A 57,671-nucleotide genomic window follows, 5' to 3' on the forward strand; every position below is an offset into this window, starting at 1 on the left:
GGCAATCTCGACGACACCGCAATCCGCGACACGCTCGCGGCACGCAACAGGAGGCACGCCCAATGAGAACGATCCTCAAACTGTTCGTAGGCGACGTACGACGCCTGACCAGCAACATCGTCTCCATCATCATCGTGATCGGCCTGACGGCGATCCCGGGACTGTTCACCTGGTTCAACATCGCGGCGAGCTGGGACCCGTTCTCCAACATGAAGAACCTGAAATTCGCCGTCGCCAGCACCGACAAAGGCTACCGTTCCGACCTCATCCCCATGAAGATCACCGTGGGCGATCAGGTCGTGAACGCCCTGCGCGCCAACACCGAACTCGACTGGACCTTCACGAACGAGCACGACGCCATCGAAGGCACCAAATCGGGCAAATACTATGCGGCCATCGTGATTCCGAAGAACTTCAGCACAACCATGATGACGTTCTTCTCCTCCGACGTGGCCAACGTGAAGATCCGCTACTACACCAATGAGAAAACGAACGCGCTGACCCCGAACCTCACCAACCAGGGCGCCACCCAGGTGAGCACGCAGGTCAACCAGATGTTCGTCACCACGCTGACCAGCACGGCGCTGTCGATCGCCTCGCAGCTGTCCGACGAACTGTCGTCGCCGAAAGCGACCACCGCGCTGAACAACTTCACCGCGAACGTCAGTGACCTGGCCACCACGCTGAAGGACTCCTCCAGCACCATCAGCGACTTCAGCGCGCTCACCACATCCGCCTCCACACTGCTGAACAGCTCCTCCGCGCTGCTCAAGAACATCTCGAAAACCGGCAGCGAGGCTGGAGAACAGCTGCAATCCGCCAAACAAGGCGCGACCGACCTGGCCGGCTCGCTGGGCGCCGGCACCACCGCGCTGGCGAACGCACTGACCAGCAGCGCCGCGAGCTACGGTGCCGTGGCGGATTCGGCAAGCAAACTGGCGACCGACGCGGGCAAGCAGATGGACGACACCGCGCAACTGCTCACCACCGAAGCCAAGCATGTGAGCGAACAGGCGGCGCAATACCAGACCATCCGCAACACCCTCGCCGCACTGGAACCGCAGATCCCTGCAGCCAGCAAGCCGACGTTCGACGCGATGCTCGGTCAGCTCGACTCGGCGATCACCATGCAGAACAATCTCGCCACGAGCCTGAAGCAAGCCTCCGCCGACGTGACCGCGAAGAAGAACACCGCCAGCGCCAACGGCAAGCAAATCACATCCCTTGCCGCACAGGCGCAGCAGGCCATAAGCGGCATCTCCACCGACTTCGCCACGACCATCAAACCGCAGCTCAACACCATCTCGCAGTCGATCACCAACGCCACCAGCGCACTGACCGCTGGCAAGACGACCCTGCAGAACGCCGTGGGCAGCGTGGACGACACCACCGCGAAGGCGCAGAGCACGCTGGCCGACGTGAAGGAATCGCTCGACAAGACCGCGTCCAAGCTCGCCGCGACCGGAACCAAGCTCACCGAATTCACCACCAAGCTCGACGACGCGCTACACAGCTCCGACCTGGACGAGATCAAGAAGGTGCTGGGCACCGATGCGGACACGCTGGCCGCCACAATCGCCGCGCCGGTACAGCTCAAGCGCACCGCCGTGTTCCCCGTCGCCGAATTCGGCTCGGCGCTCGCCCCGTTGTACGTGATCATCCCGCTGTGGGTGGGCGCACTGCTCATGGGTGTGACGCTGAAAACCACGGTTTCGCGCCGCACCCGCAAGGCGCTGGGCGATCCGAAACCCCACCAGCTGTTCCTCGGCCATTACGGCGTATTCGCGCTGATCTCGCTGCTGCAAAGCACGTTCTCGTCGGGCGGTTCGCTGCTGTTCATGCACGTGCAGGCCGTGCACCCCTGGCTGTTCATGCTCACCAGCTGGGTGAGCTCGCTGGTGTTCTCGTTCTTCGTGTACACCATGGTGGTCAGCTTCGGCAACGTGGGCAAGGCCATAGGCGTGCTCATGCTGATCATGCAGATCTCCGGATCGAACGCCGCCTACCCGTTGCAGATGCTGCCATCGTGGCTGAGCTCGATCAGCCCGTTCCTGCCGGCCACGCACGCGGTGACCGCACTGCGCGCCGCGATCGCGGGCATCTACGACATGGATTATTGGAAGGCCCTGGGGGCACTGCTGCTGTTCATTCTGCCACTGCTGCTAATCGGACTGCTACTGCGCAAGCCGTTGATCACGTTCAACCAGTGGTACGTCGCGAACATGGAAAGCACCAAGCTGATCGCGTGACCGTGTGGAACCGGCTGAGCGCAATGAGCGTGCAATGAGAGAGTGCGCAATGAGAGAAGGACATCATGACCATCACCACGAAGCTGGCCGGAGCAGCCAGCGCACGTGCGGCACGGATGCGTGAGGCGACCGACCGCAAAATCGTGCAGGCGACGCTGCAGATCGCCACGTCGCGCGGCATCGGGGCGGTGACCATCGAAGAGGTGGCCAGACGTTCCGGCGTGGCGAAAACCACGATCTACCGCCGTTACCGCAATACCGGCGATCTGCTACGCAAGATCCAGATCGAGACGAGCGGCACGTTCGAGACGGATGACATCGAGCCCACGCGCGACGGTCTGCATCGTCTGCTGGAACGCGTGATGACGGCGTTCAACGGGGAGATCGGGCTCAAAGCCGTCGGTCTGGCGCTGAGTTCGGACAACGACTACGTGAAGGGACTGGCCGGGCAGGTGATCATGCCTGCGGAACAGCGCTTCAACGATTTCCTGCGACGTGGCGAGACGGCGGGAATCTTCCGGCAAGGACTCGATACGAGGTTCCTGTTCAGCACGGTGCTCGGGTCCATGCTGGCGTACAAGGCGATGCAGGAGCGGCTGGGCGCGGCCGATGCGAACGGCGGCGACAACAAGGCCGAGACCGGTACCGCCGGAGCCAAAACCGACGCCGACGCCGCTAGCGAAGCCGACGCAACCGGCCATGCGGGCAGCGCTAGCAGCACCGGAACATGGGCCGACCACATGACGAACCTGCTCTGGCCCGCCCTGGCCGCCTAGACTCCCCGTATTCCATACAGCCGGTATAGCCCGGCGGATGACGTGTTCGACACACTCAAGGAGCAATTGCGCTGCCGGAAGACGTTCCAGCGTGGCCAGATGGGGAAGCCTTCCTAACCTGGCTACGATGCAGCCTCCCTCGGCGTAGCCAAACGTGTGCAGCATCCCGATCCTGCCACGCTTATGCCATCCCAACGGTGCCATTCGCCGATATCATCCGGCTCTTGCTACGCCTAACCGCTCGTAGCGTAGCCATCACTGGGCATCATCCGCACTTGCCCACACCTACGCACCCTTCTGCGTGGCCATTCCCGGACGGTCCACACATTTAGCCACGCCTAGCTGTGCAGGCTTCCGTATTCTGCCGTTTATGGCAGGTATAGGCCGGCGGATGGCGTGTTCGGCATACTCAAGGAGCTGCGCTGCGACGGGTGGCTCGTCAGGAATCGGAAGGAAACGAGGCCTCCTGCCTCGCCACCTCCAGGGCCTTGTTGAACGCTTCGGATGTCCAGCTGGCACCGGCCACCTTGTCGACCTTCAGGCCTTTGAGTGGCTTGCCGTCCACCACGCCGTTGATGGCGTTGGCGAATTCGGTTTGATGCTTCTTGGAGATCGAGGTGAACGGGTGCCCGACGATATCCACCTTCTCGACGTTCCCCTGTTTCACGGTGAGTTTCACGTCGATGGTGTCCTCACCCACCGGCCCGTACTGACCGTTGATCTTGTAGGTGCCGTCGGCGTAGTTGCCGGTGTCCTTCTTATCGGATGTTGTGGAGTTCGGATCGTCGGCATGGTTCTTGACGGTATCATCGGACGAATCGGACGAATCGGAATTCTTCTTCGACTCCTCCTCCTGCGATTGCACGCTTTCGCCGGAATTGCCGGCGTATTCGTCATCCATCGGCGTGGCCTTGGGCTCGCCGCACGCGGTGAGCAGCACAAGACCCGCCGCGGTCAGCGCGACCGCCTTGACCGCGTCCTGTTTGCTGGGCATATGGTTTTCCTTTCCGCTTTCCGTATTTCCGCACAGCCTGATGCCGGCACGACCATCAAATCGCGCTCACTACATCCGCCGTGCACTGCCGCTACTTCTCGGAGCCGCCTGTTTTGGCGGATTTGGTCGGATCGGCGAAGTCGATGGCCGTCTCGCCATGCTGCGCGCCTTCAGCCACAGAACCGGTGAACGCCGGCTTGCCGCCAGCCGCCTCGTACGCCTTGCGCGCCTCCTCATCGTTCCACTTCTCCCCCACGAGCACACCGTGGTTGAGCATGATCTCACGCTCCGCACAGCTGGCGACCAGCGCATCATGCGTCACCACGATGATCGTCGTGCCCTGCTCGTGCAGCTGGCGGAACAGGTCGAGTACGATCTTCTCGTTCTTCTCGTCCAGATTGCCGGTGGGTTCGTCGGCCAGAATGATCTTCGGGCAGTTGATCAGCGCACGCGCGATGCACACACGCTGCTGCTCGCCGCCGGACAGCTGGCTGGGCAGGTGGTGCGCGCGGTCCTTCAATCCCACGCGTTCCAAGGCTTCCAGCGCCTGCCGCTCGTCGACCACGGAATGGTAGTACTGCGCCACCATCACGTTCTCCACGGCCGTCAGGTGCGGCACTAGATAGAACTTCTGGAACACCAGGCCGATCATGTTCTTGCGCACGTCAGCCAGCTGCTTGGCGTTCAGGTCCTCCAGCTTGCGGCCTTCCAGCTTCACGGAGCCCTTGGAGGGGGTGTCCATGCAGCCGATCATGTTCATGAGCGTGGTCTTGCCGGAGCCGGACGAGCCGACGATGGCGAGCCACTGGCCTTGCGGCACGGTGAGGTTGAGGTCGTCCACGGCATGCAGTTCGCCGTAGATCTTGCAGATATGGTCAAGTTCAAGCAGCATTGGCGTTCCTTATACGTTCGTTGATATATGCGTTTTCGGTTTGGCGACGGGCGATCATTCCTCGCGGAGCACGACGGCCGGGTCGATGCGCGTGGCGCGGCGGACGGGCGGCACGGAGGCGAGCACGGCAAGCAGCACGCTGAGCACGAGCGAGGCCAGTCCGAGCGGCCAGTTGAATCCGATGGCTCGGTCGAACACCGTCTGGCACAGCACGCGCGCCAGCAGGTAGCCGAGCGCGGTGCCGATCAGGCCGCCGACCAGGCCGTAGATGGCGGATTCCACGTAGAATTCGGTGCCGATGGCGTGCGCGGATGCGCCGAGCGCCTTGCGCAGGCCGATCTCGTTGCGGCGCTGCGAGACGATCGAGCTGATCGTGGTGCCCACGCCGACCAGGGTGAGCACCAGAACCACCAGCGACACGATCCAGAACAACGTCTGCAGCATGGCGATGATGCGCGTATCGGATGAGGTGATCTTGGTGACCGTCTGCGCCTTCACGCCGGTGTTCGGGTTGGCGTTCAGGGATTTCACGATGGCATCGAGGTCGGAGCCGACGGCGTTGACGGAGTATTCGATGACGTCCGCGCCGCGCTTGGAACCAGCGAGCTTGGCCACATCGGCGTTGACGGCGTAGACGATCTCGTCCTCGTTGCCGCCGGTGTCAACGATGCCGGCCACGCGGAATTCGGTGCCGGAGGTCTCCATGATGCTGGACGAGACGCGGCCGTCCTGTTTGACCTCGCTTTCGGTCTTTCCCAGCGCGCCCGAAGCGGACGATGCGCCGCCGTTGTCGGAGGCGCGGTAGCCGATGGTGATGCGCAAGCCGATCCTCACGCCGAGCGCGTCGGCCACGTCGCGCCCGAGCATCACATTGCCCGCGCTCGGCCAGTCGCCGGTGACGTTCCAGTGACGGTTAAGCGCCTTCACATCCGCGGTGGTGATGCCGGCCAGTGTGTAAGGGGCGGAATTGATGCGCACGCTTTCGTAGCGGTATGCGGCGGTTTTCGCACCGTATTCGCCGGAGACCAACGCGGTGACGTTCCTGGCGTCGGCGCTGTCGATGCCGTTGGATTTGCTGCCGGATTCGCGCGGGGTGACGATGAGGTTCGCACCGTATGCGCGCATCTCCTCGTTCATCTGCTGCGGCACCGCGATGCAGACCGCGGCAAGACAGAACAGCGTGGCGGCACCGACGAGCACGGCGATCACCGCCATAATCGCGCGGGAACGACGGCGGAACACCGCACCCCACAGCATGGTGGCGAACATCTTCCGATTGGTCATCGTCGCGCTCTTCGCCGAAGCCTTCGGCTCGGCACCGTTACCGGATTTCCCTGATTGACGATCAGCGACCATGAAGCACCTCCGCGGACGAACAGTCCAGTGGACTGTTCGTGATTGAGGCCGCAGCTGCGGCCGAATGTACCGGACCTCCCACCAACTCACCTTCCATGAAGCACCTCCGCAGGTTTAAGCCCAAGAATCGAACGAATGGACGAGAACGACGCCAGCAATATGGTGATGGCAAGCAGCACGAACACCAGCACGAACACCATGGGCCGCATCGTGATGCCCGAACCGAACACCACATGTCCCACGATCTGCGCCATGCCGGATCCGAGCAGCGCACCCACCACGGCACCGACCAGCGAGATCACCGCGGTCTCAGCCAGCATCAGACGCGATACGGCACCGTCGGTCGCGCCGATGGCCTTGAGCAGCGCGAGCTCGGCACCGCGCTCGCCGATCGCCGAAGCCATCAGGTTCGCCACGGCGATCGCCGCCGCGATCAGCGACAGCACAGTCATCAGCACCATCACCGCCTGCGTCTTCTGCAACACGTCACCTTGCAGTGCGGCCACCTGGCGGACCTGCTTGGCCACCGCGCCCGGAATCACCTCTTCGATCTGGTAGGCGATCGAGCTTGGGTATGCGGTGCAATACCAGGTTTCCCACTCGTCCTGGGTGAGCGCGGCGGGGTTCTTGGAGGCTTTGCGCGCCAGGTCGTTGTCCGGCGTGGTGAGCGCCTTGACCTCGATCCTGTCGATGGAATCCGGCAGGTCGGCAAGCCGCTGTGCCGCCGAGGAGGGGATGTACATGCCGTTGTCGTCGGAGTCGCCGGACTCGTAGATGCCGGTGATATGCACCTTCTGCTTGGTGCGCTGGCCGGATGCGGTGGTCTTGTTCAGCGTGACCGTGCCGCCGACCCGCACGCCCAGCTTGTCGGCGAGCGTCTTGCCGATCATGCCCTGCGAGCTGTCGTCCTTGGGCCAGGAGCCGTCGATCTTCCACCAGGAGCGCATGCCGTTCATGCCGGCCACGGTGGATTCGCCGGAGTCCATGTGCAGGGTCTTGGCGAACCATGTGCCCACGACCGGCACGTTCGCGGCCTTGCAGGAGCCCGATGCCGAGCCGGAGCAATCGATGTCGGCGTGGATGTTGAGTTCCGGCGCGAAGTTCGTGATGTTGAACGCCCAGAAGATCGTCTTGATTTTGGGTGCGTCCGATTCCTTGAGGAAGGTGGTCGAATCGGTGGCGTCGGACTGCGTGGAATCGCCGGTGTTGTACAGGTCGTTCACCACTGCGTCGGCCTTGGGCTGCACCACGATGTTCGACCCGTAGGTGGAGAGTTCGGCGTTGAGCTTGTCACCCACGTCGAACACCACGCCGAGCATGGCCACGCTCACCGCGGCCGACAGACAGACGGTGACGGCGATCAGCAGACGGCGCTTGAACTGCCTGCTGAACGACCGCATGATCATTCGTATGAAGAACATGTTGGCTCCTCACTCACTGGAAGTGCGCCGACAATGCGTCGAGCACGGAGGTCTGGATGACGATTTTGCCGGGTTTGACCTGGTAGTCGAAGGGGATGGGGTTGCAGCCGCCCTTGAAGCCGATGGTGGCGAGGTTGATGGCCACGTCGCATTTCTTGCAGATGATCTTGCCGTCCTTCTCGTAGTAGCCGGCGTCGCCGCAGTTCTCGCAGGCGTCGAGGCCGATGCCGTACGCGCCGCCGTTCTTCTTGATGATGATGAACCGCATGACGGTGCCGTCCTTGGCCTTGTACTGGAAGCGGTGCAGGTGGCCGTCGGACACCTGGGCGAAGGTGATGGTGGCGACGCCGTCCTTGAGGGAATACTGTTCGGGGGGCGACAGCGTGACGGTTTTCTGCGTCTGCGCCACACCGTAGGTGAGGGCCACGGTCACGCCGATGATGGCGACCAGACTCCATGCGCCGGCGGCCTTCGCACGGCGGCCGAACGCGACGTGGGCACGCACGATGGCCTCGTTGTCGCCGGTCTTCGCGGTGGTGAAGCCCTTGACGATGGAGGCGACGGCGGGGATGAGGAACACCACCGCCATGGCGATGACCATGGTGCGCTGGTGGTTGATGCTCCACACGAGCAGCAGGAACAGTTCGGTGGGAAAGCTCACGATGCGCTTGGATTGGAGGATCTGCGCGAGATCGGTGAAGTGCGTGGCGAACAGCAGCGCGACCTGCAGGAGCGCGGCGAGGGTGAACGACCAGTGCGGCGTGGTGGAGCGCATGGTGCGGAAGATGCATGCGGCCACGATGGCGGTGGCGGCGCCGAGCGCGAAGCCCAGGGCGCGCAGCAGCATGGCGGAGGTGAAGACCGGATCGCCCGGTTCTACGAAGATGGTGAGTCGGAGGATGACGTCGGGCAGGGCGCGGAAGGTGGTGGCTGCGATGGCGAACGCCGCGACGGCGTTGGCGATGTTGAGCCGCGCGGGGTGCTCGTGCCAGTTTCCGGTGGTCGCGCGTGCGCGCAGGATGATGACGAATGCCGCGATGTCGAGGACGACGCAGCACCATAGCGTCGGATAGTTGATGAAGGTGCGCTGGTTGATCACCGCGGTGGCGCGCAGTGCGGCGAAGACGACCGCGCCCACGAAACCGACGATGAGGCCGGCGAGCCGCCAATATCGGCTCGTCGGCTTGTCCCGTCCCTCGCCCACGGTGAGCATGACGCTCAGCGTCATGACCAGCAACGCCGGCGCCAACGTTCCTTGAAGCACCGTCACATACTGCAGCAGCATCGTTCCTCTTATCTATTCGTTGTTCCAACCCAACACAAAGCCCACGCCCACGCTCCCAAAGGCCCGCATATCAACGCTCCCCAGAAAACGCCAGAGGCGGTTTCCCTATGTGATGCTCGACCGTAGGCTTGGCCGAACGGCCTTGAGTGTGTCGAGCATCACATAGGGAAACCGCAACAGGGTTACATCCTTCTCAACAAGAGCGGCAGATATACCCTTCTCTCACCATTCCTGCGGCGTGTAGTTCCAATCCGGGAAGGTGACTTCGATCGGCTCGGTCCAGAAGCGGCCCTTGACGCCGGTTTCCGGATCGACGTGGAGCATCCAGCCCTTCTTCTCCGGGGATTCGATCTTCAGCACGAGCTTGTAGGCGCCGGCCTTGTCGAGCTTGACGTTGGCACCGTAGTGCGGGCCGTCGGAGGCGTTCATCTGCATGAAGGTGCCGGAGCCGACGGACTTGTTGGTGGTCTTGTCGATGATGTCGTAGTTGACGGTGAGGTCGGGGATGAAGTCGCCCTTGCCGTAGCCGAGTTCGGTGCCCTTCTTGTTGGCGTGGATGTCGGCTTCGAGGTGGAAGCTTGCGTCGGCGGCCTTGAGACCCATGCCGGACGGTTCCATGTCGATGGGCTGGAAGTATACGGCGTTGACGGTCAGCGGGCCGACTTCCTGGTCGGAGTGCTTCTCGTCGACCTGGATCTCTTCGAAGCCCTTGGAGTCGCTGGCGGAGGAGTCGTCCTTGGTTTCGGTGGTCTTGGAGGTCGTGTCGCCGCTCTTGGCGTTGGATGCGGAGTTGTTGGAGCTGCCGCATGCGGACATGGAGACGGCCATGGTGCCGGCCAGCAGGATGCCGAGCAGTGCGGCGATCTTCTTGTTCTTCATTGTTTCTCTTTCTTTGTGTTGGGTTTTCCGTTGGAAATGGTGGAAATCTTGGGTGTGCCGCGCTAGGTTCAGGCGGAGGCCGAGGCTTGCTCGGCCTTCCGGCGCAGTGCACGTTTGCGTGCGAAGCCGATGACGAACAGTGCGATCACCGCTATGGCGGCGATGGCCTGGGCGGCGAGGCATTCGACGTACGGATACAGGCCGATCCAGTCGTTGGTGGGCACGGTGCTCAGGTAGTGGCCGTCGATAAGGTCGCCTTCGATGAGCGCGTGGATGCCGCCGCCGGCGAAGATGACCACGAGTACGGCCATCAGGATCGAGGTGACGAGGAAGAACGGCCCGATGGGAATCTTCACGGAGGTGAAGCGCAGGATAAGGAAGATGACGAGCAGCACCACGGCCGCGGCGATGCCGCCGATCCACATGCCTTGCGCGTCCTGGCTCATGGAGTAGATGGATTCGTAGAAGATCACGGTTTCGGCGCCTTCGCGGAATACGGCGAGGAAGCTCAGCATGGCGAGCGAGACGACCATGCCCAGGCTCACGCCTTCGCCGGCTTCGATCTTGCTTTGCGCGTTGGCCACGGCGGTTTCGGTCTTAGTGCGGATGTAGCGGTTCCATGCTTCCACGGAACTCTTGTTGAGCATCCAGTTGCTGGTCCACAGCAGCATGAGCATGGCGATGAGCGCGCACACGCCTTCGGAGATCTCCTGAATCGGGCCGGAGCCGCCGAACAGGAAGGTGAAGAGCACGGCGATCAGCCCAGAGCCGGCGAGGCCGACGAGCACGCCGAGGTAGATCCACTTGGTGAAACGCTGGTTGCCGGACTTGACGAGGTAGGCGATCACGGCGGCCACGACGAGCAGCGCTTCGAGGCCTTCGCGGATGAGCACGAGGAACGCCTGGCCGATGGAGCTGGTGATGAACTTGGTGAAGCCGTTCACGCCGCTGGCCGCGCCGCCGTCGAGGGTGGCGGCGTCTTCGACGAGCCAGCCTTTGAGGTCGTCGACGAGTTTCTTGATCTGCTTCTGGCTTCCGCCGTCGCGCATGGTCTTGCGGGTCATCTTGAACTGGTATTCGACCTGCGAGACGCGGTCGCCGGAAATCGCGTTCATCACGTTCTTTTCGAAGCCGAGCTTTTCGTAGTACTGGTAGTACGCGTTGTTGACGAGGCTGGAGCCTTTGTCGCCGTTGCCGGAGACTGCGGCCTGGTATGCCTTGTCGAGGATGACGTTCATTTCCTTGGCCACGTCGCTCCACGTGCGGTCGCCTTTGCCTTTGGAGGAGTTCTTCTTGGCGGCGTCGAGCTTCTTGCGTTCCTTGGCGGTCTGCGCGTCACGCTGCTTGGCGTAGTCGCGCGGCTTGGCGAGGCCGGTGTTCGCGTCGAGGGTCTGCGCGGTGGCGGTGAGGTCGGAGGAAAGCGCCGCGACCTTGGCGGTGATGGTGTCGCCGTTGTTCTGCTGGTAGGCGAGGTTTTCGAGGTCGGTGAATTCCTGGAGGAGCGCGCTTTGCTTGTCGGCGCCGATGGTGTCGTTGACGACTTTGGAGAAGTTGGAGGCGTCGTAGCCCATCCAATGCGCGTTCTGGAAGTCGGTGCCGGCCTGGTAGGCGTTGCCGGACTTGTAGTCCTTCTCGCCTTGGTTCAGCTGCTTGACGATGTCTTCGGCGGCGGCGCTCCATGTGTCGAAGTCGGTGTGGCTGGAGTCGGCCGCGTAGGCGGTCTGGAACGGTGCGGTCAGCGCGAATACGGTGGCGAGCGTCACCAGCATCGCCATGACGAGGGCGACGAGCTTTGCGGATACGCTGCCGGCACGACAGTCGGTTTCTTTGCTCTGTACGCACTCGCTCGTAGCGCGGGATGGCATGACCTCGTTCCTCTCTCTCGTCTCTGTTGCCGATGCGCCTCCATTGCCGTACGCGTGGTGCGCACCGTTGAACAACGTAAAGCGAAAGATTGCGGAAGAACAGTCTTGATTTTTGGACAGGTTTGTTGTAGCCACCTTGAAAATGGCGGAATTTCGCCGTTTCTATTTTTTCGCGTTTCGGCGTGTCATCTCATATCGTGGCTACATGTCAGGCTGATTTGCTGAAGGAAACGCCGTGCGAGACGGCCGGTGTCTCTCCCCCAGCAACCAGCCGGCCGTCACTCCCCCAGCAGCCAGTCGATGGCGTTGACGATGCGGATCCCCTTCTCGGTGATTCCCGCGCTGAACCGATCAAGCGTGATCACCATGCGAGGGAACGCGTCGGTCAGTTGTTCCAAAGGGCGAAGCTCCCGTTGCCTCGTCTGTTCCTCAAGCATGCTGAGCGTCACTTGGACGTACAGTCTGTCGCCCCCTCGCCGAGCCACGAAGTCGATTTCCAGATTGTTGAACGTACCCACGGTAACCATGTAGCCACGCATCAGAAGTTCGCGGAATATCACGCATTCCAGCTGGGCACCGAGGTCGGCGCCGGTGAAGCCTGTCATGAGATTCCTGAAGCCGGTGTCGGCCGGATAGAACTTCCGCTTCGGCCTGAGCAGAGCCTTTCCCTGCAATCCGGTCTGTTCCGCGCTGTACAGCAGGTATGCCTGGCTGATGGCCCCGACTATGTTGTCGACGGTCGTTGTGGTTACCTTGGTGCCCATGCTGGTCAGGGTGTTGGCGATCTTGCGCGACGAGAACAGCGTTCCCGACGTGGAGCACAGATAGCGCCCAACATGCTCCAGCATGGTCAGGTCGCGTATTTCGAACCGTTGCGCAACGTCCTTGAACAGGATCGATTGGTAGATGCCCCGCAACTCGTTGGCAAGGCTTCGATCGCTGCGGTCGCGCAATGCGAACAGCCCCGGCATGCCGCCGAAACGGAGATAGTCGCTGAAGCGCGTCTCCTGGTCGTCCGTTTCCGTTTTCAATGCGGGAAACGTGAGGTATTCGCCGAACGACAATGGGTATATGGGGATCTCGTAATACCGGCCGGTCAGCTGTGTGGCCAGTTCGCCGGAGAGGACGCGCGCGTTCGAACCGGTGATGTACACGTCGGTTTTCGGGCGTGTATGCAGGCGGCGGATCACATTCTCCCAGCCTTCGACATCCTGGATCTCGTCGAGGAAGACATGGAACCATTCGTTCTGGTTGGAGGCTTGGATGGCGTCGTCGATCTCCTGGGCGAGGTCCTTCGCCGAATAATCCAGGGGAACGTCATAGTCATCGAGCCGTTTGAACAGTATGTTGCGTGGATCGACGCCCTGCTGCTCGATCAAGGACTCGGCGAACATGCTGAGGATCGAGGACTTGCCGCAGCGCCGGATGCCTACCAGCACCTTGATATCCGGGGTGTGAAACTGTGCACGCAACTGGTCGAGATAGTGGGAACGCTGCACCAGCTCCACACCCGTCGAATCCTTCACCATGGCCGAACCACCCCCGAAAAAAATGTTAACTATACTTTACATTTTATGTTCTCAAACCCAAAATGTAAAACATACTTGACATTTTTGGTTTTCAGAACGGGAATGTAAAACATACTTCACATTGTTATGTTTTGAGGTGGGAATGTAAAACATACTTCACATTTTCGGCATAGCGACGGCCGCTCGGGTATCACACCGCCGCCCCAAAATCGCTTTCCGCGTGATGCGCGCGCAGCGACTAGGCTGGTGGCATGACTCATGACCTTGTCTCGCTTACCATCATCATGGCGGTGGCGGCGCTCTGCCCGATCGTCGCACGCATGATTCCCGGCAGATTCATTCCTCAGACCGTACTTCTGCTGGCCGCGGGCGCGGCGCTCGGTCCGTACGGCTGCAACGTGATCCAGACCACTGACGCCGTGGAACTGCTCAGCGAGCTTGGTCTGGCGTTCCTGTTCCTGCTGGCCGGTTATGAGATCGACCCCAAGCAGCTTTCCGGTCATCAGGGCAAGGTCGGCCTTGCCACTTGGGCGGTCAGTCTGGGCATCGCCTGGCTGGCGATCACGCTTATCCCGTATTTCACGGCATTGGATATGAACAGCATCGCCGTGATCATCGCCCTGACCACCACCGCGCTCGGCACGCTGATGCCGATTCTCAAGGAGCGTGGATTGGAAGGCACGCCTGTCGGCAATGCGATCATCTCCTATGGCACGTGGGGCGAGTTGGGGCCGGTGCTGGCCATGGCGATCCTGCTGTCCACCCGCACCGGCTGGCAGACGCTGCTGGTGCTGGGCGCGTTCGCGGCGATCTGCGTGGTGTGCGCGAGAATCCCGGTGAAGGCGCGCAAGGCCGGTCACCGCGCGTACCGCTTCCTGACCGAGAACGCGAACACCTCATCGCAGACGATGATGCGCATGACCGTGTTCCTGCTGGTGTTCCTGGTGACCGTTTCCGCACTGTTCAAGCTCGACGTGGTGCTGGGCGCGTTCGCAGCCGGTTTCATTCTGCGCTACATCATTCCGGACGGCATGGAATCGCTGGAGATGAAACTGGATGGCGTGGGCTACGGCTTCCTGATTCCCGTGTTCTTCGTGGTGTCGGGCGCGGCGATCGACGTGCGGGCCGTGGCGGGCGAGCCGGGGCTGCTCGTCACGTTCATCGTGATGCTGATGCTGATCCGCACGGTACCGGTGTATATCGCGATGTCGCTGGATAAGAAGGCGAATCCGATGTCGTCGCATCATCGCGTGACCGTGGCGTTGTACTGCACCACCGCGCTGCCGATCATCGTGGCTGTGACCTCGCTTGCGGTCAAGGCCGGCACCATGCAGCAGTCGACCGCCTCCACGCTGGTCGCGGCGGGCGCGATCACCGTGTTCCTCATGCCGCTGCTCGGTTCGCTCACCTATCAGGTGGCCGACGTGCACCCGGTGACGGCCGTGCGTGAGATCGCGCATCAGCCGGGCGATTGGCGGCATATCGTGCACGATCACGCCGAGATCCGCAAGCTGCTGCATCATCGCGAGCTGATCGACCGGCTGCTGGAACGCAATGGCCTCGATCCGCGAGGCGACGCGGCCGGCGAGACCGGTAAGGCGGACAGGACCGGCAAGGCAGACGGAACCGGCGTGCAACTGCTCGCGTTGGCGCGCAAGGCACGCCATGAGATCGACAGCCGACTCGAAGAGCTCGGACTCGACCCAGAAACGGTACACGAGTTGCCGCACGACTACCGCCTGCCGAAGAACTGACGGCCGCACCGCCCGCGCGCATCAAGGCATCCACATTTGTCAGCGAATGTCCGCGAACGGCCATGTTTCGTACACATACAACATCCGCTGGTTACAATCGGGGGCATTGCGCGGGCGCGATTCCGCACGCCGCGCATGCTCCCATGAGAAGAAGGGAAAACATTCATGAGCGATACCAACGTCAAACGCACACCGCGCGAAACCGACGACGTGCCGGTACCGGCGACACTGCGCAAATCCCTGAAGAACCGTCATATCCAGCTGATCGCCCTGGGCGGCGCAATCGGAACGGGCCTGTTCTACGGCTCCAGCGAATCAATCGCCTTGGCCGGCCCCTCGATTCTGCTGGCCTACCTGATCGGCGGCCTGGTCATCTTCATGATCGTGCGTGCGCTGTCCGAAATGGCGGTGGAGGACCCGAAGGCCGGCGCGTTCAGCTACTACGCCACGCGCTACTGGTCCAAGCGAGCGGGCTTCATCTCCGGCTGGAACTACTGGTTCAACTACGTGCTCGTGGCCATGGTCGAGCTTTCCGTGGTCGGTTCCTTCGTGAACTACTGGTTCCCGAACATTCCGAAATGGGTTTCGGCGGCCGTGTTCCTGGTGGTCATCGCAGCATTGAATCTGATGGGCGTAAGCAAGTTCGGTGAATTCGAGTTCTGGTTCGCGATCATCAAGATTGTGGCCGTGATCGCCATGATTCTAGGCGGTCTGTACGTGATCATCGCCAACGTGCCCACCGCATCCGGCATTCGCGCCAGCTTCGCGAACTGGTTCACCGTGGACGGCGGATTCATGCCGCACGGCCTGATGACCCGCAACGCCGACGGCACGTGGACCGGCCTGATGATGGCGCTGGTCGTGGTGATGTTCAGCTTCGGCGGCACCGAACTCATCGGCATCACCGCAGGCGAGACCGAGAACCCGCGCGTCACCATTCCGAAGGCCACCAACGGCATCATCTGGCGTATCCTCGTCTTCTACATCTTCGCGCTCGGCGTGATCATGGCCGTGGTGCCGTGGAGCAAGATCGACGGCAATTCCAGCCCGTTCGTGCAGATCTTCGATTCCGTGGGTGTGCACGCGGCCGCAGGCATCCTGAACTTCGTGTGCCTGACCGCCGTGATGAGCGTCTACAACTCCGGCCTGTATGCGAACTCCCGCATGCTGTATTCGCTGGCCAAGCAGGGCAACGCACCGGCGTATCTCGGCAAGCTGACCAAGCGCGGCGTGCCGGCGGCCGGCGTGATCACCTCCGCGATCATCATCGCCATCGCCGTGGTGGTGGTGTTCGTATGGCCCGAGTTCGCGTTCAACTATCTGATGTCGATCGCCACCATCGCGGCCGCGATCAACTGGACGATGATCATGATCACCGAGATCCACTTCCGCCGTGTGGTCGCCGCAGGTGACGGCCCGGCCGAACTCAAGGGGCTGAAGGGCAAGGAGGCGCTCGACAAGATCGCGTTCAAGCTGCCGTTCGCACGCGTGATGCCGTACATCGTGATCGCGTTCATGGCGCTGGTGGTGGTGCTTATGTGCTTCTCCGCAAGCTACCGCATCGCCGTGGTCGCGGGCGTGATCTGGCTGATCGTGCTGTTCTCGGCGTACGAGCTGCAGAAGCGGTTCGCCAAGCAGTGAGTGCTGCCGGCATGCGGTTGGGCACGTATGTGCGGCCGTAACCGATAAGCAACCAGCTCAACGCAACGCAAATGGGCCGTTGGCTTCCCATAGAGGAAGCCAACGGCCCATTATTCGTATGGTCCATCGTGTGCAATCCGCCGATTGCAGCCAACCGTCCGCGAAGGAGAAAGGAGGAAGAAAAACCTTGCGGGCGGCCCGGCGGTTGCGCTGGAGGCCAGAAGCTCAGCCTTGCTTCTTGGCCGCCGGGGCGATGGACAGGCTCGGGTCGCGCAGCGGAATCATCATGGACTGCGTTGCGTGGTACAGGTCGGACTTGCCCGGCCACACGGTGCCAATCGGCTTGTTGGTGCGATCGAGCTGATGGAACCAGGATCCGTTGACGTGGTCCATCACCGTACTGTCCGCGTACTCAAGGAACGTCGCATACCACTTGGCGTACGATTCCTTGCCGGTCACGCGGGCGAGCGTGGATGACGTGTTGATGCCCTCGGCCAGCGTCCAGTGCATGCGGTCGTGCACGACGGGCTTGCCGTCCCAGTCGGTGGTGTACACGATGCCGGGTGCACCGTCCGCGTTCCATCCGTCTTCGACAGCGCGGTTGAACAGGTGTTCCGCAGCGTCGATGTACGGGGCGGCGGCCGCCGGATCGGACGGGTAGGTGCTGGTGGCCCACTGGGTGATCAGGCGGGACCATTCGATGCCGTGGCCCGGGGTCGCGCCGTACGGCTTGAACTGGTCGTCCGGCTTTTCGCGGTTGCATTCGAGATCGAGAGACCAGTCGGAATGGAAGTGTTCGGGGATGCGCCAGTTGTTGGCCTTCGCCCAGCCGAGCACGTGTTCGATGATGCGGCCGGCGCGCTTGCGCCAGGTCTCGTCGCCGGTCACGTCGGCCACGGCGAGGAACGCCTCGACGGAATGCATGTTGGCGTTGAGGCCGCGGTACGGGTCGAGTTCGGTGAATTCGGTGTTCCACGTGTCGACGGACAGGCCGGTCTCGTCATCCCAGAACTTATCGAGGAAGACCTGTTCGGCGTGGTCGAGCAGTTCGGCGGCACCGGGGCGACCGAGCAGGGTTGCGGAGGAGGATGCCAGCAGCACGAAGGCGTGCGCGTAGCACTGCTTGGTGGGCGTGTAGCCGCCTTCGGGGGTGATCTCCGGGTACCAGCCGTCATTGGCGTCGTCGTGCAGCGCGCCCTTGAGGCCCTTCAGGCCGGCGTCGACCAGCTCCTCGGCACCGGGGAAGCCGACGAAGGCGCCCAGGCAGTACACGTGGGTCATGCGGCAGGTGATCCAGGTGGCGCGATTGCGGTCCTTCCACGGGGTGCCGTCGTCGCCCAGCCAGTAGGAGCTGCCGTCGGGGGCGGGGAATCGTGTGCCGAAATTCAGCAGATTATCGCGGGCAGCGTCGAGAAACGCTTTGTTTTCCGGCGTTCCCAGCTGGTACTTCGCATCTTCAACAGCCATGTCAAGTCCTTTCTTGAGGCCTGTTCCAAAAACTTGTCTGCAACTTGTCTGCAAGTTGCCGTGTGCCGAATCCCGAGCTTGTCGCGCTGCGCAGACCCACCGCGCAGACCCACCGCGCAGGTCTTCCGTGCAGGTCTTCCGCGCAGACCCACCACGCAGGTCTTCCGCGCAGACCCACCGTGCAGACCCACCGCGCAGGTCTTCCGTGCAGACCCACCGCGCAGGTCTTCCGCGCGGTTTCGTCAAGTTCCGTTTTCAGTTTTCCGCTCGGGAAGCTGCATCGCACTCCCGCGCCGTTGCCCTCATCGTACAGCTTAAGCGCTTAAGTCGCAAGTGTGACACGCCACATCCCGGCACTCTGCCGTCCCGTCTAATCGCCCCAATCCCCTCTTAAACCCCTCCTAAACCCCCTCCTACTTGACGTCAGCCCCGCCCAAACCAACAACCGTGACTGGCGTTACAACAACACGAGGTAATCGTGACAACAACTGTGACTGGAGTGACAGATTCTGTTACGCCAGTCACAGTTGTTGTCATCTGGTCACAGGTATTGCCAACCCCACGGAAATCAGTAGAGGGGCGGGAGGGTGTTGGCCATGCGGATGAAGGGATGCTCGGTAAAGCGGCGGAAATCGGCCGCGTACTTCGATCCCGCCACCGGAGTGCCGTATGCGCCGGTTCCCGCGGCACCCGGATCGTTGCGCCACGGCATATACCACAGCACCCGGCGCGTGTCGCTGTTGGCGAGCGCGGCGGTGAGCAGATAGTGCGTCCACGGCGAATCGGACTCGGACTGCACATCCGACAGGTCGGACAGGTCGGATGATTCGGCCAGGTCGGACGGTTCAACCGGGTCGGACGGATCGGCCGGTTCAGCCGGTTCAACCGGGTCGGATGATTCGGACGATTCGGCCGGTTCAACCGGGTCGGACGATTCAACCGGGTCGGACAGGCCGGACAGGCCGAATGGTTCGGAGGGTCTGGATGATTCGGCAGGACAAGTCGATTCGGTTTGTCCGGGCAGACCGCCCGATTCGGGTAGACCAGTCGGACCGGTCGCGGCAATAGGTTCAGACAGCTCGGCCGCACAGACAGCAGCCATACCAGCATCACAACCGGCACCATCAGCACCACTGCCACAACAGTCACTATCGGAGGTAGCACAACTGTCGCAACCGGTCACGTCACCGTCACTGTCTGCGAAACAACCGTCACCGCCAGCGCCACAGGCACCGCAATCGGCACCACTCAACGCGGCCTTGTCCTCCACGCTCATCACATATTGCGACGCGAATTCGCCAGGCGAGCCGACCTCGGTGGCGGCGGCAATCTTGCCGCGTTCGCGGGCGAGCCGGCCGACCACCGTCAGCATGGTGATCAGGTCGTCGTGCCGTTCATGCGGCTGCTCGGCCTCGATGTCGGCGGGTGCGATGTCCCAGTAGTCGTCGAACCCGAGCACATCCACGTAGTCGTCGCCGGGGTAGGCGTACAGGTAGCCGGCCTCGCACGTGCTTTCCGAACTCATGTCGATGCGGCTGCGGTCGGGCGAGTAGGCGTAGAGCACGTTGTGCAATCCGCGTACGTCACGCAGGTAGTCCACGGTCATGCGCCACAGGGCGATGAACTGTTCCGGCGTGGTGTCGGTGGGCTGTGCGGGAGAGCCGGTGCACCACCAGAACCAGTCGCCGGTGTGCTCGTGGAACGGGCGGAATATGATCGGCACGGATTCGCCGCTGGCCTCGTCCACTACCGAGTCCAGGAATGCGGCCACGCGGTCCAGCCATTCGAGGAACTGCCCGTGCCGTGCGCCGCCGGGCAATACCGCCGCCACGGAACCGGGCGCCATATTGTGCCCGTAGCCGCCGAAGGTGATCGGGTTGGCGGAATGCCAGCTCATGGTCGTCACCGCGCCCATGCTGTAGGCGCGCAGCAGTTCGGCGCGCACATCGCTCATGGAGAAGCCGTCGATGTTGGTGGTTTCGTCGCGTTCCACGCCGCTCAGGTCGCTGCCCCAGAGCGCGGGGTAGGTGCCGGTGACCGCATGCACGTCGGAATCGGTGTTCGTGCCGATCACGTTGCTGGTCTCGTTCTGATGGCCGAACATGGCGAATGTGCCGCTTGCCTGGTGCAGGGATCGGAACAGCGCGCTGGTCGGTATGTTCAGATGCGGGTCGACGGGACGCGGGGTGGCGGACGCACCGCTCACCACACCATTCATCACATCATCATTCATCGCATCACCCATCACATCGCCTCGATGTCAAGAATCACGGCCTGCATGGGCCACAGCGGCGGCACCTGCAAACCGATCTGTTCCAGCAGCAGTCCGGTCGTTTCGAATCCGCCGTTTCGCGCCGCGGCAATCCACTGCGGCGTGTTCCAGCCCCAACGCGGTTCGCCCACCTCGTCGCGCAAGCGCACGCGGTACGTGCGGTTCGGGTCGAGCCCGCGCACGCGCAGTCGTTCGGCGAGCACGTCGCGCAGGTTGGTCGTGGTGGCCACCACCCATACGGCGTGCGTGCCGTCGGCGGATACCACGCCGCGCCCGCGCAATGCCGGGTCGATGAAGTCGGCATGCTGCACGCGGCCGGTGTGCAGCAGTCCGCGCAGTTCCTTATACAACGCCACGAACGCCTTGAGCGAGGCCAGTTCCTCATCGGAGCATTCGAGGATGTTCCATTCGAAACCGCAGCACCCTTCCAGCGAGATCGCCGCGCGGTAGCTCAGGTCGGTGGCTCGCCAGGTGGAGTGCGCGGGCGATGGGCCGACGTGCGCGCCGATCATTTCGGGCGGCACCACCAGTTCGGTGTAACGCTGGATGTCCACGCGGTCGCGCGGGTCGTTGGAGTCGGAGCCCCAGATGCGGTCGGCGTGCTGCAGGATGCCGGCGTCGGTGCGCGCGCCGCCGGAGGAGCAGCTTTCGATTTCCAGGCCGGGGAATTCCCGCTTGAGATCGTCGAAGAGCCGATAGCAGGCCATGGTCTGATCGTGCAGGCCGTAATGCCCGTCGTGCACCGGTTCGGTCACGTCGCGGTTGTGGTCCCATTTGATGTAGTCGATGCCGAGCCGGTCGATCAGCGTGGCCATCTGATCGTGCACATGGCGGTATGCGGCGGGATTGGCCAGGTCGAGCACGTACTGCGTGCGGTACGACACGTCTTCGCGGTAGGGCACAGCTTCCGGCGCGGCGAGGATCCAATCGGGGTGCTCGCGGGCGCAGTCAGAATCGAGGTTCACCATTTCCGGTTCGAACCATAGGCCGAATTCCATGCCGAGCCCGTGCACATGCTTCGCCAGGCCGTCCAGTCCGTTCGGCCATACGTCAGAATCGACCACCCAGTCGCCCAGTCCCTTGGTGTCGTCGCGGCGCAGATGGAACCAGCCGTCATCGAGCACGAAGCGTTCCACGCCGACTTGTGCGGCACGATCGGCGAGTTTTCTTAACGTGGCCTCGTCGTGGTCGAAGTACACGGCCTCCCACGTGTTGAGCGTGAACGGGCGAGGTTTGACGGCCGGGTTCACGCGGCCCGGCGTGCCGCGCAGCCAGGTGTGGAAGCGTTCGGCCATGCCGTCGAGTCCTTCGGCGGAGTAGGAGAAGCACACTTCCGGCGTGGTGTAGTGTTCGCCGCCGGCGAGCTGGATTTCGCCGGGACCAAGCAGTTCGCCCGCGCCGATCAGCGGCTCGTGGCACGGCAGGTTGTCGATGCGGTAGGTCTGGTTGCCGCTCCACGCCAGATGGCAGGCCCACACCTCGCCTTCGCTCCATTTCGGCTCGCCATTGGTGGCGATGAACATCCACGGGCTTTCGTGGCCGGTTTTGCCGTGACGGCATTCGCGCGTGACGGAACCGGAAGGCAACGCGGCACTGCGGACCTGCTTTTCCAGCGGCCACCTGCCGGTGAATTGGGTGAGGGTATCGACGCGTTTGGGCATGGGGAGCGTGGATTCGAGCCAGTTCACGGTGAGCGGTTCGGCGGCGTCCGAGGTGTTGGCGATGGTCTGCGTGATGAGGATGAGGCCGCCGTGCTGCAGCGCGAGCGTGAGTTCAAGGCGGATCTTGTTGACGGTGTCTTCGGCCGTGACGGTGATGGAGGAACCGAATCCGTCGGCACCCTCGTAGGTGACCGACGTTTCGACCGTCGTCCAGCGGGCGAACACCGGCTTGCCGCCACGGTACGCTTCGAGACCGGGGCGACCGGCGAAGGCCTCGGCGCCCTGCGGCAGCAGCGACGGGCGCAGGGCGGCGTCCGGCTTCTCCTGCGGCGGTGTGACCTTCAGCGTCATCGCATCCAGCTGGGCCAGCAAGGGCTCGCTCTGCCCCACGCCGAAATCACGGCCCCAGTACTCCACTTGAGGCATCTCGTTCGCCGGCGTTTTCAGCACCACGCACACACCGTCGCGCTTGAGCACCACATGGCTGCCCTGATCAAACATCGTCGTTCCCTTCCGCCCCGCATGCATCGGCGCACACACGGGCAATCACATCATGCGATCAACTTATGCTATGACAACAATTCAGCCCCACTACTTCGCGGAGTTGACTTTTTGTTGCGTTCAGTATACATTAAGCGGTTAAGTAAACCAAATGGTTTTAGTAAACTGAGGTGGCCCCATGGCAGCAATGAAGCTGACTGACGAACAACGGCAAGCGGTCGACGCGCTCTCCGTGGCGCCCGAACATGCCGGCGAATCCAAGCTCACGGTCTTCCGATCGCTCCCGGCCCGAGCCAAACTCACCTACTTCCGCGAGCACTTCCTGGTGCCGCTGCTCGCGGCGATCATCGTCATCGCACTGGCCACGTTCATGATCGTCAAAGCCGCCACACCGGCCACCCGGCCGAAACTGTACGCGGCCGTCATCGACAGCGCCATCACCACCACCGAAGCGCAGCAACTTCAAAAAGACTTCTCCGCCAAACTCGGGCAAAGCGTGAACATCGACAGCTATTTCGACACCAGCAAGGACGGCCTCGACAAGCTGCAGACCATGCTCTCCTCCAAGCAGATCGACGTGATCATCGCGCCGCAATCCAAGTTCAAACAGCTGGCCGGCTACGGGTATTTCCGCAACCTCGCCACCTCGCTGAACACCACGCAGCGCAACAGCCTCAAGAACGATCTGGTGCGGCTGAACGGCTACGACGACGCCGATGACGATGATCCGGACGTGTCCGGCAGCGGCAAGGGCGCGGCCAAACCGTACGGCCTGAGCCTGGCGCAGGCGAAAACATGGAATTCGTTTGACGGCGCGGACTCCAAAGCGCTGATCGGCATCGCCGCGAACACGCAGAACGCGGGCACGGCACGGGAATTCATCGACTGGCTGTACCGGTAGGATCTCGCGCTTTTGCGCTTCGCTCCTTGCAACCCCGCGCACCGCACAGCACACGTCAACCACAAACAATTCATAACCACTAAGGACCCGACATGGACTCACGATTCTTCCGCGAAGACAACCCGTACAACGTGTTCATGAACACCGTGGGCGACCTCGCCATGCTTTCCGTGGCATGGGTGGTCTGCTCGCTGCCCATCGTGACCATCGGCGCCTCCACCGCGGCGGCCTGCGAAGTGGCGCGGACCATGCAGGAAGACCGGGACAACGGCATTTTCCGCGGATTCTGGAAGGCGTTCAAACGCCGCTTCGGCATCACCATGGCACTCACCGCGATCATCGCATGCGTGTGGGGTCTGGGCGCATTCGACCTGTGGTTCCTCTCGCGGCAATCCGGCAACGCCGTATCCGTGGTGTACGGCATCACCGTGGCGGTATTCGCGATCATCGGCGTCGCGCTGGCGTTCGTACTGCCGTTGACTGGGCGCAGCAAACTCAGCGTATTCGAGCAGATCAAGCAGTCGGCGCGACTGGCCGTATTGAAGCCGATGGTCGCCATCGCCGTGTTCGTGCTGGACGTGCTGCCGATCGCGCTGCTGGCCACCGTGCCGGGTGCGATCGCGTGGGTGCCGCTGCTGTGGGCGATCCTCGGCGTGGGCGTTTCCGCATGGCTGCAGATGCGCATGATCCGCAAGGCCTTCGCGCTGGAGTGACCCGCCCCGTCGCGACAACGCATGAAGCTGCGCGCCCGCGTGCAGAACCCGACAGAATAGGCCCCTATTTGTCGCGACATCGCATGAGTTACGCCGCGTATGGGCAAAACACGACAGAACAAGGCACAATCCGTCGCGAAACGACATGAAACCCCACAAGCACCGTCAAAACCCGACAAAATAGGGCTGCCGCTGTCGCAACATCGCATGAGTTACGCCGCGCATGGGCAGATCACGACACATCAGCGATCGCCGCGCCCATTATCGTGCGACGGACCTGGCACCCATGTGCATGAACCATGCGTACAGCACAATGCCGCACGCTGCGCACATCCCGCACATCACGAACATCATTCTGAATCCGCACAGGCTTGCCACATAGCCCCACAGCATTGCCCCGCCGCCATACGCGACATCGCCCGAAGCGGAGAAGAACGCCGTGACGCGACCACGCTGGCCGGGTTCTATACCTTGCAATACCAGCGTATTCATCATGGGTTGCAGATTCGCCTGGCCGGCACCGTACAGGAATGCGGCCACCAGCAGTACCGCCAGATTGCCGGCACGGGCGATCAGGAAGAACGGCACGACGACCATGATCAGGCTGGCTGCGGCAACCGCCTGCTGCGGGAAGCGGATGAGCTGCGGCGAGATCATCAGACGAACCACCACTGTGGAAAGCGAGGCGACCACGAAATACATGCCCACGTTGGCGATGTGCAGTTCGACCGCATACTGGGCGATGAACGCGGTGACGCCGGCCGCCGCACAGAACACGACAAACATGATGGCGCTGGGAACCACCACGCTTGCCCGCAGAAGCAATGCCAGCGAACCACTGGATTTTCCGCTCTTCCTCTCTTGCGCTTGCCCCGCCACGCGACTTTCATCGTCTCTCCGCCGAGTAGCCGCGACCGGCTTGACCTTCAGCAGCAGGCTCAGCAGCAACGAAACCGCAGTCAGCACCATACCGACCATGAACAACGCGTCGTAGCCGAACCGTTCCACAACCGCAAGGCCGATCATCGGGCCTATGGCGCTGGGAACCACCTGCGCCAGGCTGAAATACCCCAGTCCGACCTGCAGTCGTCTTGGCGGAATCAGATCGGCCGCAACCGTGGACGTCGCGGTGGTCTGCATGCCGTTGCCGATACCTTGCAAAAATCGCAGGCAAAACAGGATGAGCAGGGTGCGGAACACGTTCAGCAACGTAAAGTCGAGCACCAGTATGGCCAAGCCGATGATGAGCATGATTCTGCGACCGTACCGGTCGATCATCACGCCTGTGGGGAAGCGGAAGATCAGTGCGGAAATGCCGAGAATGCCCACGATGGCACCGGATGCGGTGGTCGATCCGCCCAGTGACGCCACGTAGAGGGGAAGCGTGCCCATTTGCGTGGTGATTGCGGTGGACGCCAGGGCCGCGATCACCATCAGCAGTATGAAGTCGCGGGTCCATAGGCGGTCGGTCTCCTGTCGTTCCGCCCACACAGGCCGTACCTGCGTTACATGCCGTTCCGTCTGTATCATCACCGCGCCTCCTTATTGGGCTTGCCTTGCCTTATGGCTGCCTTATTGCCGCACCTACCACCGCTCTACTGCCCGTTTATCGCCTGCCGGCACCCGCCGTCAGGCCGCTCGCTCCCAACATCCGCCAATCACTCACCTGCGTGCGGAGATATTGAAATTGCTGAGAAAAGCCCTTGTCCTCTCCTGCTTCGGGTGATCGAACACCTCGCTCGGCGTTCCGCTTTCCACTACCACGCCGTCGGCCATGAAAACGACCTTGTCCGCCACTTCCCGCGCGAACTGCATCTCGTGGGTCACCACGATCATCGTCTGCCCGCTATCCGCCACCTGGCGCATCACGGCCAGCACATCGCCCACCAGCTCGGGGTCGAGCGCCGAGGTCGGCTCGTCGAACAGCAGCAGGTCGGGCACCAACGCCATCGCCCTCGCGATGCCGACGCGCTGCTGCTGCCCGCCCGACAGCTGCGACGGGTAGTACCCGGCACGTTCCAGCATGTCCACGCGTTCCAGCATGTCGGTGGCGATATCGCATGCCTTCGTCTTCGACATCTTGCGGGGAACGACCAGCCCCTCCATCACGTTCTGCAGCACGGTCATGTGCTGGAACAGCTCGTAGGTCTGGAACACCATGGCCGTGTGCATGGACACCTCCCTGCGGGTGTTGCTGCCGATATGGCTGAAATCGCAGCGGATCTTCTCGCCGAGCGCGTACGTGCCCTCATCGGCCTGCTCCAGCAGGTTCAGACATCGCAGGAACGTGGTCTTGCCGGAACCGCTGGGCCCGATGATGCAGACCACCTCGCCCTTGTCCACGGCCAGCGACACCCCTTTGAGAATCTCGTTGCCACCGAAACGCTTCTTCAATCCTTCGACTTGCACCTGCAGCATGATGCTCTCCTTTCACCCGTATCTCACATCACCAAATTCTTCGACGTTCCGTTCAGAATGACGTTTCTCGCATTGTCCAGCGCGGTCTGCGCGATCTCGTCCACCGCACGCTGCGTGTAGTAGGCGATGTGCGGCGTGACGATGACGTTGGGATATTCCGACAGTTCCCGGTAGTACGGGTTCGTGGCCCAGCCGCACGACATGTAGCGTTCCTCGTCCTCCAAGGTGTCGAGCGCCGCGCCGCCGATCCTGCCGGATCGCAAGGCGTCGAGCAGTGCCTCCGTGTCGACGATCCCGCCTCGCGCGGTGTTCACCAGGCAGCTGTTCGGCTTCATGGCGGCGAAGGCCGCGGCGTCGAACATGTGCTCGGTCTGCGGCGTCAACGGCACGTGGATGGAGATCACGTCGGATCGTTCCAGCAGCTCCTGGAATCCCACGTATTCCACGCGTCCGACCAGGCGCGCGTTTTCGGAGAAGCTGTAGGCGATCACATGCCCGCCGAGCGCCAGCACGCCTTCCGCTACCACGCTGCCGATGCGCCCCGTGCCGATCACGCCCACGGTCACGTCGGACAGTTCGCGGCCGATCATGGCCCGGCTGTCGCCGGTGTCCTTCTCCACCGCCGGAATACCACGCAGCAGTTCGAGAATCGACATCAATGCGAAATGCCCCACCGACGTCGGGCTGTATGCCGGGACGTTCGTGACGTGGAATCCGTATTTTTCCGCCCATTGGCGGTTCAGTCCGTCGGTTCCCGTGGCGGTGATCGACAGCTGCCTGATGCCGTAGTCGTGCAGTTTGCGATACATCGATTCGGATTCCTTCATGCCGTTGCTCAGGTATGTGCAGATGCCGTCGTAGTCGCGCGCCAGTTCGATGTTGTCTTCGGTCAGTCCCTCGTGCACGCAGGTGACGGGAACGCCGTTGCGTTCGGACCAGCGTTCGATGGCGGGTTCTGCCACGGGATTCGCGCCAAAATAGATCAGTTTCATCGCATTGTCCTTTCCTCGTTCGTCTTCGTATTCATGTGGGGCGGCCGACCATACGTACGACCAAACCGCCCCTATGTGCGGTCTCTCTCACTGCACGATCGCCGCGGCCGCGGGCTCCAGCCGCGCATTGGCCAGGCTGCGTTCCCGGTACCCCTCATGGTCGAATCCGCCCGCATCTTCCGTACGGATGCGGCTCTCCTCCAGGGTCTGACCGATGATCGCAATGCCCTGGGCTATCTCCTCCAGCGAGGGGCGGGTGAAGTTCAGACGGAAATCACGCTCATACCCCTTGCCCGTCACGCTCATGATGTCGCCGGGGATCACCGCCACGTGACGCTTGGCCAGCAGATCGTAGAAGCGTTCGGGGTCGATATCGTCCGCCATGCGGCACCCGATGAAGTAGCCACCGGTCGGTCGGATGTAACGCAGCGTGGTCGCCGGGATCGTATCCAGCGCATCGATCATCGCCCTGGCCTTGCCCTTGTACAGTCGCTTGAGGTATTCCACATGGCTTTGGAAGTCGTAGTTCTTGATGAATTCGGCGAGCAGCACCTGCCAGTAGTAATTCGAATGGGAATCCACGACCTGCTTGGCCACGATGAGCTTGCGCATCAGCTCGCCCGACGCCATCACGAATCCGAGTCGGGTGCTCGGCGCAAGCACTTTGGAGAACGACCCCGAATAGATGACCCTGCCGTCCGTGTCCATGGACTTGATCTTCGCGATCGGCTCGCCGGTGTACAGCAGCTCGCCATACGGGTCGTCCTCGAAAATCAGCACATCGTATTTCCTGGCGATCTCGTACAGCGCCTTGCGCTTGTTCAGCGGCATCGACGTGCCCAGCGGATTCTGGAACGTCGGGATCACGTAGATCATCTTCACGTTCGGCGTGGTCTGCAGTATGAGTTCCAATGCGTCCAGGTCCATGGACTCCTGGTCGAGGTCCATCGGCACCGGAAGGGCCGTCACGCCGTAGCTTTGTACCGCCTTGACCGCGCCGGAGAAGGTCTGGTCCTCGCACAGCACCACATCGCCCTCGTTGCACAGCACCTTGACCGCAAGGTCCATGCCCTGCGTGGAGCCGGAGACGATCATCACGTCGTCGTCGCATTCGATGCCGCTGTACCGCGCCAGGCGCATCTTGATGAGTTCGCGCAACGGTGCGTAGCCTTCGGTCGGGGAATACTGCAGGAACGTGTCGGGCGGGTATTCGTCGTACATTTTCGCGGAAATCGTGCGCAGGGTATCCATGGGGAACGCGTCGGTGGAGGGGTAGCCGTAGGCGAAGGAGATCACGTCGCCTTCGTCGTTGACTTTCTTCGCGTTGTCGCGGAGCTTGGACGAGGTGAGATGTTCCACACGGTTGGCGAATGAGTACTGCATGATATTGCTTCTTTCAGTGGTTACATATGGTCGTGTATGCCAGCTCAGGGCGGGCGGTTTGCGCTGACGCCCGCCGCGATGGTTGAGATGGTGATGATGATGGGGACGGCCATAACGGCCGTGATGATGCTGAGAATGATTGTTCCTTGCCTTGCGGGTGTCTGCCGGTCAGGCCGCGAGCTGGTCGGTGAACCTGGAGAGGAAGTCCCTTGTGCGTTGTTCCTTCGGGTGTTCGAAGATCTCCTGCGGCGTGCCTTGTTCGAGCACGACGCCCTTATCCATGAACACCACCCTGTCGGCGATCTCGTAGGCGAATTTCATCTCGTGGGTCACGAGGATCATGGTCGCGCCGGCATCGGCGATCTCGCGCAGCAGCTCAAGCACCTGCCCTACCAGTTCGGGGTCGAGCGCCGATGTTGGCTCGTCGAACAGGGTGATTTTCGGGTTGAGCGCGAGCGCCCTGGCGATGCCGATGCGCTGCTGCTGGCCGCCGGACAGCTGGCTGGGGTAGAAATCCCTGCGTTCGGAAAGCCCGACCTTGTCGATCAGTTCGTCGGCGAGCGCGTACGCTTCCTCCTTGGTTTTCTTTCCTGTGGCGATGGCTGGCATGGCGATGTTGTCCAACGCGGTTTTGTTTTGGAACAGGGCGTAGTTCTGGAACACCATGGCCGTTTGACGCTGGTAGGCGATGATGTCGCGTTTCCTGGCGGTTTTCGTGTCGATATGCGTCTCGTCCAGGTCGATGGTGCCTTCGTCCGCGCGCTCCAGGAAATTCAGGCATCGCAGGAACGTGGTCTTGCCCGAACCGCTGGAGCCGAGGATGACGATCACCTCGCCGTCGTTCACGTCCATATCAACGCCGTTGAGCACTTGCTGCTTGCCGAAATGCTTGCGGATTCCACGGATCTTCATCATTATGCCGCCCTCCTCATCTTGCCGGTCAGTCGATGTTCCACGAGTCCCGTGCCTTTTTCGATGCAGACGACCACGGCCCAGTAGATCAGCGCGACGCCTACGTAGGCTTCCAGGAAGGAGTAGCTTTGCTGCCCGGAGATGGTCGCTGCGGAGAAGATGTCGACCACGCCGACCATCGAGCACAAGGCCGAGGCCTTGATGAGGTTGATGAACAGGTTGCCGAATACTGGCAGGGCCACGGGGATGGATTCGGGCAGCAGCACCCTGCGAATGGTCTGCGCTCTGGTCATGCCGATGGATTGCGCCGCATCGAGCTGGCCTTTGCGGATGGAGGCGAATGCGCCTCGGAAGATTTCGCTGGCGTTGACGATTGCCATGATGCTCAGGCCGACGATGGCGATCCAGATGGTGTTGATGTTCTTGAATCGGATGGACCAGTGCAGTGATTGCGCAATCGGGTCGAATGCCGTGGAGCAGAACAGGTAGAGGGCCAGCAGGATCAGAACGATCGGTATGCCTTTGAACAGGGTGATGATGACCTGCAGTACCGGTGCGACCACCTTGGCGTCGTAGTAGCGCAGCAGCGCGATGATCAGGCCGAAGACGACGCCGATGACGAGTGCGACGAATGGGATCAGGAGCGTAATGCCGAGATAGTGGATGGAGTATGCGATGGACTTGACCATTGCCTGGAAGTTGAACTGCATGATGTCACCTCGCTCAGTCCTCCGGCACGTAGTCGGCGCCGTAATACTGTTCGGACAGCTTCTTGAAGGTGCCGTCCTTCTTCAGTTCCGCCATGGCCTTGTTGACCCTGTCGATGAGGTCCTTGTCGTCGGACTTGTTGAACAGGATGTACGAGGAGGACTTGTTGACGGCCTTGTCACTGCCTTTGAGCCCCTTGTGGAAGGCGTTGTTCCACAGGTCGAGCGAGTATTGCGGGGCCAAAGTGGCGTCGTAGGAGCCGGAGGTCAGTCCCTGCACGATCTGTTCGTTGCTGTAGGTGCCGTACGTGAGCTTGAATGCGTCGGGGTGTTCCTTCAGGTAGCTTTCGGCCATGGCCGCCTGGTTCGTGGCGGTGGTGACGTATACCTTCTTGCCCTTCAGATCGTCGAAGCTTTGGTAGACCTTGCCGTTGGAGGGATCGGAGATGATCAGCGTATCCCACTTGGTCAGGCCGACTGTACCGTAGGTGAACTTGGCCTTGCGTTCGGCGTTGTTCTCGTATTCGTATGCGGCGATCTGGGCCTTGCCGCTGCTCAGATTGGACAGCGAGGTGGGGAAGTCGCTGCCTTCGAACGTGAACTTGTAATACTTGGACAGTTTCTGTTCCACGGCCTTCATGATGGCGATGTCGTAGCCGTCGAGTTCGCCGTCCTCGTTCATCGAGCAGAAGGGCTTGCCGTCGTTGCCGGTGGCGATGGTGATCTCCTGCTGGTTGCCGCCGGATTCCGAGCCGGCGCTGGAGGAGCTTCCACATGCGCTCAGCGATCCGAGGGAGATGACCGTGGCGAGGATGGCGGTGGAGATGGTGGTAAGACGTGTGTTCTTCATGATCGTTCCTTTTCTTTCTTTCTCTACGTTCGTATTCGTGATTGGCTTATGTGATTCGCACCGTGATTCCGTTGCGATTCGCGCATTTTGGGTGCGTTGGGCCAGGCCCTGGGCAATGCCGAGGGTCGGTTTGCGATGAATCGGATGAACGGCGAATCGCCGGGTGGCGGGGATACTGGCTTATTCGGCCAGCCGTCGATTACTTCGATTCGCTGGGGACGGCGACTTTGGCCGCCACGGGAACCGGCTTCGCAATAATGCCGACGGTGCTCTTGCGCTTGTACCGAATCAGCTGCGGCACCCGCAGTTTGGGAAGCGCCACGCTATGCTTCGCCGTAAAGCTCATCTGCACTTCGATCGCCGCGAAGATGCGCTCCAGAATGAAGCTGAGTACGATGAACAGAATCGCGGCCCCCATATACGCCTCCATGGTGTGGAACGTATAGGCACCAAGCGCTTTCGCACGCCCGACCACATCCACCACGCCGATGGTGAAGGCCAACGAGGTGTCCTGAAGCAGGGCAATCGTCGTGGTACCGAAGGACGGCATCGCAATACGAATCATCTGCGGCATGATCACCTTGACGTATGTCTGTGCCTTGGTCAGACCGCAGGCGGCGCAGGCATCGAACTGATGCTGCGGAATGCTTTCGATGGAGGCCTTGATGGTTTCCGACTGGAAGGCCGCAGTGTTCAGGCCGTATGCGATATAAATGAAAATCACCTTGTTCCATTGGGAAATATCCAATGCGAACAACGATTTGAGAAGAATCGGAACCCCGTAATACACGATATACAGCTGTACAAGAATCGGAGTTCCACGAACAAAGGAAACGAAAACCGCGCAGATCTGGCTGAGAACAACGGTTTTTTCAATCCTGACGAATGCGATGAGACAGCCGAGAATCAAACCGGCAATCGTTGCGATTCCAACGATTTCCAAGGTGACCGGCAGCACCGCGATAAGTTTGGGAAGATATTTTCCTACCAGGGACCAATTAAAATAGTCGGACATTTCTCGTGCTCCTTCTACTGCGACAGATAGGCGGTCTGACGCATTTGATCAGGGCGAATGCGCGAAGATCGATCGGTTTGAGATATGCGGAAAGCAATGTTCAATCCTTTCAGATGATGTACATGCGACTGAGATGATTCAGGATGAATCGAGATGCATGTGGATTGGTAAAGAAGTTGGTTGTAACGATAAAAATGAAAAATTTCGCTTAATCACCGGTAACGTTACGAGCAAGATTCATCTTCGCCGCGGCGATAACACGACGGTAACGCCGCCGGCGGTATGGGCACCGCGTTACCGCCCCGCTTTTGTCGCGAAATCACATGAATCATGCCATTCATCTACAAAACCCGACAGAATAGGACTGCTATTGTCGCGAAACCGCATGAGTTACGCCGCGCGTGGGCAAATCACGACAAAATGGGGGCGATGTTGTCGCAACATCGCATGAATCGGCACGACTGCGGTGCAATTGCGACACAGCTATGGCACGACTACGGCACAGCCGCAGCACTGCTGCGACAAGCGGCCCGAAAACCAGCGAAACCGCGCATCCGTACGCATGGCAACCCGACCGCCGCCGGCATGACATGGCTACGGGTACACTGGTGAAGGCTATTTCTTGCTCGTAGAACACAAAGGACGGCAGCACAATAATGTCAACGATTCTTGAGGGCACTCCGGATAAACGTATGGCGCTGGTCACGGGCCGCGCATACCCCGAACTGGCCAAGGAAGTCGCAGACTGCCTGGGTACCCAGGTGTTGGAAACCACGGCATACGATTTTGCGAACGGCGAGATGTATGTGCGTTACACCGAACCGGTTCGCGGCGCCGACGTGTTCGTGCTGCAGTGCCATTACGGTGACATCAACAAGTGGATCATGGAACAGCTCATCATGGTGGATGCGCTCAAGCGCGCCTCGGCACGCACCATCACCGTGGTCGCGCCGTTCATGGGCTATTCCCGTCAGGACAAGAAGCATCAGGGCCGCGAGCCCATCACCGCCCGTCTGGTGTACGATCTGTTCCGCACCGCCGGCGCGAACCGCATCATGACCGTCGACCTGCATGCCGCTCAGGAGCAGGGTTTCTTCGACGCCCCGGTCGATCATCTGACCGCCACCCCCGTGCTCATCGACTACGTGCGCAATCATCTCCCGCTGGAGAACACGACCATCGTCTCCCCCGACGCCGGCCGTATCAAGGTTTCCGAACAGTGGGCCGCCAAGCTCGGCGGTCTGCCGCTCGCATTCATCCACAAGACCCGCGACACCACGCGCCCGAACCATGCCGTCGCGCATGGCATCATCGGCGAGGTGGAAGGCCGCGACTGCGTGGTGGTGGACGATATGATCGACACCGCCGGCACGATCTGCGAGGCCGTCCGCACGCTGAAGAGCGCCGGTGCCAAGAGCGTGACGCTGGTGGCGACGCATGGCCTGCTGTCCGGTCCGGCCGTCGAACGTCTGCGTGATTGCGGCGCCAGGGAAATCGTGCTGATGGACACCGTTCCGGTTCCCGAAGAGAAGCGACTGCCGAACATGACCGTGCTGTCCGTGGCACCGCTGCTGGCCGCCGGCATCCGTTCCGTGTTCGAGGAAGGCTCCGTGGCCACGCTGCTGGAGGGGCTGCCGGAGGATATGCGTCCGCGCAATATCTACGCCTGACCTTTTCAGTTCGTCTACGATACGATAACGCCCGCAATCGGTTCGTCTGATTGCGGGCGTTATTGTTTTTGCGCTTGCGGGTGCGGATTATTGCGTATGTGGCCGGCAGCGTGATCGTCTGGCGTGGCTGGACTGGGATATCACGCGGAACCTGCCACGCCTGCATCCTCTTGGCGTGGCCATTCCAGGGTTCCGACCGGATACGACCACGCCTGCGATCCCCAAATGTGGCCGACTCCGCATCTCAACCGGATTTGGCCACGCAATCGCCATTCCAACGTGGCAGCACCCACATCCCATCCGAATCTGGCTGCACAGGCACCATTTCAGTGTGGCCGTAGCCGTATTCCATCCGAATCCAGCCACGCCAGGCACGCCCCAGAATGGCCGAACCTAGATACCGCCCGGAACCGGCCACGCCTGTAATCTCCCAGCGTGGCCATATTCATATACCGCCCGGTTCCTGTCACATCTGTAATCCCCGAATGTGGCCGACTCTGTGTTTCCCCCGTATTTGGCTACGAGCATGACTCGTAGCACAGACAGCGTAACAGGGGCTTCCGTATGACGTGTCCGACCGTAGGCTTGGCCGAACGGCCTTGAGTGTGTCGGATACGTCATACGGAAGCCCCACCCCTGCCAAGAACAGGATTTTTCGGCAACCGGCAACCGTTACTGCGCCAGCGTGAACTGGCTGTTGTAGATGTCCGCGTAGAAGCCGGACTTCGCAAGCAGTTCCTCGTGGGTACCGCGTTCCACGATGTCGCCGCCGTTCATCACCAGGATCATGTCGGCGTCGCGGATGGTGGACAGGCGGTGCGCGATCACGAAGCTCGTGCGGCCCACGGTCAGCGCGTCCATGGCCTTCTGGATCAGCTCTTCGGTACGCGTATCGACCGAGGATGTGGCCTCGTCGAGAATCAGGATCGGAGCGTCCTCGACCATGGCGCGGGCGATGGTGAGCAGCTGCTTCTGGCCTTGCGAGAGCGATGCCTTGTCGTCCAGCACGGTGTCGTAGCCGTTCGGCAGCGACATGATGTAATGATGCAGGCCGACGGCCTTGCATGCGGCCACGATCTGCTCATCGGTCACGCCGGGCTTGGAGTATGCGATGTTCTCGCGCACCGTGCCGTGGAACACCCACGTGTCCTGCAGCACCATGGAGAACTGGTCGTGCACGTTCCAGCGCGGCACAGACTTGGTGTCCACACCGTCGATGGAGATCGAGCCGCCGGAGATCTCGTAGAAGCGCATGAGCAGGTTGACCATGGTGGTCTTGCCGGCACCGGTCGGGCCCACGATGGCGATCTTCTGGCCGGACTTCACCGATGCGGAGAAGTCGTGGATGATCGTCTTGCCCGGCTCGTAGCCGAACTGCACGTGGTTGAACTCCACGTCGCCGCGCACCGGCTGGCCGTTCTGGCCGAGCAGTGCCTGCTTGCCGGATTCGTCGTCCATCTCCGGCTCCTCAAGGAAGCCGAACACGCGCTCGGATGCGGCGGCGCAGCGCTGCAGGTTCTGGAAGGCCTGGGCGAACTGCGACAGCGGCTGGGTGAACAGGCGGATGTACATCATGAACGCCACGATCACGCCGAATTCGATCTTGCCGTCCATGGCGAGCGCCGCGCCCACCACGCATACGACCACGTAGCCGAAGTTGCCGATGAAGTTCATGAGCGGCATCATCAGGCCGGAGAGGAACTGGCTCTTCCAGCCGGAGACGTACAGGTCGTTGTTGTACTTTTCGAAGCGGCGGATGGCGTCGGCCTCGCCGCAGTACGACTTGACCACGGTGTGGCCGGTGTACATTTCCTCGACGTGGCCGTTCACGTCGCCCAGGGCGATCTGCTGCTGGGCGAAGTACTTCTGCGAGACCTTCATGATCAGCCCCATGACGATCAGGCCGAGCAGCGAGGCACCAATGGCGCACAACGTCATGATCACGTTGTTGTAGAACATCATGATCAGCGCGCCGAAGAACAGTGTGATGGAGGTGATGAGCGAGCCGAGCGACTGGCCGAGCGTCTGGCCGATGGCGTCCACGTCGTTGGTGATGCGGCTGAGCACGTCGCCGTAGCTGACCTTGTCGAAGTACTTGAGCGGCAGCTTGTTGATCTTCACGCTGATCGCCTCGCGCAGCTGCTGTGCGGTGCGCTGCGTCACGTTCGCCATGATCCAGCTTTGCACGTAGCAGAGCACGGCGTAGCCCACGTACAGTGCGACCAGCAGCCATGCGATGCGGTTCACCGCGTCGAAGTCGATCGAGCGCAGCACCGGTTTGCCGTGCACGATGGCCGGCAGGCCCTTGGTGATCTCGTTGGTCATGTCCTTGAGCTTGTCCGGGCCGACGATCTGGCAGACCGTGCCGGCCGCGCCGAGTATCAGCGCGAAGATCATGGCCGGAATGTAGTGGCGGCAGAAGTGCGCCAGTTTCTTCATCACGCCGCCGAAGTCCTGCGGCTTTTCAACGGGTCCGCGTCTGCGGCCGTGTCCCATGCCACCTGCCATGTCAGCGGCCTCCCTTCAGTTCGTTTTCGCTAAGCTGCGACTTCGCGATTTCGCGGTACACGTCGCAGTTGTCCAGCAGTTCCTCGTGTGTTCCCTGACCGACCACCTTGCCGTCGTCGAGCACGACGATGCGGTCGGCGTTCATGATCGTGCCGATGCGCTGGGCGACGATCAGTTTGGTGGAGTCCTTCGCTTCCTTGGCGAGCGCGTCCCTTACCGCGCGGTCGGTCTTGAAGTCGAGCGCGGAGAAGGAGTCGTCGAAGATGAGGATTTCCGGGTGGCGGTAGACGGCGCGTGCGATGGAGAGGCGCTGCTTCTGCCCGCCGGACACGTTGGAGCCGCCTTGTGCGATGGCGGATTCGTAAGTCTTGTCCTTCTTTTCCACGAATTCGGTGGCTTGGGCCACGTCGCAGGCCTTGCGCACGTCGGCCATCTGTTCGGCGGTGAGTGCGCGGTTCGATGCGGCGTCGAGCAGTTCGTTTTCGCGTTTGCGCCCGGCCGCGGTGGAGGTGTCGGCCATTTCGACCGTGTTGTCGGGTTCGCCCGGCTGGTCGCCGTAGCTCACGTTGGAGGCGATGGTGCCTTTGAACAGGAACGACTGCTGCGGCACGTAGCCGATCTTGTCGCGCAGGACCTTGAGCGTGTAGTCGCGCACGTTCACACCGTCGACGAGCACTTCGCCTTGCGTGGCGTCGTAGAAGCGCGGCACCAGGTTGATGAGGGAGGATTTGCCGGAGCCGGTGGAGCCGATGAACGCCACCGTCTCGCCCTTCTTGGCGGTGAAGGTGATGCCTTCGAGCATGGCTTCGCGCGAATCCGGGTAGGTGAAGCTCACGTTGCGGAATTCGATTTCGCCTTCCTTGCCGGGCTCGCCTTCGGTGTGTGTGCCGTCGGTGACGAGCGGTTCGGTGTCGATGACTTCGAGCACGCGCTGTGCGGACACGTCGGCGCGCGGCCAGAGCACGAACACCATGCTCATGAGCAGGAAGCTCATGATGACCTGCACGGAGTAGCTGGAGAACACCACCATGTTGGAGAAGGTGGTGAGTTTGTCGGTCAGGTCGGCGGCGTCGATGAGGTAGGCGCCGATCCAGTACACGGCGAGCATGAGGCCGTTCATGATGGTGTTCATCAGCGGCATCATGATGGCCATGGCGCGGTTGGTGAACAGCTGGGTGTCGGTGAGTTCCTTGTTGGCCTTGGTGAACTTGGCTTCCTGGTAGTCCTCGGCGTTGTAGGCGCGGACGACGCGCAGACCGGTGAGGTTTTCGCGCGCCACGAGGTTGATGTTGTCGGTCAGGCGCTGCATGGCCTTGAACTTCGGCATGACGAACACCATGATGATGGCGATGGAGACGAGCAGCACGACCACGGCGATGGCGGTGGCGAGCGTCCATTCGACGCCGTCGCCCGCGATCTTGCATACGGCCCATACGGCCATGATCGGCGATTTGACGATCATCATCAGGCCCATGGTGATGAACATCTGGATCTGCGTGATGTCGTTGGTGGACCTAGTGATGAGCGATGCGGTGGAGAATCGGCTCATTTCGGCCGGTCCGAAGCTTTCCACCTTGCGGAATTCGAGCGAGCGCAGGCGCTGGCTGAACGAGGCGCCGACGCGTGCGGCGATGTAGCCGGTGACGATGGCGCAGGCGGCGGAGCCGAGCGAGACGAGCAGCATCTTGCCGCCGGCCACCCAGATGTCGTGCATCTTGCTGCCGGGGGTTTCCACGAGCGTGGTGATGTCGGACATGTAGTCCGGCAGGGTCAGGTCGAGCCAGATCTGCCCGACGATGCTGACCAGCGCTATGAGCATCTGGCCTATCTCCGCTTTGGAGAGGTATCGCATGATGCGAAGCATGTATTGGTTCCTTCTCTTATTGGTGTGTGGTATGCGATGTGCGATTGATGGCGAGGCCGTTTCCGGCGATTACTTTACATCGTAAATTACTTACGATGTGAGATATTACGCATCTTCCTGTGCGTTTTCTGAGAACGCCTCGGCGACCTGTTCCGGCGTGGGGCGAGGCTTGCCTGGCATGCACAGCGTCATGTACGTGGTGAATTCGGTGGTAAGGTCGAGGAATTCGCGCGTCCTGCGCTCCCCCATCTGCGAGAAGATCCAGCAGATCGCCTCACGCATGTCCTCATGCTGTCGCTGCGCACGTTCCTCGCCGGATTCGGTGAGCCTCACGTGCACGCTGCGGCGGTCTTCCGGGTCCGGTTCACGCACGATCTGGCCCTTTTTCTCAAGTCCGGCCAGCAATGTGGAGACGCGGCCGGTGGTGGCGTGCATGGCCGAGGCGATTTGCGAGGGCGTCATCGCGCCCTTGGCATACAGTTTGTGCACCACAAACGGCTCGCCCTTGCCGCCGCGCAGCATCTCCCGCTGCATCTGCGACCGCTTGCCCCACGTGACGCGCATCAACCGATCGAATGCTTCCTGTTCGAACCCCAATGGGTTTCCCTCCTTCTTTACACCGTTGGACAACCGGAAACATCCGTCACAATAGCTTACGGTGTAAACAATTTTTCAGAGGATTCGAACTATTCAGCCGTCAGCAAGACCGGGGACTGCCGAATACGGAACGATTCAGCACGTCGAGCTCGTCCTGGGTGAGGTCGAGTGCGGCGGCGGCGAAGGAATCGTTGATCTCGCGCGGATTGCGAGCGCTGGGGATGGTGAACAGGTTGCCGTATTGCGCAAGTTCCCATGCCAACGTCACGCGCTGGTAAGAGCATCCGTGGGCGGCCGCGACCTCGCGGAACGCATCGTAGGCATGCTGGTCGAACGCGTCGAGGAAGCCGCCGAGCGGACTCCAGCAGACGAAGGCCAGGCCGAGTTCGGCGCAATGCTCCATCGTGTGTTCCGGGTCGGGGCGTGAGGGCGAGAACTGGTTCTGCACGGCGATCAGGCCGTCACCCAGAATGCTGCGTGCGATGTCGATCTGCTCGTTGTCCACGCGGGAAATACCGGCATGGCGGATCACGCCCTCGTCCAGCAGCTGCTTGAGCGCACCCACCTGATCCGCGTACGGTACCGCCGGATCCGGGCCATGCGAGTACAGCAGGTCGAGCGCATCCACGCCAAGATGCGCGGCCGACTCCTTGGCATCGCGGATCATGGTCTCCGGGCGCGAATCGGCCATCCAGCCGTACCGGCTGCCGGCGGCCTGCAGATGCTGACGTTCCTGCGTGTTCGTATCCCGAGTGTCCGATTCGGCCGAATCGGACATCCGAGCGTCAGGAGCCGGAGCCTCCATCGTGCGACGGTAGCCGGTCTTCGTGGCAACCAGCACCTCGTCGCGCGGACCATCCCACGTACACAACGCGTCGCGCACCAGCTGCTCGCCGTACCCCAGATCCTCCGGGGTGCCGGTTCCCGGCCGGCTTGGCAGATAGTACGACCACGCGGTGTCCAGGTACCGCACGCCCGCATCAAGACCAGCATGGATCGTCTCAATCGCAGTATCGCGATCCGGACGCCCCTCGATGGCGAGCGCCATCGTGCCCATGCCAAGCCGTGGAATCGCAAACCCAGCCAATTCGCCTTCGTTCCGCGCAATCGTCATAACCGTCTCCCTCCGCGTCGTCATCGTATCCGCCACCCATTCTTGCACATGCGCGGCCGGCGGCATCAACGCACAGGCTTATTCCGCCACTGCGCCCAAATCATCAATCGCATGCTCGAAACGGGAACCCATGACTACTACCTCCTCACCCGTTGCGGAAGCTGATCAATGGCACAGGCCATGCCCAATGGCGTCTGATACGGGTCAGTGGCGTCTACGGCCGGTTCCAGAAGCTGGAGAATGTTCAAAATCGCAAACAGGGAATCCGTTCTCACGGCTTTGCCGCTTTCAACGTTGCGCACCGTATTGATGCTCACCCCCGCCCTTTGCGCCACATCGGCAAGTGTGAGATTCAGCAGTTTCCGCTGAATCGTGGCATGCTCCCCCAAGACACGGAGCGAACGCCTCACTTTCGTCGGAACATACTTCATATTCACACCCCATCTTGTCTACAAACTTTTATTGTCATTATTCTGACAATCAGCTCTCGTAAGAATTATAATAGTGATAATTATTTGGAACCGGCAGCTCATTGGAACACGGGAAAAGATATTACGGTACCAAAACCGGGAAAATTTCCGGAAATCTTGTCTGTCAATGACCATAATGCGGCGTAAAGAACATACAGGACAGCGTTTTGGCATCATCGCCATGTTAATTGCCATTACCTTGGGAGTAGGAGGTTTTGCCATGATGCATCCAAAAAGCGAAGCGTCACTGCCGATAAACAACATGGAACTTGTCCAAGTCACTGAAATACCTGACAGGCCACCAAACATCATCGCAAGCTCAAGGACTTTCGCCGCAGTCTCGTATGCATGGAAAAGGAACGGAAAAACCGAAACTCACACGCCTGACGAAGGTTCGGGAATCCCCGACAGCCATCATGCAGATCTGCAGACATTGAGACAGCAGCTGCATATCGACAACGCCGTGCATCTTATCGGCGTGTTCTATTGGTACTACCGTTCGATACTTCCAAACGGCATCCCCGGAGACCCTAGCGAAGTCATGCAATGCACGTATCGCAGGTCGAACTGTATGATCCAGCCCGATGAATCCTCCATCGGATTACAGCTACGCATTCCCGACGACGCCAAGGCAATCACCATAACCGCACATTACGGAAACCCCTCATCGGATGACGTCGGCGAGAGCATCGTCAGTTGGGCATTCCGCGTAGATGAGTGACAGCATCGGCGCCTCCTACATTCCCCATGCCTCGTCTTTCGGATGGCTTGTCGGGCGGGTGCGGGAAGATGATGGCACAACCGAACGGGAGCCGAAAGGCTGAGAGGGAGCTCGACGAGCTTCGACCGAGGACTTGATGCGGGTAATGCCGCCGTAAGGAGACGGGTTGTTCGCGCCGCAGGGCGCATCTCAATCTTCCGTTCGCGATAACCGAATATCGCGTGATTAGGGTCACGGAGGGGCGCACCACCTCATAGGGTACGGCTTCTCTTCGCGACCCTTTTTTCGTACCGACTCCGAGTGTCCGATTCTGGAGAAAAGGACAACCAGAGGGCCACACCAGACCCCTGGATGACCGATTCGCCAGAATCGGACATGCAGCGGGCCGAAACAGGCGTCCGGATGTCCGATTCGGCCGAATCGGACACTCAAGGGGTCACAGACAGTACCGCAGGCACAGAAGGGAACACCGCACATGATCATCAACGGCAAGGAAGAGAACATCGCCACGCCCATCACCGTGGCCGAGCTGATCGAAAGCAAGGGACTGCGTGCAGACCGCGTGGCCGTGGAGCTCAACGGCGAGATCGTGCCCCGCACCAAGCGCGCGCAGACGCAGCTCAAGGGCACCGACACCCTGGAGATCGTCACCTTCGTGCAGGGCGGCTGAGCGGCGCTACGATTCAGCGATTCAGTGATCCGACGATCGATCCGTCAAGTCGTTCGTCGTTTCAGCGCACGCGACGCACGTCCGACGAACACAGGAACGCCGCAATCGCACGCCGCAATCGCACGCATAGCAACGCAAACCAACAACACCCAGCACATCAGCGAACGGAAGAACACCAATCATGACCTTTGAACCCACTGCAACACCGGAACAGATCAACGCCCGCCAGCAGGCATTTGGCAACCTGCCCGACCCCACCACGCTGGTCAGCCGCGAGGAGATCCGCGCGGCCCTGCTCGACCGCCACACCGCCGCCACGCAGGATAAGCTCGACGCCGCGCACGTGGCCATCTGCGGCCTCGGCGGCCTCGGCTCCACCATCGCGGTGGCCCTGACCCGCATCGGCGTCGGCCATCTGCACCTCATCGACTTCGACCGCGTGGACATGACCAACCTGAACCGTCAACAGTACTTCCTCAAGGACCTCGGCCAGTACAAGACCGAGGCGCTGCGCTCCAACCTGCGCCAGATCAACCCGTTCATCGAGATCACCATCGACACCGTCAAGGTGACCGACGAGAACGTGCCGACGCTGTTCGAGAACGAGGACATCATCTGCGAAGCGTTCGACGTGCCGGAGAACAAGACGATGCTCGTCAACGCGGTGCTGGAGAACCTGCCGGACAAGAAGCTCGTGAGCGCTTCGGGCATGGCCGGATTCCGCAGCTCCAACCTGGTGAGCACGCGTCGCGTCTCGAAGAACTTCTACTTCTGCGGCGACGGCGAGACCGCCCCGGTGCCGGGTGCCGGTCTGATGGCGCCGCGCGTGGGCGTGGTCGCCTGCCACGAGGCGAACATGATCACCCGCCTGATCCTCGGCGAAGAGGACGCGTAAGACGCGGCTATCGCAAGAAAACCGAGAAAACCGCGTAATTCCAACGAAAGGAACCGACTATGAGCACTGAACACACCATCACCACCGCGGAAAAGGACGTCGCCGCCGCGCCGAACGCCACGCTCGACGATCTGGTCGGCACCACCACGAACACCGCCATCCTGCCGGAGCCGGACGCGCACGCCTACGACGAAATCGCCACCGGCGACGCCGATCCGCTCATCCTCGGCGGCCACAAGTTCACCAGCCGCTTCATCCTCGGTTCCGGCCGCTACGACCTGAACCTCATCAAGGCCACCATCGAGAACGCCGGCACGCAGATCGTCACCATGGCCCTGCGTCGCTGCCGTACCACCGAGAACAACCTGCTCGACTACATCCCCAAGGGCATCACCATGCTGCCGAACACGTCCGGCGCGCGCAACGCCGAAGAGGCCGTGCGCATCGCGCGTCTGGCCCGCGAGGTGTGCCAGACGGACTTCGTCAAGGTGGAGATCGAGCATGAGGCGAAGTATCTGCTGCCCGACAACGAGGAGACCATCAAGGCCACGAAGCAGCTGGCCAAGGAGGGGTTCGTGGTCATGCCGTACATGTTCCCGGACCCGATCGCGGCGAAGCGTCTTGAGGATGCGGGCGCGGCATGCGTGATGCCGCTCGGCGCGATGATCGGCTCGAACAAGGGCCTGCGCGCACGCGACTTCATCGAGGTGATCATCAAGAACTCCAATGTTCCGGTGATCATCGATGCTGGTATCGGCCGCCCGAGCCAGGCTGCCGAGGCCATGGAAATGGGCGCGGACGCGGTGATGGCGTACACGGCCATCGCTTCCGCCGGCAACATTCCGTTGATGGCTCGCGCGTTCAAGAACGCGATCGAGGCAGGCCGCGAGGCGTACCTGTCCGGCCTGGGCAAGGTGACGGAGGATCACGCCGTGCCGTCCAGCCCGACGAATGAGGCCGATTACATCGGCTGAGTCTGACTGGCTGAGCCCGACTGGCTGGTCTGACCCGTACGAGTTGCGTTCGGGTAGCTGATTGCATAGCAAAGGGCCGGTGGGGAAATGCACGATTCCCCACCGGCCCTTTCATATCATCATCGTCGAGTCTCGGATTACCGTCAGACCATGGTCCCGTCAGACCACGGTCATCGACGCAAATGACCGATTGCGACCGACCGGCTGACCTGTCATAGCGGCTTGCTGAAGTAGCTGTGACCGAAGTGACAACAACACGAGGTAATCGTGACAACAACTGTGATTGGAGTGACATAATCTGTTACTCCAGTCACAGTCATTGTTATTTCGTCACAGTTATTTCGTCACAGTTATTTCGTCACAGTTATTTCGTCACAGTTATTTCGTCACGGCTACCACCGTTACCGCCACGCCCATCACTGCTTGTGCAGCGCCTCCTCAAGGTCGCGGTTCTCGAAGCGCTCGTGCAACAGACAGTACCCGCCGAACACCAGCAGCCAGACCACGCCGGCGATCGCGGAACCGCGCGTATCGGCCGAAAGGAACAGCGTGATGTACACGAACACGAAGAACACGATCGCGATCCAATCCGTCACCTTCCACGCCGGCATCAGGAAGCCGTCAGAAATGAAATCGGAGCTCTTACGGTAGCCGCGATGCGCGAACATCGTGAGCACGTAGATGAAGATCACCACGGCGCTGGCGGCGGAGGAGAACAGCACGAACGCGCTGTTGATGCCGGGAATCATGTTGATGATCGGAGACATCAGCACCATGCAGCCGGAAACCACGATCGCCTTGGCAGGCACCTTGCGGTCGGACACTTCGGCCAGTCGCGCCATGGCCGGCGAATCGGAATCCTGCGCCAGCTGGTACAGGTGGCGGCCCGCCGAATACAGCAGCGAGTTGAGCGACGAGGCGGCGGCGGTAATCACCACGAAGAACACCAGTGCGGCGGCCCAGTCAAGACCCGCGTACTTGAAGACCATGATGAACGGGGACGGGTAGGAGCCGTCGGAGTTCGGCTTGAAGTTGCGCCACGGCACGATCGCCATGATGGCGACCAGCGCGCCCACATAGAAGATCAGGATACGCATGATGATCTCGTTGATGGCCTTCGGCAGCACCTTGCGCGGGTTCTGCGTTTCGGAGACGGTCACGCCCACGAATTCGATGAGCAGGTAGGCGAAGAACACCATCTGGAAGCTCATGAAGAAGCTCATCCAGCCGTTCGGCGCGATGGAGAAGCCGTCGACCAGGTTCTTCAGCGAGACCGAGGCGCCCGGAATGGTGCCGTCCACACCGTCGATGGTGGTGGCCGGGTAGTGGAAGCCGATGACCAGCATGACCACGGCCGTGACGATAAGGCCGATAATCAGTGTGATCTTGATCATCGAGAACCAGAATTCCGCCTCGCCGAACACCTTGACGGCAATGAGGTTGATGGCGGTGAGCACCACCAGGAAGCACAGTTCGATCAGCCATTTCCACGCGTGGAGTTCTATGCCGAACATGCGGAAGAACGTGACGAAATACGTACTGACCGCCGTGATCTCGGTCATGCCGGTCAGGATGAGCACGATCCAATACGTCCAGCCGGCGAACTTGCCCCACGCGCGGCCGAGGTAGCGTCCGATGAAGTTGATGAAGGTGTGCTGACTCGGATCGCGGTACATCATTTCGCCGATGGCGCGCATGAGCAGGAACATGATCAGACCGACACCGACGTATACGAAGATGATGCTGGGGCCGGTCAGGGCGATGGACTTGCCGGAGCCGAGGAACAGGCCCGTGCCGATGGTGCCGCCGATGGCGATGAACTGCACATGGCGATTCGTCAGGCCACGAGACATTTCATTGCCCTCGTCAAGGCTTTCAAGTGATTTCAAACCGGCTGATGAGCCGTTATCGCTGTTCTGAGCTGTCATAATGGGGTTTAGTTTACTCGGCGGCACGAAACGCTTAAGTTAACGTCCGCCTTGAGCAAACCGCGCGGGTGCGTGTGCGGTGTGCGTTGGGCGCGCGATCTGCGTGCTGGGTGCGCGTTAGTGCGCCGCCGGACATACCAAGCACAGGTTGGAGCGTAGTGGAATGAGCGATATGCACACGTTGGCGTTTCCGCAGGCACTGGGCACCGGAATCGTGGTGCAGGTGCGCCCCCAGTTGTCCGATTCGGGAGAAAAGGACAACCAGGCCTCCCACCGCATACTTCAGATGACCAATTCGGCCGAATCGGACAGCCAAGCACCCGTTTCCGCGCACTATGTGGCCGATTCACCAGAATCGGACAACCATGCACCCGGCTCAACATCCCACATGACCGATTCGGGAGAATCGGACAGCCGGACACCCGATTCATCACCCCACATGACCGATTCGGGAGAATCGGACATCCATGCGCCCGATTCCACCTCCTGTGTGACCGATTCGGCCGAATCGGACATGTGGGGGACGATTCATGCGTTTCTTGACGGGTATGAGCGGGCGTTGTCGCGGTTCCGTGAGGATTCGCTGGTCGCCGCCATGCGTCGCGCCCGGCACGGCGGTTCGTTCGACTTTCCCGATTGGGCGGCCGGTCTGTTCGACCTGTACGACGCGCTGCACGAGGCGAGCGATGGCGCGATCGACCCGTGCGTGGGCGAGGATCTGACGCGCTTGGGCTACGGCCCTGCCTACACGTTTGCCGCGCAGCCCGATGCCGGCGAGAGCGTGGGCGCGATGCACGGCCGGCCCACGTGGAACGGCAGTATGGAACGGCATGGGTGCACGTTGGTCACGCGCGGCCCGGTTTCGTTGGATTTCGGCGCGTGCGGCAAGGGGTATGCGGTGGATCTGATCGCGTCGCTGCTGCGCAATGACGGATGCGCTGCCGGGCACGGTGATACGGATGGCAGCGAGCGCAATGTGCGATACCTGTCCGTCGGCGATCCGTTCACCGGTAACCAAACTGTCGGTACCACGCATCCCAATCATGCCGACAAGCCTGATCGCTTCGGTAATAGGCCCGCCGGCTTCACCGCGGATCGTTCCGCAGACCTTGCCACCGATAGGGCATTCGTCATCGATGCAGGCGGCGATCTGCTGGTGCATCTGCAACCATCCGACCACGCAAGCCGATCAAGCAAAACGACCCGGACCACAACCACATCACGCACATCAACCACATCATCAACCGCTCCCACTCCCCCACTCCGTATCGCGCTGGAGCACCCGACCGACACCACGCAGGCGATCGGCGTCGCCGAAATCGCCAGCGGAGCGCTGTGTGCGAGCGCGCCGAGCCGCCGGCATTGGGGTGAGCAGGCCGGCATGAAGCTGCATCATCTGCTCAACGCGATCGACGGATTGCCCGCCGATAATATCGCCGCCGCATGGGCGTACGTGCGTGAACAGGACGCCGCATTCCCCTGCGCCACGGCCGACGGGCTCGCCACCGCGCTGTTCGTCACGCCGCCTGACCGGTTGCGCGCACGGTTCCGTTTCGAATGCGCATTCATCGACGCAAACGGCATGGCGCACGCCTCGCGGGATTTTCCCGCAACGCTGTTCCTCGCGTAACTCTCGCGCAGCGCCACGCCCCTCGGCTCCTCAACCCCTCAGCTCCGCCCCCACAACGCGCCTCGCACGCCAAACCACGCCGTTCGCACAATCCCCTGAACGGCGGTAGTCTTGGTAACTATGGAATTGCATGTTTTGAATCACCCGCTTGTCGAGCACAAGCTGACTGTGCTGCGCGACAAGAACACCTCCTCCTCCACCTTCCGCGAGCTCGTCACCGAGCTCGTCATGCTTGAGGCCTACGAGGCCACCCGCGACATCGACGTAGTGGACAAGCCCATCGAGACCCCGGTCGCTCCCATGGTCGGCAAGCACATCGCCTCCCCGGCCCCGATCATCGTTCCCGTGCTGCGCGCGGGTCTCGGCATGCTGGACGGCATGACCAAGATGATTCCGTCCGCCGAGGTCGGCTTCCTGGGCATGAAGCGCGATGAGGAGCACCCCACCCAGCAGATCACGTACGCGAACCGCTTGCCTGAGGATCTGACCGGCCGCCAGTGCTTCCTCATCGACCCAATGCTCGCCACCGGCGGCACGCTGGTCGCCGCGACCCACTACCTCACCGAGCGCGGCGCCAAGGACGTGACCGCTGTGTGCATTCTGGGCGCTCCGGAAGGTCTGAAGTTCGTTGAGGAGAACCTCGATCCGTCCATCAAGTTCAAGCTGGTGCTGTGCGCGGTCGATGAGAAGCTCAACGACAAGTGCTACATCGTGCCTGGTCTGGGCGATGCGGGCGACCGTCTGTACGGCGTGATCGACTGATCTGCTGGTCGGCTGGTCGACCGTCGGTCGATTGCGCGACTGCCGTGCGACTGTCGTACGACTACAGCAACCGACGAACGCAAAGGGCTGTGCATCTGTGATATATGCATGGCCCTTTTTGCTGCGCTTCCGCGGGTTCCCGTGCGCATCGTCACGTATCGCCGTACATCGCCGATATGTTTCACGGATTGTTTCACATGCAATGCCGCATAGCGACCGACCCTCGCGCCGGACCCAACCAATACCGATTCCCCCTCAAATCCAATTCCCCTATCAATCCCCTAGTGAAGGTGACCCATGCAAATCGACATCATCTGCGTAGGCAAGGTGAAGGAACAGTACCTTCGCGACGCCATCGCCGAATACTCCAAACGACTCAGCCGCTACTGCAAGCTCAACATTCTTGAAGTGGCCGACGAGAAGACGCCCGAACATGCCTCCGAAGGCGTGGAACGGCAGATCAAGGCCAAGGAAGGCGAGCGCATCGCCAAGCACATCAAGCCGGGCGCATATGTGATCGCGCTGGCGATCGACGGCCAGCAGGTCACATCCGAGGGCTTCGCGCGCAAGATCGACCAGCTGGGCATTCAGGGCGTGAGCCACATCCAGTTCGTGATCGGCGGGTCGATCGGCATGGATGACGAGATCCTGCGCAAGGCGAACTACAAGCTCAGCTTCTCCAAAATGACGTTCCCGCACCAGCTCATGCGCGTGATCCTGCTGGAGCAGGTGTACCGCGCGTACAAGATCAACGCCCACGAGCCGTATCACAAGTAAGAGCGTCCGTATGCAGGCCGACCGGGTGCCCCAGCCTCACGTCATTAACGGGTCGATACCGGCAAAACCACCGCAACAGCAATACCCGCGACTGGATAAAAACGACGCAACTGAATAGCCCGACCTTGACTGGATAAAAACGACCGCGGCTGGATGAAAACGACTGTAGCTGGGCGGTAACTGCGACTGACGGGTAACTGTGACGAAATGACAACAACTGTGACGAAAGTGACGGAATCTGTTACCGCAGTCACAGTTGTTGTCACGATTACCTCGTGTTGTTGTCACATTGGTCACGGTAATCCGTGATCAGGAGGGAAGCGGTGAGCCGTCCAATGTCGACGGGCTTGGCAGGTCCAGTGATCCGCGATCGGACGGAGAACGAGCTTGTTGACCGGGCCCTCCGACTGGTCCGCCAACCACCCCCGACAACCAACCCCGACAACCAACCCGCTTAACCCCGCCAATCCGACCAATCAGCACCACCAACCACGGATCACGGTTTATGCGGGGTCGATGACAATGTGTGCGGGCATAACGACAACTTCCGCGATGAAAGTGACAGATGCTGTCACGTTCATCGCGGAAGTTGCCATCAGAACCGCATTATTCGCGCATCACGCGCACCGTTATGCGCATCACGCGCACGACGCGCACGCCACGCGTCACACGCCACGCGTCACACAGCACGCGCTACTCGCCCTGCGGCACGAACGATTCGAAGATGCAGCGGTCGAACTGCTCGGCGCACGCCTCGTATTCCTCCTGGCTACGCACGGTCCACGCAACCGGCATCGCGCCCATCGAACGGGTCAGGCGCACCTGCGGCATCGCGCCGCCATGCCAGTCGTAAGCCACGAAATCCGGGCGAGACAGCCAATCGAACGCCAACGATCCGGCGGCGTACTTGCGCACCTGATCCACCGGCGAGCCGTTTTGCGAACCGTTCCGCGCGCCATCGGAGGCGGGCCAAGCGGCCAGCTGACCACGGCATACGTCCGGGTGGTTCTCCTTGTACCAGTTCACCGCACCCGGGTGGAACGATTCGATGACGAACGGCCCATCGTACGCTGCCAGCAGCGCCTGCCCCTTCTCCATCAGCTCCACGTCGCGGTCATCCCATGTGGCGTTGTTGGCGAACTTGTATTCCACGATCAGCGGCACGCGCCCCGCCACCAGCTTGAGCACGTCAGAGAACAGCGGCACGTGCTGGTAGTAGCCTTCCGGCGCGTTGGACGGCGTGACCACGAGCGGCGGATTCTCCTCGCCGCCCGGCAGCAGCGCGGCCCTGGCATCGCCCGGCGCGGCCGTGGGGTACAGCGGGATGCGCGTGAGCTCGTCATAGCTCAGATCCTTGATCTTGCGCGGATCGCCAGCTACACGCCCAAGGTCCGCATCATGCACCACCACGACTTCGCCGTCACGGCTCAGCTGGATGTCAAGCTCGATGCCGTACCCGGCCTCGCATGCGGCCGCGAACGCCGCCAGCGAGTTTTCCGGCGCGATGGGGCCGGTCTCGTCATCGCTGCCATACCCGGCCTTGATCGCCATGCGGCGGGCCAGCGCCACGTATTCGCCACTCTGTTCGGCGTAGGCGGCGGTCAGCCCGGACCCGGCGTCGTGCAGACCACGATGCGCGTACCACACGTCCGGAACGGTCGGCACGTAATTGAGCTGCTTGTTCTTGAAACCGCGCGGCGCGACGGCCCACAATGCGGCTCCCGCGGCGCCTGCGAGCGCGGCACCGCCAATCAGCACGTTCCTGAAGACTTTCGACATTGAATGCTCCTTCCTGCGAGCCTGAGCCGTTCGGTGAGTTCGGCTATTGGTCTCAGCCTACCGCGTCTGCGAGCCAGTCCGGGCATTGCGGCGAGGCGGGGTCGAGTTTGCGGTCGGTGTGATTGCGGCGCAGCAGTTCCCAGCTGAACTCGCCGAGCAGGCTGGCCGGCGTGCAGGGTTCGGGCGTGTCGATGAGGCCGAGCAGGTGGGCGCAGACGCCGGTGACCTGTTCGGCGGTGACGCCGCGTGCGCGCAGTGCGCCCATATCGAGGGAGCGTTCGCGTTTGGCGAGGCGGCGGCCTGCGGCGTTGTCGATGAGCGGGATGTGCGCGTATTCGGGGGCGAGTGGGGTTGGGGTTGATGACGGTGGTGCGATTAATGACGAGGTTGCGGCTGGGTTCGCGTCCATATCAGCCGTACCACCGGCATGTTGACCAGTACTCTGCGCTACATCCTGGTCTGCACTCTGACCGGCATCCACGGCGAATCCGTTGGCGACCAGCGTGGTGCGGATCCACGCCTGCAACGCGGTGGAGCGCAGCAGGTCGCGCCCGCGTACGATGGAGTCGACGCCCATGGCAAGATCGTCCACGGTGACGACGAATTGGTAGGAGAACAGGCCATCCGACCGGCGGATGATGGAGTCGCCGATGCCGCGGGAAAGCCGGTAGGTTTGCGGGCCGAATACCCGGTCGGTGAAGTTCACGGTGTCGGCGGCGGTATTGGCGGGCGATGGCATGGCGAGTCGCCATGAGTGACGTTGCCCTTGGGCGGCGCGATCGGCGGATTGATGCGGGTTGGCGAGCGCGAGCGCACGGCAGGTACCCGGGTAGATCTGGAAACCGTCGCCTTCCTGCGGGGCGGATGCGGCGCGGATGTCTGCGCGGGAGCAGAAGCAGGGGTACAGCCAGCCGCCGTTGTCGGCGGCGGAATCAGCATCAGAAGCGGTACCAGCACTCGCACTACCCGCCTCGCGCGGCAGAAGCCCCATCGCCTGCTCGTACAGGTCGAGTCGCTGCGACTGGTATACCGGCTCGCCGTCCCAGTCCATGCCAAGCCAGGTCAGATCGTCCATGATCCAACGGTCGGCGTCCGGCAGCACGCGCGGCGTATCGATGTCTTCGATGCGCAGCAGCATGCGCCGCCCGCGCGACCGCGAATCCAACCATGCGGCCAGCATGGCGACCATATTGCCAATGTGCATACGCCCCGAAGGCGTGGGAGCAAAACGACCTGTCATGGTTTCCGAGCCTACACGCCAACCGGCGACCAGTGGCGGCAGGCAGGGCACAGCCGTGGCTGGTCGGCCGGTTCGTGGCCCTTCGGAAACCCCGCGTCCATAACATCCAGTCGGTCCGCGTCCATTACATCCAGTCGGCCCGGCGAAATCGCGATACCTGTGATTTGGTGACAATGACTGTGACTGGGGTGACGGATTCTGTTACGCCGGTCACGGTTGCTGTCACGATCACCTCGTGTTGTTGTCACTTTGGTCGCAGTAGTTCTCTGTCGCAGGAGGAGCGATAGCCGCAACCGCAATCCCGCGTCCATTACATCCAGTCGGTCCGCGTCCATTACATCCAGTCGGCCTGCACCCTTCACATCCGGTCACCCCGCGTCCATTACATCCAGTCGGGCCGGCGAAATCGCGATACCTGTGATTTGGTGACGATGACTGTGACTGGGGTGACGGATTCTGTTACGCCAGTCACGGTTGTTGTCACGATCACCTCGTGTTGTTGTCACTTCGGTCACAGGCGTGCGTAACGACCACAAAACGACGACAACCGTGATCGGAGCAACGTATCGCCGTCACTTCGATCACGGTTGTCATGAGTAATTCGCAGTACCGGCATCGCACGCGCAACTCACGCCACGCATCACGCATAGTGATTGCGCACAATGACTGCGCGCGGTACCGGCGGTCAGCCCCGGTGCTTGCCAGTACCGACCGTCAGCCGGTGGTCCGATTGGTTCGGACCACCGGCTCGGGCTCAGTCCAACGGCTCAGCTCAGCCCAAACCAGCCCTGTCCAGCTCAGCTCAGTCCGGCCCAGCCTAGGCAAAAAGTCAGCCAAGCTCAGACTCAGCGCTCACCGGCACCAGCACCATCACCAGCGCTATCACCGTCGTCCACGAGATTGTCGCTCGCCCACGCGGTGAGCTCCAGGTGCTCGCCACCGGTCTGATCCACCAGCACGGTGTCGCCGTCGTGGACCTTGCCGGCCAGCAGCATGCGTGCCAGCTGATCGCCCACTTCGGTCTGCACCAGGCGGCGCAACGGACGTGCGCCGTATGCCGGGTCGTAGCCCATGTTCGCCAGCCATTCACGGGCCGAATCGGTCACGTCGAGCGCAATGCGACGGTCGGTCAGGCGTGCGGACACGTTGGCCACCTGGATGTCCACGATGCCGCCCAGTTCCTCGCGGGTGAGCGGGTGGAACATCACGGTGTCGTCCAGACGGTTCAGGAACTCCGGCTTGAAGTTCATGTGCACGGCGTCCATCACGGCCTTCTTCTTGGCCTCCTCGTCCATGTCCTCGTTCACGAGGAACTGCGAGCCGAGGTTCGAGGTCATGATCAGGATCGCGTTCTTGAAGTCCACGGTCCTGCCCTGGCCATCGGTCAGGCGGCCGTCATCGAGCACCTGCAGCAGCACGTCGAAGATCTCCGGGTTCGCCTTCTCCACCTCGTCGAACAGCACCACCGAGTACGGGCGACGACGCACGGCTTCGGTCAGCTGACCGCCCTGCTCGTAGCCGACGTAGCCCGGCGCGGCACCGATCAGGCGGGACACGGAGGCCTTCTCCATGTACTCGCTCATATCGATGCGCACCATGGCCTTCTCGTCATCGAACAGGAAGTCCGCGAGCGCCTTGGCGAGTTCGGTCTTGCCCACGCCGGTGGGGCCGAGGAACAGGAACGAGCCGGTCGGGCGGTTCGGGTCGGAGATGCCTGCACGCGAGCGGCGCACGGCGTCGGACACGGCCTTGATGGCTTCCTTCTGGCCGATCACGCGCTTGCCGAGGAAGTCTTCCATGTGCAGAAGCTTCTCGTTTTCGCCTTGCATGAGGCGGCCGACGGGGATGCCGGTCCAGTCGGAGACGATTTCGGCCACGGAGTCGGCGTCCACACGGTCGGGAACCATCGGCACGTCGGCGGTGGTGTTGGCGTCGCCTTCGCCGTTCTTGGCGTTCTGCTCGTTCTTCTCGGCCTGCGCGATCTCCTTCTGAATGTTCGGGATCTCACCGTAGTTGATGGCGGAGGACTTGGCCAGGTCACCTTCGCGCTCATAGCGTTCGGCCTGGGTGCGCAGTTCGTCGAGCTTCTTGCGCAGGTCGCCGATGCGGTTGTGCCCGCTCTTTTCGGCGTCCCAGCGCGCCTTGAGCCCGTTGAGCTTTTCGCTCTTGTTGGCGATCTCCTTGTTCAGGTCGGCCAGGCGGTCCTTGGCGCTGTCGTCGAGTTCGGCTTCGGCCTTGTCGGCGTCCTTATCGTTCTTCGGATTGCCCAGCAGGTACGACTTCTCCATCTTCAGACGTTCCACCTGGCGGGTGAGTTCGTCGATTTCCTCAGGCGAGGAGTCGAGTTCCATACGCAGGTGCGCGGCGGCCTCGTCGACCAGGTCGATGGCCTTGTCGGGCAGCTGACGGCCGGAAATGTACCGGTTCGACAGCGTTGCGGCGGCGACCAGCGCGTCGTCTCCGATGGTGACCTTGTGGTGCGCCTCGTACTTCGGGGCGATGCCGCGCAGGATGGCGATGGTGTCTTCCACGCTCGGCTCGCCGACGAACACCTGCTGGAAACGACGTTCGAGCGCCGGGTCCTTTTCGATGTTCTCACGGTATTCGTCCAGCGTGGTCGCGCCGATCAGGCGCAGTTCGCCACGGGCCAGCATGGGCTTGAGCATGTTGCCCGCGTCCATGGAGCCTTCCGCGGCACCGGCGCCCACGATGGTGTGGATCTCGTCGATGAACGTGATGATCTGCCCGTCGGCGTTCTTGATCTCCTCAAGCACGCTCTTCAGGCGTTCCTCGAATTCGCCACGGTACTTGGAGCCTGCCACCATGGAGCCCAGGTCGAGCGAGATGAGCTTCTTGTTCTGCAGGGTGGTGGGCACGTCGCCGGCGACGATACGCTGTGCGAGGCCTTCGACCACGGCGGTCTTGCCCACGCCGGGCTCGCCGATCAGCACCGGGTTGTTCTTGGTGCGGCGGCTCAGGATCTGGATGACGCGGCGGATCTCCTGATCGCGGCCGATCACCGGGTCGAGCTTGCCTTCCTTGGCGGCGGCGGTCAGGTCGGTGGAGTACTTCTCTAGCGCCTTGTAGCTGCCTTCGGCGTCCGGGCTGGTCACCTTCCTGTCTCCTCCGCGCACGGCCGGCACGGCTTTGCGCAGTGCCTGTGCGGTGACGTTGTTGGCCTGCAGGATGTCGGCTGCCTGGTTCGGGGTTGCGGCGGCGATGCCGATGAGCAGGTGCTCGGTGGAGATGTATTCGTCTCCCATCTGCTGCATTTCCTTTTCGGCCTGCACCAGTGCGGCTTCGAATTGGCGGCTGACCTGCGGCTGCGCGGTGGTGGATCCGCTGGCGGACGGCAGGTTGGTCAGCGCGTTGCGCACGGCGGTGCCGATGGCCTTCGCGTCGCCTCCTGCGGCTTCGATGAGTCCACGGACCACGCCTTGCTCCTGGGTGAGCAGGGAGTTGAGCAGGTGCAGCACATCGATTTGTGCGTTGCCTGCCGCGGATGCGCTCTGCGCGGCGTCGGAGATGGCTTCGCGCGACATATTGGTGAGTTTGTTCTGGTCCATTACGATAACCTCCAAGTCCCTAGTCCTTCGCGGCGCTTTGGCTTGGCGAGCTGGGGAGCTTGAGGCTCGGCGGCTTGCAGGCGCAGGCACCGGAAGGCTTACGTGTCATGTTCTGATACGTACAACAGAGCCGCTATCCATTCTATTCCCAAAACTTGAGTGATGTTGACTCAAGTTTTGTTTTTTCTTGCTTGCGCACGGGCCGGCGCCCAACCGGAACCCAACCGGAGCCCACAGTCACACGTCCAGCAGCCAATCAATCAGGTTCCGCCCCTGCACGCCATTGCGCGAATAAGGGAATTCATCCAACGACAGCACCGTCTTCGGGTAATTGTCACGCAGCGCCTCAAGCGCGCCGAATTCACGGTCACGCGTACGTTCGTCGGCCAGCAGATACGTCACCTGGAAATATTCGGTCGCACCATCCTTACGGGCGATGAAGTCCACCTCGACGTCGCCGACCTTGCCGACGGTCAGACGGTAGCCGCGACGCAACAGCTCCATGCAAACCACATTTTCCAGCACCTGATCGATTCCCGCCGCATTATCCATGCCAAGCGCCTGCCGAAGCCCCTGATCGACAACATAGTCCTTCTCGCCGAACGACAGGATCTTCTTGCCGACGGCGTCCTCTTTCGGCACACGATAGAGCATGTATGCCCTCTGGGCACCTTGCAGATAGCTGGCAACCGTCTCCTGGGACACCTTACGGCGTTCGCTTTTGAGGTAATCCGCCACGTTCTTCACGTTCAGCAGGTGACCTTCCTCCGCTATCGCGTACCGCACGATCCGTTCGAGCATGTCGATATCACGGACATTGTTGCGCTTGACCACATCCTTAAGCAGAATCGTGGAGAACAGGTCTTCCAGATATTTCAACGAAGCATCCTCGTCAAACGCCAACTCGCTTTGGAACGGGAACCCACCCTGGGCAAGATACGCACGGAACGCCGCACGTTCGTCGCCACCGCGCGCCTCACGCCATGCGGGGCAGAATTCCGCGAACGACAACGGAAACACCTCGATGGTGACGTATCGCCCAGTGATGTACGTGGCGAGATCGCTGGACAGCACGTAGGCATTCGAACCCGTGATATAGATATCGGCATCGTAGTCGACCATAAACGACCGAAGGGCCTTCTCCCAGCCTTCGACCTCTTGGATCTCATCAAGGAACAGCCGTACCGGACGGCTCTTGTCGACATGCTCCGCGACATAGTCCATCAACTCGCCGCCGTTGGAAATATGCGCATAATCCCGTGACTCGAACTTCAGATGAAGCGTGTTGTCGACGGCAACGCCGTCTTGCAGCATACGTTCATGGAGCTGATCGAGAATGGTCGATTTCCCGGAACGCCTCACCCCCACCAACACTTTGATGATGTTCTTTCCGATAAACGGACGCAACTGCTCGTAATATGCAGGACGTTGGATCATCGCACGCCTCCCCGTCTCCCCTGACAGAACCTAACGCCATAAAATCAGATATAACTGATATTATCATCAAAATTACGAAAGAATCAGTTATAACTGATTTCATCAGGAAAATGACGGAAGAATCAGATATAACTGATTCTTTTGGAAAAACGGGCACAGAATCAAATACAACTGATTGTGTGCTGCTGAGGCATCGTCGCCTCGCATCCCGCTGTGCTCCACCGCTCTCCGCCGTGCTCCCCCATCCCCGTCAGACCAGCGCGACCATGCAAAAAGCCGTGACCGAAGCGGCACAACACGCTTCGATCACGGCTTACTTCCAGCTTAGTCGCGGCACATTGCGGTTCTCACCGCAACCCTTACCGCAGACAGCCGGTCATCGACTCAGCCAGTCGGCAGCTCAGCGACTCAGCGGGGCCTGAGCACCACATTGCGCAGGGCACCGATGCCCTCCACGATCACCATTGCCTCGTCGCCGGCCTTGAGGCTGCCGGACGCATTCGGCGTACCGGTCATGATCACGTCGCCCGGCAGCAGCGTGGAGAACGACGAGATCGCCGCGATCTGCTCGGGAATGCCGTGGATCAGGTTCGCGGTGGTGCCGCTCGCGGCCTTGACGGTACGGCCGTTGAGCTT

Annotated in this window: 45 protein-coding genes (2 of these 45 cut by a window edge); 15 read left to right on the forward strand and 30 right to left on the reverse strand. The window is 61.5% G+C overall.

Features of this window, described 5'->3' with window-relative positions; genetic code table 11:
• The 3 genes from G1C98_RS07975 to G1C98_RS07985 form a co-directional block, all read left to right on the forward strand.
• Positions 1 to 66, forward strand: partial view of a YhgE/Pip domain-containing protein gene (locus tag G1C98_RS07975; protein WP_169080695.1) — the 3' end only. 2,466 nt of this gene lie to the left of the window's left edge; the window shows 66 of its 2,532 coding nt (coding positions 2,467-2,532); its start codon lies off the left edge, out of view; its stop codon occupies positions 64 to 66.
• On the forward strand, positions 63 to 2,249 hold the full coding sequence (locus tag G1C98_RS07980; protein ID WP_169080696.1) for a YhgE/Pip domain-containing protein: 2,187 nt from the start codon (positions 63 to 65) through the stop codon (positions 2,247 to 2,249). The genes G1C98_RS07975 and G1C98_RS07980 overlap by 4 nt, the downstream gene beginning before the upstream one ends.
• A 65-nt stretch (positions 2,250 to 2,314) precedes the next feature.
• Positions 2,315 to 3,025, forward strand: coding sequence for a TetR/AcrR family transcriptional regulator (locus tag G1C98_RS07985; protein WP_169080697.1), 711 nt, complete (start codon positions 2,315 to 2,317; stop codon positions 3,023 to 3,025).
• Positions 3,026 to 3,464: 439 nt separating this feature from the next.
• Here G1C98_RS07985 and G1C98_RS07990 read toward each other — a convergent pair whose 3' ends face one another.
• From G1C98_RS07990 to G1C98_RS08025, 8 genes are all read right to left on the reverse strand, one after another.
• A complete protein-coding gene (locus G1C98_RS07990) occupies positions 3,465 to 4,019 on the reverse strand; it encodes an FMN-binding protein (RefSeq protein WP_169080698.1) in 555 nt (184 codons plus the stop codon).
• A gap of 91 nt (positions 4,020 to 4,110) precedes the next feature.
• Positions 4,111 to 4,911: an ABC transporter ATP-binding protein gene (locus G1C98_RS07995; RefSeq protein WP_169080699.1), complete on the reverse strand. Its 801-nt coding sequence runs from the start codon at positions 4,909 to 4,911 to the stop codon at positions 4,111 to 4,113.
• A gap of 54 nt (positions 4,912 to 4,965) precedes the next feature.
• Positions 4,966 to 6,195 carry an ABC transporter permease gene (locus tag G1C98_RS08000; protein ID WP_169080740.1) on the reverse strand — a complete coding sequence of 410 codons (1,230 nt, stop codon included), beginning with the start codon at positions 6,193 to 6,195 and terminating at the stop codon, positions 4,966 to 4,968.
• 158 nt (positions 6,196 to 6,353) lie between these two features.
• Positions 6,354 to 7,688: an ABC transporter permease gene (locus tag G1C98_RS08005; RefSeq protein ID WP_169080700.1), complete on the reverse strand. Its 1,335-nt coding sequence runs from the start codon at positions 7,686 to 7,688 to the stop codon at positions 6,354 to 6,356.
• A gap of 13 nt (positions 7,689 to 7,701) precedes the next feature.
• Complete coding sequence (locus G1C98_RS08010) at positions 7,702 to 8,973, reverse strand: DUF2318 domain-containing protein (RefSeq protein WP_169080701.1); 1,272 nt, start codon at positions 8,971 to 8,973, stop codon at positions 7,702 to 7,704.
• Positions 8,974 to 9,195: 222 nt separating this feature from the next.
• Positions 9,196 to 9,852 (reverse strand): iron transporter, encoded by a 657-nt coding sequence (locus G1C98_RS08015; RefSeq protein ID WP_169080702.1) that lies wholly within the window; start codon positions 9,850 to 9,852, stop codon positions 9,196 to 9,198.
• A gap of 68 nt (positions 9,853 to 9,920) precedes the next feature.
• Complete coding sequence (locus G1C98_RS08020; RefSeq protein WP_169080703.1) at positions 9,921 to 11,717, reverse strand: FTR1 family iron permease; 1,797 nt, start codon at positions 11,715 to 11,717, stop codon at positions 9,921 to 9,923.
• 278 nt (positions 11,718 to 11,995) lie between these two features.
• The gene (locus G1C98_RS08025; protein WP_169080704.1) at positions 11,996 to 13,246 is read right to left on the reverse strand and encodes an ATP-binding protein; all 1,251 of its coding nucleotides are present in this window, start codon (positions 13,244 to 13,246) and stop codon (positions 11,996 to 11,998) included.
• 251 nt (positions 13,247 to 13,497) lie between these two features.
• Here G1C98_RS08025 and G1C98_RS08030 point away from each other — a divergent pair, with 251 nt between their 5' ends.
• Both G1C98_RS08030 and G1C98_RS08035 read left to right on the forward strand, forming a co-directional pair.
• The gene (locus tag G1C98_RS08030; protein WP_169080705.1) at positions 13,498 to 15,000 is read left to right on the forward strand and encodes a cation:proton antiporter; all 1,503 of its coding nucleotides are present in this window, start codon (positions 13,498 to 13,500) and stop codon (positions 14,998 to 15,000) included.
• 165 nt (positions 15,001 to 15,165) lie between these two features.
• Positions 15,166 to 16,641 (forward strand): amino acid permease, encoded by a 1,476-nt coding sequence (locus tag G1C98_RS08035; protein ID WP_169080706.1) that lies wholly within the window; start codon positions 15,166 to 15,168, stop codon positions 16,639 to 16,641.
• Between the two features lie 225 nt (positions 16,642 to 16,866).
• On the opposite strand, the gene G1C98_RS08040 is transcribed toward G1C98_RS08035, so the two are convergent.
• The 3 genes from G1C98_RS08040 to G1C98_RS08055 all read right to left on the reverse strand — a co-directional run bounded on the left by G1C98_RS08040 (position 16,867) and on the right by G1C98_RS08055 (position 22,542).
• Positions 16,867 to 18,108, reverse strand: a complete 1,242-nt coding sequence (locus G1C98_RS08040; RefSeq protein ID WP_169080707.1) for an AGE family epimerase/isomerase — start codon at positions 18,106 to 18,108, stop codon at positions 16,867 to 16,869.
• 568 nt (positions 18,109 to 18,676) lie between these two features.
• Positions 18,677 to 20,353, reverse strand: coding sequence for a glycoside hydrolase family 26 protein (locus tag G1C98_RS09380; RefSeq protein ID WP_240944972.1), 1,677 nt, complete (start codon positions 20,351 to 20,353; stop codon positions 18,677 to 18,679).
• Positions 20,353 to 22,542: an alpha-galactosidase gene (locus G1C98_RS08055; protein ID WP_169080708.1), complete on the reverse strand. Its 2,190-nt coding sequence runs from the start codon at positions 22,540 to 22,542 to the stop codon at positions 20,353 to 20,355. The genes G1C98_RS09380 and G1C98_RS08055 overlap by 1 nt, the downstream gene beginning before the upstream one ends.
• A 178-nt stretch (positions 22,543 to 22,720) precedes the next feature.
• Here G1C98_RS08055 and G1C98_RS08060 point away from each other — a divergent pair, with 178 nt between their 5' ends.
• Positions 22,721 to 23,443, forward strand: coding sequence for a hypothetical protein (locus G1C98_RS08060; RefSeq protein WP_169080709.1), 723 nt, complete (start codon positions 22,721 to 22,723; stop codon positions 23,441 to 23,443).
• Positions 23,444 to 23,535: 92 nt separating this feature from the next.
• A complete protein-coding gene (locus G1C98_RS08065; protein WP_169080710.1) occupies positions 23,536 to 24,156 on the forward strand; it encodes a YesL family protein in 621 nt (206 codons plus the stop codon).
• Positions 24,157 to 24,417: 261 nt separating this feature from the next.
• Here G1C98_RS08065 and G1C98_RS08070 read toward each other — a convergent pair whose 3' ends face one another.
• The 8 genes from G1C98_RS08070 to G1C98_RS08105 all read right to left on the reverse strand — a co-directional run bounded on the left by G1C98_RS08070 (position 24,418) and on the right by G1C98_RS08105 (position 32,433).
• Complete coding sequence (locus tag G1C98_RS08070; protein ID WP_169080741.1) at positions 24,418 to 25,686, reverse strand: MFS transporter; 1,269 nt, start codon at positions 25,684 to 25,686, stop codon at positions 24,418 to 24,420.
• Between the two features lie 132 nt (positions 25,687 to 25,818).
• Positions 25,819 to 26,574: an amino acid ABC transporter ATP-binding protein gene (locus G1C98_RS08075; protein ID WP_169080711.1), complete on the reverse strand. Its 756-nt coding sequence runs from the start codon at positions 26,572 to 26,574 to the stop codon at positions 25,819 to 25,821.
• 23 nt (positions 26,575 to 26,597) lie between these two features.
• A complete protein-coding gene (locus tag G1C98_RS08080) occupies positions 26,598 to 27,566 on the reverse strand; it encodes an NAD(P)-dependent oxidoreductase (RefSeq protein WP_169080712.1) in 969 nt (322 codons plus the stop codon).
• Positions 27,567 to 27,653: 87 nt separating this feature from the next.
• The gene (locus G1C98_RS08085) at positions 27,654 to 28,949 is read right to left on the reverse strand and encodes an aminotransferase-like domain-containing protein (RefSeq protein WP_169080713.1); all 1,296 of its coding nucleotides are present in this window, start codon (positions 28,947 to 28,949) and stop codon (positions 27,654 to 27,656) included.
• Between the two features lie 168 nt (positions 28,950 to 29,117).
• The gene (locus G1C98_RS08090; RefSeq protein WP_169080714.1) at positions 29,118 to 29,864 is read right to left on the reverse strand and encodes an amino acid ABC transporter ATP-binding protein; all 747 of its coding nucleotides are present in this window, start codon (positions 29,862 to 29,864) and stop codon (positions 29,118 to 29,120) included.
• The gene (locus tag G1C98_RS08095) at positions 29,864 to 30,571 is read right to left on the reverse strand and encodes an amino acid ABC transporter permease (protein WP_169080715.1); all 708 of its coding nucleotides are present in this window, start codon (positions 30,569 to 30,571) and stop codon (positions 29,864 to 29,866) included. The genes G1C98_RS08090 and G1C98_RS08095 overlap by 1 nt, the downstream gene beginning before the upstream one ends.
• 13 nt (positions 30,572 to 30,584) lie before the next feature.
• Entirely contained in the window at positions 30,585 to 31,418 is an 834-nt protein-coding gene (locus tag G1C98_RS08100) for a transporter substrate-binding domain-containing protein (RefSeq protein ID WP_169080716.1), read from the reverse strand.
• A gap of 199 nt (positions 31,419 to 31,617) precedes the next feature.
• On the reverse strand, positions 31,618 to 32,433 hold the full coding sequence (locus G1C98_RS08105; protein ID WP_169080717.1) for an amino acid ABC transporter permease: 816 nt from the start codon (positions 32,431 to 32,433) through the stop codon (positions 31,618 to 31,620).
• A 656-nt stretch (positions 32,434 to 33,089) separates the two neighbouring features.
• On the opposite strand from G1C98_RS08105, the gene G1C98_RS08110 reads away from it, so the two are divergent.
• Complete coding sequence (locus tag G1C98_RS08110; protein ID WP_169080718.1) at positions 33,090 to 34,103, forward strand: ribose-phosphate diphosphokinase; 1,014 nt, start codon at positions 33,090 to 33,092, stop codon at positions 34,101 to 34,103.
• Positions 34,104 to 34,775: 672 nt separating this feature from the next.
• Here G1C98_RS08110 and G1C98_RS08115 read toward each other — a convergent pair.
• From G1C98_RS08115 to G1C98_RS08135, 5 genes are all read right to left on the reverse strand, one after another.
• Positions 34,776 to 36,611 carry an ABC transporter ATP-binding protein gene (locus G1C98_RS08115; RefSeq protein WP_417852305.1) on the reverse strand — a complete coding sequence of 612 codons (1,836 nt, stop codon included), beginning with the start codon at positions 36,609 to 36,611 and terminating at the stop codon, positions 34,776 to 34,778.
• A 1-nt stretch (position 36,612) separates the two neighbouring features.
• Complete coding sequence (locus G1C98_RS08120; RefSeq protein ID WP_169080719.1) at positions 36,613 to 38,475, reverse strand: ABC transporter ATP-binding protein; 1,863 nt, start codon at positions 38,473 to 38,475, stop codon at positions 36,613 to 36,615.
• 105 nt (positions 38,476 to 38,580) lie between these two features.
• Positions 38,581 to 39,072, reverse strand: a complete 492-nt coding sequence (locus G1C98_RS08125) for a MarR family winged helix-turn-helix transcriptional regulator (protein WP_169080720.1) — start codon at positions 39,070 to 39,072, stop codon at positions 38,581 to 38,583.
• A gap of 100 nt (positions 39,073 to 39,172) precedes the next feature.
• Positions 39,173 to 40,186 (reverse strand): aldo/keto reductase, encoded by a 1,014-nt coding sequence (locus tag G1C98_RS08130; protein WP_169080721.1) that lies wholly within the window; start codon positions 40,184 to 40,186, stop codon positions 39,173 to 39,175.
• A gap of 137 nt (positions 40,187 to 40,323) precedes the next feature.
• Positions 40,324 to 40,617, reverse strand: a complete 294-nt coding sequence (locus tag G1C98_RS08135; protein ID WP_169080743.1) for a helix-turn-helix domain-containing protein — start codon at positions 40,615 to 40,617, stop codon at positions 40,324 to 40,326.
• A 175-nt stretch (positions 40,618 to 40,792) separates the two neighbouring features.
• On the opposite strand from G1C98_RS08135, the gene G1C98_RS08140 reads away from it, so the two are divergent.
• The 4 genes from G1C98_RS08140 (at position 40,793) to G1C98_RS08155 (ending at position 43,916) form a co-directional block, all read left to right on the forward strand.
• Positions 40,793 to 41,377 (forward strand): hypothetical protein, encoded by a 585-nt coding sequence (locus G1C98_RS08140; RefSeq protein ID WP_169080722.1) that lies wholly within the window; start codon positions 40,793 to 40,795, stop codon positions 41,375 to 41,377.
• A 475-nt stretch (positions 41,378 to 41,852) separates the two neighbouring features.
• Positions 41,853 to 42,047: a sulfur carrier protein ThiS gene (thiS, locus tag G1C98_RS08145; protein ID WP_169080723.1), complete on the forward strand. Its 195-nt coding sequence runs from the start codon at positions 41,853 to 41,855 to the stop codon at positions 42,045 to 42,047.
• A 181-nt stretch (positions 42,048 to 42,228) separates the two neighbouring features.
• Positions 42,229 to 42,942 (forward strand): sulfur carrier protein ThiS adenylyltransferase ThiF, encoded by a 714-nt coding sequence (gene thiF, locus G1C98_RS08150; protein WP_169080724.1) that lies wholly within the window; start codon positions 42,229 to 42,231, stop codon positions 42,940 to 42,942.
• Positions 42,943 to 43,001: 59 nt separating this feature from the next.
• Positions 43,002 to 43,916, forward strand: coding sequence for a thiazole synthase (locus tag G1C98_RS08155; RefSeq protein WP_169080725.1), 915 nt, complete (start codon positions 43,002 to 43,004; stop codon positions 43,914 to 43,916).
• A gap of 416 nt (positions 43,917 to 44,332) precedes the next feature.
• On the opposite strand, the gene G1C98_RS08160 is transcribed toward G1C98_RS08155, so the two are convergent.
• A complete protein-coding gene (locus tag G1C98_RS08160; protein ID WP_169080726.1) occupies positions 44,333 to 45,844 on the reverse strand; it encodes an amino acid permease in 1,512 nt (503 codons plus the stop codon).
• 514 nt (positions 45,845 to 46,358) lie between these two features.
• On the opposite strand from G1C98_RS08160, the gene G1C98_RS09385 reads away from it, so the two are divergent.
• The 3 genes from G1C98_RS09385 (at position 46,359) to rlmH (ending at position 49,013) form a co-directional block, all read left to right on the forward strand.
• On the forward strand, positions 46,359 to 47,474 hold the full coding sequence (locus tag G1C98_RS09385) for an FAD:protein FMN transferase (RefSeq protein WP_417852307.1): 1,116 nt from the start codon (positions 46,359 to 46,361) through the stop codon (positions 47,472 to 47,474).
• A gap of 120 nt (positions 47,475 to 47,594) precedes the next feature.
• The gene (gene upp / locus G1C98_RS08175) at positions 47,595 to 48,236 is read left to right on the forward strand and encodes a uracil phosphoribosyltransferase (RefSeq protein WP_169080727.1); all 642 of its coding nucleotides are present in this window, start codon (positions 47,595 to 47,597) and stop codon (positions 48,234 to 48,236) included.
• A gap of 297 nt (positions 48,237 to 48,533) precedes the next feature.
• Positions 48,534 to 49,013: a 23S rRNA (pseudouridine(1915)-N(3))-methyltransferase RlmH gene (gene rlmH / locus G1C98_RS08180; RefSeq protein WP_169080728.1), complete on the forward strand. Its 480-nt coding sequence runs from the start codon at positions 48,534 to 48,536 to the stop codon at positions 49,011 to 49,013.
• 693 nt (positions 49,014 to 49,706) lie between these two features.
• On the opposite strand, the gene G1C98_RS08185 is transcribed toward rlmH, so the two are convergent.
• The 5 genes from G1C98_RS08185 to G1C98_RS08205 all read right to left on the reverse strand — a co-directional run.
• The gene (locus tag G1C98_RS08185; protein ID WP_169080729.1) at positions 49,707 to 50,792 is read right to left on the reverse strand and encodes a glycerophosphodiester phosphodiesterase family protein; all 1,086 of its coding nucleotides are present in this window, start codon (positions 50,790 to 50,792) and stop codon (positions 49,707 to 49,709) included.
• A gap of 52 nt (positions 50,793 to 50,844) precedes the next feature.
• Positions 50,845 to 52,032: a glutamate--tRNA ligase family protein gene (locus tag G1C98_RS08190; protein WP_169080730.1), complete on the reverse strand. Its 1,188-nt coding sequence runs from the start codon at positions 52,030 to 52,032 to the stop codon at positions 50,845 to 50,847.
• 845 nt (positions 52,033 to 52,877) lie between these two features.
• On the reverse strand, positions 52,878 to 55,598 hold the full coding sequence (gene clpB, locus G1C98_RS08195) for an ATP-dependent chaperone ClpB (RefSeq protein ID WP_169080731.1): 2,721 nt from the start codon (positions 55,596 to 55,598) through the stop codon (positions 52,878 to 52,880).
• Positions 55,599 to 55,835: 237 nt separating this feature from the next.
• Entirely contained in the window at positions 55,836 to 57,035 is a 1,200-nt protein-coding gene (locus G1C98_RS08200) for an ATP-binding protein (protein WP_169080732.1), read from the reverse strand.
• 408 nt (positions 57,036 to 57,443) lie between these two features.
• Positions 57,444 to 57,671 carry the final stretch of a fumarylacetoacetate hydrolase family protein gene (locus G1C98_RS08205; RefSeq protein WP_169080733.1) on the reverse strand. Its footprint extends 597 nt past the window's final position, so only the last 228 of its 825 coding nucleotides appear in the window; the start codon falls outside the window, past its right edge; its stop codon occupies positions 57,444 to 57,446.

The sequence above is a fragment of the Bifidobacterium erythrocebi genome (genome assembly GCF_012932675.1).
Taxonomy (GTDB): Bacteria; Actinomycetota; Actinomycetes; order Actinomycetales; family Bifidobacteriaceae; genus Bifidobacterium; species Bifidobacterium erythrocebi.

Coding starts and splice junctions, on each gene's coding strand:
- G1C98_RS07980 (WP_169080696.1), top strand. CDS start 63: ATGAGAACGATCCTCAAACTGTTCGTAGGCGACGTACGACGCCTGACC.
- G1C98_RS07985 (WP_169080697.1), top strand. CDS start 2,315: ATGACCATCACCACGAAGCTGGCCGGAGCAGCCAGCGCACGTGCGGCA.
- G1C98_RS07990 (WP_169080698.1), bottom strand. CDS start 4,019: ATGCCCAGCAAACAGGACGCGGTCAAGGCGGTCGCGCTGACCGCGGCG.
- G1C98_RS07995 (WP_169080699.1), bottom strand. CDS start 4,911: ATGCTGCTTGAACTTGACCATATCTGCAAGATCTACGGCGAACTGCAT.
- G1C98_RS08000 (WP_169080740.1), bottom strand. CDS start 6,195: ATGACCAATCGGAAGATGTTCGCCACCATGCTGTGGGGTGCGGTGTTC.
- G1C98_RS08005 (WP_169080700.1), bottom strand. CDS start 7,688: ATGTTCTTCATACGAATGATCATGCGGTCGTTCAGCAGGCAGTTCAAG.
- G1C98_RS08010 (WP_169080701.1), bottom strand. CDS start 8,973: ATGCTGCTGCAGTATGTGACGGTGCTTCAAGGAACGTTGGCGCCGGCG.
- G1C98_RS08015 (WP_169080702.1), bottom strand. CDS start 9,852: ATGAAGAACAAGAAGATCGCCGCACTGCTCGGCATCCTGCTGGCCGGC.
- G1C98_RS08020 (WP_169080703.1), bottom strand. CDS start 11,717: ATGCCATCCCGCGCTACGAGCGAGTGCGTACAGAGCAAAGAAACCGAC.
- G1C98_RS08025 (WP_169080704.1), bottom strand. CDS start 13,246: ATGGTGAAGGATTCGACGGGTGTGGAGCTGGTGCAGCGTTCCCACTAT.
- G1C98_RS08030 (WP_169080705.1), top strand. CDS start 13,498: ATGACTCATGACCTTGTCTCGCTTACCATCATCATGGCGGTGGCGGCG.
- G1C98_RS08035 (WP_169080706.1), top strand. CDS start 15,166: ATGAGCGATACCAACGTCAAACGCACACCGCGCGAAACCGACGACGTG.
- G1C98_RS08040 (WP_169080707.1), bottom strand. CDS start 18,108: ATGGCTGTTGAAGATGCGAAGTACCAGCTGGGAACGCCGGAAAACAAA.
- G1C98_RS09380 (WP_240944972.1), bottom strand. CDS start 20,353: ATGGGTGATGCGATGAATGATGATGTGATGAATGGTGTGGTGAGCGGT.
- G1C98_RS08055 (WP_169080708.1), bottom strand. CDS start 22,542: ATGTTTGATCAGGGCAGCCATGTGGTGCTCAAGCGCGACGGTGTGTGC.
- G1C98_RS08060 (WP_169080709.1), top strand. CDS start 22,721: ATGGCAGCAATGAAGCTGACTGACGAACAACGGCAAGCGGTCGACGCG.
- G1C98_RS08065 (WP_169080710.1), top strand. CDS start 23,536: ATGGACTCACGATTCTTCCGCGAAGACAACCCGTACAACGTGTTCATG.
- G1C98_RS08070 (WP_169080741.1), bottom strand. CDS start 25,686: ATGATACAGACGGAACGGCATGTAACGCAGGTACGGCCTGTGTGGGCG.
- G1C98_RS08075 (WP_169080711.1), bottom strand. CDS start 26,574: ATGCTGCAGGTGCAAGTCGAAGGATTGAAGAAGCGTTTCGGTGGCAAC.
- G1C98_RS08080 (WP_169080712.1), bottom strand. CDS start 27,566: ATGAAACTGATCTATTTTGGCGCGAATCCCGTGGCAGAACCCGCCATC.
- G1C98_RS08085 (WP_169080713.1), bottom strand. CDS start 28,949: ATGCAGTACTCATTCGCCAACCGTGTGGAACATCTCACCTCGTCCAAG.
- G1C98_RS08090 (WP_169080714.1), bottom strand. CDS start 29,864: ATGATGAAGATCCGTGGAATCCGCAAGCATTTCGGCAAGCAGCAAGTG.
- G1C98_RS08095 (WP_169080715.1), bottom strand. CDS start 30,571: ATGCAGTTCAACTTCCAGGCAATGGTCAAGTCCATCGCATACTCCATC.
- G1C98_RS08100 (WP_169080716.1), bottom strand. CDS start 31,418: ATGAAGAACACACGTCTTACCACCATCTCCACCGCCATCCTCGCCACG.
- G1C98_RS08105 (WP_169080717.1), bottom strand. CDS start 32,433: ATGTCCGACTATTTTAATTGGTCCCTGGTAGGAAAATATCTTCCCAAA.
- G1C98_RS08110 (WP_169080718.1), top strand. CDS start 33,090: ATGTCAACGATTCTTGAGGGCACTCCGGATAAACGTATGGCGCTGGTC.
- G1C98_RS08115 (WP_417852305.1), bottom strand. CDS start 36,611: ATGGCAGGTGGCATGGGACACGGCCGCAGACGCGGACCCGTTGAAAAG.
- G1C98_RS08120 (WP_169080719.1), bottom strand. CDS start 38,475: ATGCTTCGCATCATGCGATACCTCTCCAAAGCGGAGATAGGCCAGATG.
- G1C98_RS08130 (WP_169080721.1), bottom strand. CDS start 40,186: ATGACGATTGCGCGGAACGAAGGCGAATTGGCTGGGTTTGCGATTCCA.
- G1C98_RS08135 (WP_169080743.1), bottom strand. CDS start 40,617: ATGAAGTATGTTCCGACGAAAGTGAGGCGTTCGCTCCGTGTCTTGGGG.
- G1C98_RS08140 (WP_169080722.1), top strand. CDS start 40,793: ATGCGGCGTAAAGAACATACAGGACAGCGTTTTGGCATCATCGCCATG.
- thiS (WP_169080723.1), top strand. CDS start 41,853: ATGATCATCAACGGCAAGGAAGAGAACATCGCCACGCCCATCACCGTG.
- thiF (WP_169080724.1), top strand. CDS start 42,229: ATGACCTTTGAACCCACTGCAACACCGGAACAGATCAACGCCCGCCAG.
- G1C98_RS08155 (WP_169080725.1), top strand. CDS start 43,002: ATGAGCACTGAACACACCATCACCACCGCGGAAAAGGACGTCGCCGCC.
- G1C98_RS08160 (WP_169080726.1), bottom strand. CDS start 45,844: ATGACAGCTCAGAACAGCGATAACGGCTCATCAGCCGGTTTGAAATCA.
- G1C98_RS09385 (WP_417852307.1), top strand. CDS start 46,359: ATGTGGGGGACGATTCATGCGTTTCTTGACGGGTATGAGCGGGCGTTG.
- upp (WP_169080727.1), top strand. CDS start 47,595: ATGGAATTGCATGTTTTGAATCACCCGCTTGTCGAGCACAAGCTGACT.
- rlmH (WP_169080728.1), top strand. CDS start 48,534: ATGCAAATCGACATCATCTGCGTAGGCAAGGTGAAGGAACAGTACCTT.
- G1C98_RS08185 (WP_169080729.1), bottom strand. CDS start 50,792: ATGTCGAAAGTCTTCAGGAACGTGCTGATTGGCGGTGCCGCGCTCGCA.
- G1C98_RS08190 (WP_169080730.1), bottom strand. CDS start 52,032: ATGACAGGTCGTTTTGCTCCCACGCCTTCGGGGCGTATGCACATTGGC.
- clpB (WP_169080731.1), bottom strand. CDS start 55,598: ATGGACCAGAACAAACTCACCAATATGTCGCGCGAAGCCATCTCCGAC.
- G1C98_RS08200 (WP_169080732.1), bottom strand. CDS start 57,035: ATGATCCAACGTCCTGCATATTACGAGCAGTTGCGTCCGTTTATCGGA.